44 protein-coding genes and 3 pseudogenes (2 of these 47 cut by a window edge) are annotated in these 57,671 nt (G+C 68.5%); 12 read left to right on the top strand and 35 right to left on the bottom strand.

Annotation, left to right across the window (positions count from 1 at the left end; all coding sequences use genetic code 11):
• Positions 1-189, top strand: partial view of a formyltetrahydrofolate deformylase gene (gene purU, locus OG780_RS36465; protein ID WP_328455431.1) — the 3' portion only. Its footprint begins 684 nt before the window's first position; the window shows 189 of its 873 coding nt (coding positions 685-873); its start codon lies off the left edge, out of view; it ends in the stop codon at positions 187-189.
• Positions 190-490: 301 nt separating this feature from the next.
• Here purU and OG780_RS36460 read toward each other — a convergent pair whose 3' ends face one another.
• Positions 491-1,327, bottom strand: a complete 837-nt coding sequence (locus OG780_RS36460; RefSeq protein ID WP_326789227.1) for a 5,10-methylenetetrahydrofolate reductase — start codon at positions 1,325-1,327, stop codon at positions 491-493.
• Positions 1,328-1,330: 3 nt separating this feature from the next.
• Positions 1,331-2,998, bottom strand: a complete 1,668-nt coding sequence (betA, locus tag OG780_RS36455; protein WP_328455428.1) for a choline dehydrogenase — start codon at positions 2,996-2,998, stop codon at positions 1,331-1,333.
• A 151-nt stretch (positions 2,999-3,149) separates the two neighbouring features.
• Here betA and OG780_RS36450 point away from each other — a divergent pair, with 151 nt between their 5' ends.
• Complete coding sequence (locus tag OG780_RS36450) at positions 3,150-3,947, top strand: IclR family transcriptional regulator (protein WP_328455426.1); 798 nt, start codon at positions 3,150-3,152, stop codon at positions 3,945-3,947.
• A gap of 63 nt (positions 3,948-4,010) precedes the next feature.
• Here OG780_RS36450 and OG780_RS36445 read toward each other — a convergent pair whose 3' ends face one another.
• From OG780_RS36445 to OG780_RS36435, 3 genes are all read right to left on the bottom strand, one after another.
• Positions 4,011-5,141 carry an aromatic ring-hydroxylating oxygenase subunit alpha gene (locus tag OG780_RS36445; protein WP_328455424.1) on the bottom strand — a complete coding sequence of 377 codons (1,131 nt, stop codon included), beginning with the start codon at positions 5,139-5,141 and terminating at the stop codon, positions 4,011-4,013.
• A gap of 130 nt (positions 5,142-5,271) precedes the next feature.
• Positions 5,272-6,435: an NAD(P)/FAD-dependent oxidoreductase gene (locus tag OG780_RS36440; RefSeq protein WP_328455422.1), complete on the bottom strand. Its 1,164-nt coding sequence runs from the start codon at positions 6,433-6,435 to the stop codon at positions 5,272-5,274.
• Positions 6,432-6,794, bottom strand: a complete 363-nt coding sequence (locus OG780_RS36435) for a bifunctional 3-phenylpropionate/cinnamic acid dioxygenase ferredoxin subunit (protein WP_261707616.1) — start codon at positions 6,792-6,794, stop codon at positions 6,432-6,434. Before OG780_RS36435 ends, OG780_RS36440 begins: the two co-directional genes overlap by 4 nt.
• A 235-nt stretch (positions 6,795-7,029) precedes the next feature.
• Between OG780_RS36435 and OG780_RS44750 the strand changes: the two are divergent.
• A pseudogene (locus OG780_RS44750) lies at positions 7,030-7,254 on the top strand (hypothetical protein); the annotation flags it as partial.
• Between the two features lie 70 nt (positions 7,255-7,324).
• Positions 7,325-7,713 (top strand): annotated as a pseudogene (locus OG780_RS44745) (L-serine ammonia-lyase, iron-sulfur-dependent, subunit alpha); the annotation flags it as partial.
• A gap of 66 nt (positions 7,714-7,779) precedes the next feature.
• On the opposite strand, the gene OG780_RS36425 reads toward OG780_RS44745, so the two are convergent.
• Entirely contained in the window at positions 7,780-8,421 is a 642-nt protein-coding gene (locus tag OG780_RS36425) for an MBL fold metallo-hydrolase (RefSeq protein WP_328458632.1), read from the bottom strand.
• Positions 8,422-8,429: 8 nt separating this feature from the next.
• Positions 8,430-9,515, bottom strand: a complete 1,086-nt coding sequence (locus tag OG780_RS36420) for an S-(hydroxymethyl)mycothiol dehydrogenase (protein WP_328455418.1) — start codon at positions 9,513-9,515, stop codon at positions 8,430-8,432.
• 1,341 nt (positions 9,516-10,856) lie between these two features.
• Between OG780_RS36420 and OG780_RS36415 the strand changes: the two genes are divergently transcribed.
• Entirely contained in the window at positions 10,857-12,242 is a 1,386-nt protein-coding gene (locus OG780_RS36415) for an MFS transporter (protein WP_328455416.1), read from the top strand.
• A 49-nt stretch (positions 12,243-12,291) separates the two neighbouring features.
• Here the strand turns inward: OG780_RS36415 and OG780_RS36410 are convergent, their stop codons facing one another.
• The 4 genes from OG780_RS36410 to lnt all read right to left on the bottom strand — a co-directional run bounded on the left by OG780_RS36410 (position 12,292) and on the right by lnt (position 17,354).
• Positions 12,292-14,220, bottom strand: a complete 1,929-nt coding sequence (locus tag OG780_RS36410; RefSeq protein ID WP_328455414.1) for a helix-turn-helix domain-containing protein — start codon at positions 14,218-14,220, stop codon at positions 12,292-12,294.
• A gap of 133 nt (positions 14,221-14,353) precedes the next feature.
• Entirely contained in the window at positions 14,354-15,154 is an 801-nt protein-coding gene (locus tag OG780_RS36405) for a 3-hydroxybutyrate dehydrogenase (RefSeq protein ID WP_328455412.1), read from the bottom strand.
• A gap of 60 nt (positions 15,155-15,214) precedes the next feature.
• A complete protein-coding gene (locus OG780_RS36400) occupies positions 15,215-15,688 on the bottom strand; it encodes an NUDIX hydrolase (RefSeq protein ID WP_328455410.1) in 474 nt (157 codons plus the stop codon).
• A gap of 10 nt (positions 15,689-15,698) precedes the next feature.
• A complete protein-coding gene (gene lnt / locus OG780_RS36395; RefSeq protein WP_328455408.1) occupies positions 15,699-17,354 on the bottom strand; it encodes an apolipoprotein N-acyltransferase in 1,656 nt (551 codons plus the stop codon).
• Positions 17,355-17,644: 290 nt separating this feature from the next.
• On the opposite strand from lnt, the gene OG780_RS36390 reads away from it, so the two are divergent.
• Entirely contained in the window at positions 17,645-18,640 is a 996-nt protein-coding gene (locus OG780_RS36390; protein ID WP_328458630.1) for an O-antigen ligase family protein, read from the top strand.
• A gap of 22 nt (positions 18,641-18,662) precedes the next feature.
• Here OG780_RS36390 and OG780_RS36385 read toward each other — a convergent pair whose 3' ends face one another.
• Positions 18,663-19,208 carry a hypothetical protein gene (locus tag OG780_RS36385; protein ID WP_328455406.1) on the bottom strand — a complete coding sequence of 182 codons (546 nt, stop codon included), beginning with the start codon at positions 19,206-19,208 and terminating at the stop codon, positions 18,663-18,665.
• A gap of 136 nt (positions 19,209-19,344) precedes the next feature.
• Complete coding sequence (locus OG780_RS36380; protein WP_328455404.1) at positions 19,345-20,130, bottom strand: glutamate racemase; 786 nt, start codon at positions 20,128-20,130, stop codon at positions 19,345-19,347.
• A gap of 58 nt (positions 20,131-20,188) precedes the next feature.
• On the opposite strand from OG780_RS36380, the gene OG780_RS36375 reads away from it, so the two are divergent.
• Positions 20,189-21,364 (top strand): glycosyltransferase, encoded by a 1,176-nt coding sequence (locus tag OG780_RS36375; RefSeq protein ID WP_328455402.1) that lies wholly within the window; start codon positions 20,189-20,191, stop codon positions 21,362-21,364.
• Between the two features lie 71 nt (positions 21,365-21,435).
• On the opposite strand, the gene OG780_RS36370 is transcribed toward OG780_RS36375, so the two are convergent.
• On the bottom strand, positions 21,436-22,755 hold the full coding sequence (locus OG780_RS36370; protein ID WP_328455400.1) for a TerD family protein: 1,320 nt from the start codon (positions 22,753-22,755) through the stop codon (positions 21,436-21,438).
• 297 nt (positions 22,756-23,052) lie between these two features.
• On the opposite strand from OG780_RS36370, the gene OG780_RS36365 reads away from it, so the two are divergent.
• Positions 23,053-23,478: a DUF6643 family protein gene (locus OG780_RS36365; protein WP_326789365.1), complete on the top strand. Its 426-nt coding sequence runs from the start codon at positions 23,053-23,055 to the stop codon at positions 23,476-23,478.
• Between the two features lie 37 nt (positions 23,479-23,515).
• On the opposite strand, the gene OG780_RS36360 is transcribed toward OG780_RS36365, so the two are convergent.
• The 12 genes from OG780_RS36360 to OG780_RS36305 all read right to left on the bottom strand — a co-directional run bounded on the left by OG780_RS36360 (position 23,516) and on the right by OG780_RS36305 (position 35,000).
• The gene (locus tag OG780_RS36360) at positions 23,516-24,751 is read right to left on the bottom strand and encodes a tyrosine-type recombinase/integrase (protein WP_328455396.1); all 1,236 of its coding nucleotides are present in this window, start codon (positions 24,749-24,751) and stop codon (positions 23,516-23,518) included.
• A gap of 83 nt (positions 24,752-24,834) precedes the next feature.
• Positions 24,835-25,080: a helix-turn-helix domain-containing protein gene (locus OG780_RS36355; RefSeq protein WP_328455394.1), complete on the bottom strand. Its 246-nt coding sequence runs from the start codon at positions 25,078-25,080 to the stop codon at positions 24,835-24,837.
• A gap of 446 nt (positions 25,081-25,526) precedes the next feature.
• Positions 25,527-27,002, bottom strand: a complete 1,476-nt coding sequence (locus OG780_RS36350; protein WP_328455393.1) for an ATP-binding protein — start codon at positions 27,000-27,002, stop codon at positions 25,527-25,529.
• A complete protein-coding gene (locus OG780_RS36345) occupies positions 26,995-27,837 on the bottom strand; it encodes a bifunctional DNA primase/polymerase (protein WP_328455391.1) in 843 nt (280 codons plus the stop codon). Before OG780_RS36345 ends, OG780_RS36350 begins: the two co-directional genes overlap by 8 nt.
• Positions 27,834-28,562 (bottom strand): DNA methylase, encoded by a 729-nt coding sequence (locus OG780_RS36340; RefSeq protein WP_328455389.1) that lies wholly within the window; start codon positions 28,560-28,562, stop codon positions 27,834-27,836. Before OG780_RS36340 ends, OG780_RS36345 begins: the two co-directional genes overlap by 4 nt.
• Before the next feature lie 90 nt (positions 28,563-28,652).
• Entirely contained in the window at positions 28,653-28,961 is a 309-nt protein-coding gene (locus tag OG780_RS36335; RefSeq protein WP_328455387.1) for a hypothetical protein, read from the bottom strand.
• 246 nt (positions 28,962-29,207) lie between these two features.
• A complete protein-coding gene (locus OG780_RS36330) occupies positions 29,208-31,307 on the bottom strand; it encodes a hypothetical protein (protein ID WP_328455385.1) in 2,100 nt (699 codons plus the stop codon).
• A gap of 1 nt (position 31,308) precedes the next feature.
• Entirely contained in the window at positions 31,309-32,910 is a 1,602-nt protein-coding gene (locus OG780_RS36325; protein WP_328455383.1) for a hypothetical protein, read from the bottom strand.
• 75 nt (positions 32,911-32,985) lie between these two features.
• Positions 32,986-33,324 carry an RRQRL motif-containing zinc-binding protein gene (locus OG780_RS36320; RefSeq protein ID WP_328455381.1) on the bottom strand — a complete coding sequence of 113 codons (339 nt, stop codon included), beginning with the start codon at positions 33,322-33,324 and terminating at the stop codon, positions 32,986-32,988.
• Positions 33,324-34,364 carry a DUF2637 domain-containing protein gene (locus OG780_RS36315; RefSeq protein WP_328455379.1) on the bottom strand — a complete coding sequence of 347 codons (1,041 nt, stop codon included), beginning with the start codon at positions 34,362-34,364 and terminating at the stop codon, positions 33,324-33,326. Before OG780_RS36315 ends, OG780_RS36320 begins: the two co-directional genes overlap by 1 nt.
• Positions 34,357-34,671 carry a hypothetical protein gene (locus OG780_RS36310; protein ID WP_328455377.1) on the bottom strand — a complete coding sequence of 105 codons (315 nt, stop codon included), beginning with the start codon at positions 34,669-34,671 and terminating at the stop codon, positions 34,357-34,359. Before OG780_RS36310 ends, OG780_RS36315 begins: the two co-directional genes overlap by 8 nt.
• 23 nt (positions 34,672-34,694) lie before the next feature.
• On the bottom strand, positions 34,695-35,000 hold the full coding sequence (locus tag OG780_RS36305; protein ID WP_328455375.1) for a hypothetical protein: 306 nt from the start codon (positions 34,998-35,000) through the stop codon (positions 34,695-34,697).
• Between the two features lie 839 nt (positions 35,001-35,839).
• Between OG780_RS36305 and OG780_RS36300 the strand changes: the two genes are divergently transcribed.
• Both OG780_RS36300 and OG780_RS36295 read left to right on the top strand, forming a co-directional pair.
• A complete protein-coding gene (locus OG780_RS36300; protein WP_328455373.1) occupies positions 35,840-36,565 on the top strand; it encodes an XRE family transcriptional regulator in 726 nt (241 codons plus the stop codon).
• Positions 36,566-36,567: 2 nt separating this feature from the next.
• Entirely contained in the window at positions 36,568-37,041 is a 474-nt protein-coding gene (locus tag OG780_RS36295; protein WP_328455371.1) for an NUDIX domain-containing protein, read from the top strand.
• On the opposite strand, the gene OG780_RS36290 is transcribed toward OG780_RS36295, so the two are convergent.
• The 6 genes from OG780_RS36290 to cas3g form a co-directional block, all read right to left on the bottom strand.
• A complete protein-coding gene (locus OG780_RS36290) occupies positions 37,029-37,595 on the bottom strand; it encodes an HD domain-containing protein (RefSeq protein ID WP_328455369.1) in 567 nt (188 codons plus the stop codon). The genes OG780_RS36295 and OG780_RS36290 overlap by 13 nt on opposite strands.
• Position 37,596: 1 nt before the next feature.
• Positions 37,597-38,058, bottom strand: a complete 462-nt coding sequence (locus tag OG780_RS36285) for a GntR family transcriptional regulator (RefSeq protein WP_328455367.1) — start codon at positions 38,056-38,058, stop codon at positions 37,597-37,599.
• Positions 38,059-42,225: 4,167 nt separating this feature from the next.
• Positions 42,226-43,722, bottom strand: a complete 1,497-nt coding sequence (csb2, locus tag OG780_RS36280) for a type I-G CRISPR-associated protein Csb2 (RefSeq protein ID WP_328455365.1) — start codon at positions 43,720-43,722, stop codon at positions 42,226-42,228.
• Positions 43,719-44,726, bottom strand: a complete 1,008-nt coding sequence (gene cas7g / locus OG780_RS36275; protein ID WP_328455363.1) for a type I-G CRISPR-associated RAMP protein Csb1/Cas7g — start codon at positions 44,724-44,726, stop codon at positions 43,719-43,721. Before cas7g ends, csb2 begins: the two co-directional genes overlap by 4 nt.
• A gap of 19 nt (positions 44,727-44,745) precedes the next feature.
• Complete coding sequence (cas8g1, locus tag OG780_RS36270) at positions 44,746-46,941, bottom strand: type I-G CRISPR-associated protein Cas8g1/Csx17 (protein WP_328455361.1); 2,196 nt, start codon at positions 46,939-46,941, stop codon at positions 44,746-44,748.
• Complete coding sequence (cas3g, locus tag OG780_RS36265; RefSeq protein WP_443062343.1) at positions 46,938-49,421, bottom strand: type I-G CRISPR-associated helicase/endonuclease Cas3g; 2,484 nt, start codon at positions 49,419-49,421, stop codon at positions 46,938-46,940. Before cas3g ends, cas8g1 begins: the two co-directional genes overlap by 4 nt.
• Positions 49,422-49,821: 400 nt before the next feature.
• Here cas3g and OG780_RS36260 point away from each other — a divergent pair, with 400 nt between their 5' ends.
• The gene (locus tag OG780_RS36260; protein WP_328455357.1) at positions 49,822-50,364 is read left to right on the top strand and encodes a hypothetical protein; all 543 of its coding nucleotides are present in this window, start codon (positions 49,822-49,824) and stop codon (positions 50,362-50,364) included.
• Between the two features lie 25 nt (positions 50,365-50,389).
• Here OG780_RS36260 and OG780_RS36255 read toward each other — a convergent pair whose 3' ends face one another.
• From OG780_RS36255 to OG780_RS36245, 3 genes are all read right to left on the bottom strand, one after another.
• Positions 50,390-52,336 carry an NACHT domain-containing protein gene (locus OG780_RS36255; RefSeq protein ID WP_328455355.1) on the bottom strand — a complete coding sequence of 649 codons (1,947 nt, stop codon included), beginning with the start codon at positions 52,334-52,336 and terminating at the stop codon, positions 50,390-50,392.
• Between the two features lie 9 nt (positions 52,337-52,345).
• Positions 52,346-53,161 (bottom strand): 5'-methylthioadenosine/S-adenosylhomocysteine nucleosidase family protein, encoded by an 816-nt coding sequence (locus tag OG780_RS36250; protein ID WP_328458628.1) that lies wholly within the window; start codon positions 53,159-53,161, stop codon positions 52,346-52,348.
• Positions 53,162-54,512: 1,351 nt separating this feature from the next.
• Positions 54,513-56,261, bottom strand: a complete 1,749-nt coding sequence (locus tag OG780_RS36245) for an HNH endonuclease (protein ID WP_328455353.1) — start codon at positions 56,259-56,261, stop codon at positions 54,513-54,515.
• 206 nt (positions 56,262-56,467) lie between these two features.
• On the opposite strand from OG780_RS36245, the pseudogene OG780_RS36240 reads away from it, so the two are divergent.
• Positions 56,468-57,671: pseudogene (locus OG780_RS36240) on the top strand (IS1380 family transposase); its annotated part runs 103 nt beyond the window's last position; the annotation flags it as partial.

Genomic DNA, 57,671 nt, shown 5'->3' with positions numbered 1-57,671 from the left:
GTGACACCGGACCTGGACGAGGGACAGATCATCGATCAGGACGTGGTCCGGGTGGACCACTCCCTCGATCCGGACGAACTGGTCACGGTCGGGCGGGATGTGGAGGCGCAGGTGCTCGCACACGCGGTGAAGTGGCACAGCGAAAGCCGCGTCATGATGGACGGCAACCGCACGGTTGTCTTCCGCTGAGCCGAGCACGAGCGATGGGCGGGCCGGAATCCGGCCCGCCCATCGCTGTATACGGCCTCGGACGCCGGCTCTTGGGGCGCAGGCCGACACAAACAGCCCGTCCGGCGTTCGAGGACGAGGCGTTGAGGCGACAGGGAGGTCTGGGGGCGCAGCCCCCGGCGAGGCCCGCTGCACCCCGGGCACCCGTGAGGCTCCCCTGGGACCTGTCCGGCGGATCATGCCGGAGACGCGGGGTCCGGCACGCCCATCTGCGCTTATGAGGCGCCGCAGCTCTCCTCCGACCTGATCCGCCGGACACGCCCTAGCCTCCCAACCGGTCAAGCACAGCGCAGCGCCACCGCTCGGTCTCGGCGATCTGGTTGAAAGTGAAGAGGTGCAGGCCGGCGACCCCCGCCGAGGGAGAAGAGAGCGCGCCCGCGGAACGGGCGAGCAGCCGCTCGGGCGAGTAACCGCCGGGTGTCGCGAAGCGCAGGAACCACGAGGCGTGCTTGGTCAGAAAGCGCGTCGACTCCCCCACCCCGATCTTCGCCGCCATGGACAGCAACTTCGCCCGCTGCACCGGCCCCGCGACGCCCACGTGGACGGGCAGGGTGATGTCGCGGCGGCGTATCCGGCCGACCCAGTCACCCAGCACGCGCGGGTCGAAGCAGAGGTTGCTCACGATGTACGTGGCGTACGCGCGCTTGTCCCACATCGCCTGGATGGTGAGGTCGTCGTGGATGAGCGGGTGGCTCTCGGGGTAACCGGTGATGCCGACATGAGCGAAGGGGCTGCCCAGCTCGCTCAGCCTGCGCAGCACCGGTAGCGCCCCGTCGTAGGCCCCGGCCGGCGGATCGGCGTCGCCGGCCGGGACGAAGACGTCGTCGACGCCCGCCTCCCGGAGCCGGTCGACGACATCCTTCAGGTGCGCGTCGTCCCGCAGCAGCCGCGCGGGCACGTGCGGGACGACGCGACAGCCGTGCGCCGTGAGCCGGGTGGCGAGGTCGAGCGTCGGTTCCAGGCCCTTGACCGGCGACGCCGTCACGGTGACGACGACGTCGCGCGGGACATGGGCGAGGACCTTGTCCTCGGTCGCCTTCGCGGGCAGCACCTCGTAGCGGACGCTGTGCAGCAGCGCCCGGAAGTGTTCGCCGTCCAAGGTCTAACCGGCCTGCTTCTGGGCGTCGCGGTACCGGTAGTACGCGGCCTCGGAAGGGGCCAACGGGTCCTTGTCCAGGATGAGGTCGGCCGCCTTCTCCGCGATCATCATCACCGGCGCGTAGATGTTGCCGTTGGTGACATAGGGCATCACCGACGCGTCGACGACGCGCAGTCCCTCCACACCGTGCACGCGCATGCTGGTGGGGTCGACGACGGACATCTCGTCGGTGCCCATCTTGCAGGTGCACGAGGGGTGCAGGGCGGTCTCACCCTCCTTGGCGACCCAGGCGAGGATCTCCTCGTCTCTCTCCACGGACGGGCCCGGTGAGATCTCCCCGTCGTTGTACGGGGCCAGCGCGGGCTGGTTGAGGAGCTTGCGGGCGACGCGGATCGACTCGACCCACTCGCGGCGGTCCTGTTCCGTGGACAGGTAGTTGAAGCGCAGCGCCGGGTGCTCGTTCGGGTCCTTGCTCTTGATCTTCACCGAGCCGATGGCGTCGGAGTACATGGGCCCGACGTGCACCTGGTACCCGTGCCCGCCGGCGGGCGAGGAGCCGTCGTAGCGGACCGCGATCGGCAGGAAGTGGAACATCAGGTTGGGGTAGTCCACGTCCTCGTTGCTGCGGGCGAAACCGCCGGCCTCGAAGTGGTTGGTCGAGGCGGGGCCCTTGCGGAAGAGCCACTGCAGGCCGATGAAGGGGGCGCGCCACTTCGCCATGTACGGCTGCATGGAGACGGGCTGCTTGCAGGCGTACTGGATGTACACCTCCAGGTGGTCCTGCATGTTCTCGCCGACGCCCGGGAGGTCGTGGACGACGTCGATGCCGAGCGCGCTCAGTTCCTGGGCGTTGCCGACGCCGGAGAGCTGCAGCAGCTGGGGGGAGTTGATCGCGCCGCCGCAGAGGATGACCTCGCGGGCTCGCACCTGCTGGACCTTGCCGCGCCGCCGGTACTCGACACCGACAGCACGCTTGCCCTCGAAGAGGACGCGGGTGACCAGGGCGCGGGTGGTGACGGTGAGGTTGGGCCGCTTCTTCGCGGGCTTGAGGTACGCCTTCGAGGCCGACAGACGGCGTCCCCTGTGGACGTTGCGGTCGAAGGGGGCGAAGCCCTCCTGCTGATAGCCGTTGACATCGTCGGTGCGGGGGTGACCCGCCTCCTGGACGGCCTTGAGGAAGGCGGTGAACAGCGGGTTGGAGGCGGGGCCGCGTTCGAGGACGAGGGGGCCGTCGTGGCCGCGGAACTCGTCGTCGGGGTCGGCCGCGAGACAGTTCTCCATCCGCTTGAAGTACGGCAGACAGTGCGCGTAGTCCCAGGACTCCATGCCGGCATCGGCGGCCCAGCGCTCGTAGTCCATGGGGTTGCCACGCTGGAAGATCATGCCGTTGATGCTGCTGGAACCGCCCAGCACCTTGCCGCGCGCGTGGTAGATGCGCCGGTCGCCCATGTGAGGCTCGGGTTCGGACTCGTACTTCCAGTCGTAGAACCGGCTTCCGATCGGATAGGTCAGCGCCGCGGGCATGTGGATGAAGACATCCCACGGGTAGTCGGACCGGCCGGCCTCCAGGACCAGCACCTGGTTGCCCGGGTCGGCGGAGAGCCGGTTCGCCAGTGCGCTGCCGGCGGATCCACCGCCGACGATGACGAAGTCGTATTGCAGGGGAGCCATGGTGCCTCGTCTCGCTCGCGCCGTAGATACGCCTGGCATGCTAGTACGAGTATCGCTATACGCACTAGGTTGCGAGCAACGCAACTTGCAAGGCCTATGTTTCGACGCCGTTACTTGCCATGCTGTTGTTTACTGCGCGTATAGTTTCGCTATGAGCAACTACAGCCCAGATACCGAAACGACAGGTTCGCAGCCCGGCGGGGTACAGTCCGTCGACCGCGCCATCAGCGTGCTGGAGATCCTGGCCCAGCGCGGCGAGGCCGGCGTCAGCGAGGTGGCCGCCGAGATCGATGTTCACAAGTCGACCGCGTTCCGGCTGCTCGGCGCCCTGGAGGCGCGCGGTCTGGTGGATCAGGCGGGCGAGCGCGGCAAATACCGCCTCGGCTTCGGCATCGTACGCCTGGCCGGCGGGGTCACGGGACGCATCGACATCACCCAGCAGGGCCGCCCGGTCTGCGAGCGCCTCGCCGAGGAGATCGGCGAGACCGTCAACATCGCCGTGATGCAGGAGCACTACGCGATCAACCTGTACCAGGTGCGCGGCCCTGGGGCCATCACCGCGCACAACTGGGTCGGCCAGCTGACCCCGTTGCACGCCACGTCCAGCGGCAAGATCCTGCTGGCCCACATGCCCGCCAAGGAGCGCGCCGCGCTACTGTCCGAGGCCGGCCTGAAGAAGGTGACCCCGCACACCCTGACCTCGAAGACGAAGCTCGAGAAGAATCTCGCCGAGGCGCGGGAGCGTGGCTACGCCTGGACCCTGGAGGAGCTGGAGATCGGGCTCCACGCCATGGCCGCGCCGGTCCGCGACCGGGACGGAGAGGTCATCGCGGCACTCAGCGCCTCCGGCCCCGCATACCGGTTCACCGAGGAGCGCATGCACGAACTCGCTCCGGTGCTGGTCAAGGGCGCGGAGGAGATCAGCCATCGGATGGGCTACCTGGGCTGAACGCCCAGGCGCCACCGCCGACGGCACCTTCAGCCGCCGCCGTCGACCTGCCGAGAACCGCCGTTACTGCGACTGCCCTGTCCCGAGACGCTCCTGGACCCAGTCGTGGAACTCTCCGATGTGATGCTCGCTGGGCACCAGTACGCCGCCCTTGGCGTACAGCCGGGAGCTCATCGCGGGCTGACAGCGCTCGCACGCTTCGAAGTCCTGCCGGTTGACGCGGTCGAAGAGCTCCACCGACCGGCTGACATCCTTGCCGCTTTCGACGACGTGCCTGAGGTAGAGCCAGTCGCACTCGACGATCGTGCGGTCCGCGGCGACCGGGTACATCCGGTGGAAGATCACATGGTCGGGGACGAGGTTGATGAACACCTGCGGCCTGACGGTGATCGCGTAGTAGCGGCGGTCCTGCTCCTGGGAGACCCCCGGAATGCGGTCCAGTCCCTCGGAGCCGTCAATGGTGAAGCCCTTGACCTCGGCGCCGAACTCCGCGCCGTGACCCACGTAGTACTGAGCGGCGTACCCGTCGGCGAACTCCGGTAGTACCTCGGTGAGTTCGGGGTGGATCGTGGCGCAGTGGTAGCACTCCATGAAGTTCTCGACGATCAGCTTCCAGTTCGCCTTGACGTCATAGACGATCCGCTTGCCGACCTTGAGGTTCTCCATGTCGTAGTGCTCGATCGACTCGGTGTCGCCGAGGCGTGCGACGACGTCCCGCACGACCTCCCCGAAGGGAGGCGGGTCCTCCGCGAGGCACACCCACACATAGCCGAGCCATTCATGGGTCGCCACGCCCGCCAGGCCGTACTCCGTGCGGCTGACGTCGGGCATCTTGGTGAGGTTGGGCGCGGCGACGAGTTTGCCCGTCAGGTCGTACGTCCAGGCGTGGTAGGGGCACTGGAAGGCGCGCTTGACCTCGCCGGCCTCCTCGGTGCGGAGCTTGGCTCCACGGTGGCGGCAGACGTTGAAGAAGGCGCGTATGGAGTTGTCCCGTGCGCGCGTGATCAGGATGCTCTCGCGGCCCACCTCGACGGTCCGGAAGGCGCCGGGCTCGGCCAGATCCGAGGAGCGTACGGCGCAGAACCACATCGCTTCGAAGATGCGCTCCTGCTCCTGGGCGAAGGTCCCCGGATCCGTGTAGGAGGAGCCGGGCAGGGTGGCGATCAGGCTGTCCGGCAGGCTGGTCGAGGTCACAGTGCACTCCTCGGAGAACGTCGTGGATCGGTCATTCACGCGCCGGGAAGAGCGACTCCGGACGGCGTTTTGCATGGAGCAACGCTACGTGCTATACGCAACAGGAGCATGAAATGCCGCATCGGTGATGTCAAGATGTCGCGGCGGTGAGCTGCTTGCGCCAACGCATGAAAAGCCGCGGCTGGTTCATCGCGAGCACGGCGACCGGATGCCCGGCACGCCGGTAGACGGCCAGAAAACTGCGGTCGCCCGGGACGCCTTCCTCGACCGTCACACTGTCGGCACCGGCCGAATGACCGGCGAACTGGATCTTCACGCCGTACTGGTCCGACCAGAAGTACGGCGGTCGGGGCACACCCGGCTCCGCCGCACCCCACGACAGCAGCGTGGCCACGGCCACGTCGGACCGCTCGCGCGCACCGGTCCAGTGCTCGACGCGGCGGTGGATCCCCGCACGGGGGTCGTACCAGGAGGCGCAGTCACCGACGGCGACCACACCCGCGAGGCTGGTGCGGCCGTCCGCGCCGCACTTGACGCCGTTGTCGAGCGCGACGCCGGATCCTGCCAGCCACTCGACGCACGGACGCGCGCCGACACCGACGACGACGGTGTCGGCGGGGATACTGCGGCCGTCCTCGAGCAGGACGGCGTCGACCCGGGTCTCCCCGCTCAGCCCCTTGACCCCCACGCCGCACAACAGCCGTACGCCGTGGTCCGCATGAAGGGCGGAGACGATGCCTCCCATGGTCTCGCCGAGCGGTCCGGCGAGCGGCGTCGGCGCCGCCTCGACCACCGTCACGTCGAGTCCGAGAGCGTATGCGGTGGAGGCGACCTCGGCGCCGATGAATCCGCCGCCGATCACGACCAGCCGCCCGCCCAGGGCCAGTTCGTCCCGCAGGGCGCGGGCGTCGTCCAGGGTGCGCAGTGTGTGTACCCCGGCCAGGCCGTCGGTGCCGGGCAGCGTCCGCGCGGCCGCGCCGGTCGCGATGACGAAGCCGTCGGCTCGGACCTCGCGGCCGTCGGCGAGCCGCACGGCGCGATCCGCGCTGTCGAGTCCGGCGGCGCGGGCACCGAGCAGCCACTCGGCCTGCAGGTCCTCGTCGTCCGACTCCAGCGCGAGATCGGCTTCGCCGATGTCACCGGCCAGGAACTCCTTGGACAGCGGCGGCCTGTCGTACGGGCGGTGCGGTTCGTCGCCGATGACGACCAGCCGCCCGTCGTACCCCCGTTTCCGCAACGAGCGCGCCGCCGACAGACCGGCCAGCGAGGCACCCACCACGGCCACTGTCCTCACGCGGGGCCTCCGGCGAGCCGGGACGCAACACAGGGCGGAAGGTCGGGTGCCTCCGTGGACGGCCGGACGTAGATCATGCCGTCCTCGATGAGGACCTCATGGGTGCGGACCGGACGCTTGGCCGGCGGAGCGTCGACGGCTCCGGTCCGGAGGTCGAACTTCGAAGCATGCAGCGGGCATTCCACCTCGCAGCCCTCCAGCCAGCCGTCGGCGAGCGACGCGTCCTGGTGGGTGCAGGTGTCATCGATGGCGAAGACCTCGCCGTCATCGGTGTGGAACACCGAAACCGGCGGATCGATGTCTAGCCGGTAGGCCTCGCCTCGCGGCAGATCCACGAGAAGGCACGCGGGAATCATCATGACACCTCGGTGCGTATAGCGAAACGGATTGCGGTAAGCGCAACGCCAGTTTGAGGGCGGCCCCAAACCCTTGTCAAGGCATCCAGAGGACAGCCGACCCCTTGTTCAATGTTGCTTTTTGCGCAACGCTTTGCGCGATAGGCAACACATCGCATGAAGGAGCCGGCGTGGCGATCAGCGTCTTCGACCTGCTCAAGGTGGCATCGGACCGTCGAGTTCCCACACCGTCGGGCCCATGAACGCCGCCCGCCTCTTCGTCACCGGACTGCAGGAAGACAGCCCGCTCCCCCGCACCGGCTCGGTCCGGGCAGAACTCTTCGGATCGCCCGGCGCCACCAATCACGGCCACGGTCACGGTCACGGCAGCGGCAGCGGCAGCGGCAGCGGCAGCGGCAGCGGCAGCGGCAGCGGCAAGGCGGTACTCCTCGGCCTCGAAGGCGAGGATCCGGAAACCGTCGACACCGACACCGCGGACAACAGGGTGCACCGGATCCACGAGGCCGGCCGGTTGCGGCCGCCGGGAGGTGGAGTTCAAGGAGAACGCGTCGATCTCCGGGGCCGAGGTGGGCTGCCAGGGCGAGGTCGGATCCGCCTGCTCCATGGCCGCCGCCGGTCTCGCCGAGGCGCTCGGCGGCACGCCGAGCAGGTCGAGAACGCCGCGGAGATCGGCATGGAGCACCGCCTCGGGCTGACCTGCGACCCGGTCGGAGGCCTGGTCCAGATCCCCTGCATCGAGCAGAACGCCCTCGCATCCGTCAAGGCGATCGATGCGGCACGAATGGCACTGCGCGGCGACGGCACCCATGTGGTCTCGCTCGACAAGGTCATCAAGACGATGCGCGAGACCGGTGCCGACATGAAGGTGAGGTACAAGGAGACCTCGCGCGGCGGCCTCGCGGTCAACGTCATCGAGTGCTGAGACGTCAACAAGTGCTGAGCGTCTTCGAATGTCGAGACGAGGCCGCCGCCGCGCGGTCGGCAGCGGTCAGAATCCGCGGTCGATCCATTCCTGAAGATGCGGGGCCTCGGCGGCGATGGTGGTCGTCTCCCCGTGACCGGTGTGCACGACCGTGTCGCCCGGCAGGGTCAGCAGCCGGTCCCGGATCGAGTCGACGATCGTGCCGAAATGGCTGTACGACCTTCCCGTAGCCCCCGGTCCGCCCGCGAAGAGCGTGTCACCGCTGAAGAGTGCCTTCAGGCCCGGCGCGTACAGGCACACCGCGCCGGGGGCGTGGCCGGGAGTGTGCAGCACGGTCAACTCGACACCCGCCACCGTGACGACCTGCCCGTCGGCCAGTTCGCCGTCGGGTGACCGCTCCGGGTGGGTCTGCTTCCACAGCGGCAGGTCGTCGCCGTGGAGCAGGATCGGAGCACCGGTACGGTCGGCGAGTTCGGGGGCTGCATCGATGTGGTCGTTGTGGGCGTGAGTACACACGATGGCCCGCAGCGTGCGTCCGCCGAGGGCTTCGGCAATCGCCGCGGCGTCGTGCGCAGCGTCGATGACGACGGCCTCGGTGTCGTCACCGATGATCCAGACATTGTTGTCGACGTCCCAGGTACCACCGTCCAGGGAGAACGTCCCCGAGGTGACGAGGTGTTCGATGCGCGCACCCGCCAGGCCAGCCATGCCGGCCATCAGAAGACCACCACCGAGCGCAGTACGTCGCCGCCGTGCATCCGCTCGAAGGCCTTCTCGACCTCGTCCAGTGCGATGGTCTCCGTGACGAAGGCGTCCAGATCCAGTCGGCCCTGCAGGTAGAGATCGATGAGCATCGGGAAGTCACGGGAGGGCAGGCAGTCGCCGTACCAGGAGGACTTCAGCGCGCCGCCCCGGCCGAAGACGTCCAGCAGCGGCAGTTCGAGCTTCATCTCCGGGGTCGGTACGCCGACGAGGACGACAGTGCCGGCCAGGTCGCGGGCGTAGAAGGCCTGCTTGTACGTCTCCGGGCGGCCGACCGCCTCGATGACGACGTCCGCGCCGAAGCCGCCGGTCAGCTCGCGGATGGCCTCCACCGGATCGCCCTGCTTGGAGTTGACGGTGTGGGTCGCGCCGATCTTCTTCGCAGTCTCGAGTTTCCGGTCATCGATGTCGACCGCGATGACGGTGGCCGCCCCGGCGAGCCGGGCGCCGGCGATCGCCGCGTCCCCCACACCACCGCAGCCGATGACCGCCACGCTGTCACCGCGTCCGACGTTGCCGGTGTTGATGGCCGCGCCGATGCCCGCCATCACTCCGCAGCCCAGCAGCCCGGCGGCGGCCGCCGATGCCGCCCGGTCGACCCTGGTGCACTGCCCTACCGCCACCAGCGTCTTCTCCGCGAACGCGCCGATACCCAGGGCCGGGGACAGCTCGGTGCCGTCGGTCAAGGTCATCTTCTGCTTCGCGTTGTGGGTGTTGAAGCAGTACTGCGGCCGTCCACGCAGACAGGCCCGGCACTGCCCGCACACGGCACGCCAGTTGAGGATGACGAAGTCACCCGGAGCGACGTCGGTGACGCCCTCCCCCACCGACTCCACGACACCCGCGGCCTCGTGGCCCAGCAGGAACGGGAAGTCGTCGTTGATGCCACCCTCGCGATAGTGCAGATCGGTGTGGCAGACCCCGCAGGCCTCGATCTTCACCAGCGCCTCGCCCGGGCCGGGGTCGGGCACGATGATCGTTTCCAGACTGACGGGGGCGCCCTTCCCCCGCGCGACGACAGCACGGACCTGGTGAGTCATGGCCACTCCTCAGCTGGTACGAGACCTGATTCAAATGTTGCTTATTACGGCACGAATCTCACGTGTCGCAACACAGCATTATGGAGGGCCGAGCAGGGGTCAAGGATCCGAACACACAGAACGCCGACTGGACAGGGGCGTCCCTGCCCCTCATCAGCACCCGTGCGCCCCGCATGATCGCGACCTGTTCGCGCGGCCGGAGCTCACGTCCAGGTGGCGGATCACGCCCACGCCGGGGTCGCCGGTCGGGACACGGCGGATCTCCTCGCCCTCCGACGGCGTGCTCCCGGCGACCGCCATACGGCCAAGTGCCGCAACGGAACCCTTCGAAGCAGCCACGGCGAAGGCCGATTCGGCCCCAGCGGTTCTACCCCCGCCGATGACGCTGATCAAGTCCGCCAGGGCCTGTCCGGCGGATCAGGTCGAAGGAAAGCTGCGGCGCCTCATAGACCCAGGTGAGCGAGTTCTGGTGCGTGCAGCCGCAAGGCGGAGGAGGGAGCCGAGTCGGCGAGTGACGACAACGCGACTGGGGCACCCCCTGCTCGAAGAGCTTGAGGGAGGGCGTGCCAGACCCCGCGCCTGCGACCCGATCCGCCACACAGGCCCTGGTAGCGCCTGGTCGGTTCGAGCCGTTTTCGCGGGCAGATCAGCGTCAGCGGGGAAGGGTCTGCCTGCGCGGCCTGCTGCTGGACGGGCCGTTGATGACGACCGAGGCACCGCACGCCGGACCATCTGCCTCATCTCCGGCTGGAGATCATCCTGCTGCCTCTCTCAATCCAAGATCCGGACCAGTCGCGGGCCAAAGCACCGCGCAGAACCTCTAACGTACGCCACCTGCGCAGGTCAGCAGGCATCACACCCGTGTACCACCAGCAGACGAAGAATCTGCTGGGACGAACGCGCGCCGCGCCCAGGCGCAGCACCTTGCCCATGCCCACGACGGCTGAGCGGCAAGGCCGGGCTCGGTCTCTCAGCCCAGTCACCCACCACGCAACGACTCTGAGCCGATCAACCCCAGATGCCCGAGTTCAACAGAACGTAGTCAGCACCAAGTCAGCACGGGAGGGGTGAAGACGCGTAATGACGTGGGCTTTTGGTCAGCACCGAACCAGCACGGGAGTCAGCACCGCACCGCCAAATCACCCCGAACTGCGCGTCCCGGACGGCGCTCGTTTCGACTATCTTCGAGCCCCTGAACCGCCTTTCCGTGAGCCGGCATGGCGGCCGCATGCATAGCCAACCCTCGAACTATGTTGCCCCACCACATGTGCCCCTGAACTGCATCTTCCTACCGTGTGCCGACACGTACCCGTCCCCACCGCACACGAGGAAGTGGCGCACATGGCCTCCGGAACCACCGCTCCCCCACCCCCCGCCAGCCTCAAGCGCATCGTCGCCGCCAGTCTCATCGGCACCACCATCGAGTGGTACGACTTCTTCCTCTACGGCTCGGCCGCCGCCCTGGTCTTCAACAAGCTGTTCTTCCCCGACTCCGACCCGCTGGTCGGCACGCTGCTCTCCTTCCTGACGTACGCGGTCGGATTCGCGGCCCGGCCGCTGGGCGCGCTCGTCTTCGGACACTACGGCGACCGGCTCGGCCGCAAGCGGCTGCTGGTACTGAGCCTGCTGCTGATGGGCGGGGCGACCTTCGCGATCGGCCTGCTGCCCACGCACGCGACCGTCGGTGCCGCGGCCCCCGTCCTGCTCACCGCACTGCGTCTGGTGCAGGGCTTCGCGCTGGGCGGCGAATGGGGCGGTGCGGTCCTGTTGGTGTCCGAGCACGGCGACGCGAAGCGGCGGGGTTTCTGGGCGTCGTGGCCGCAGACCGGAGCTCCCGCGGGCCAGCTCCTGGCGACGGGCGTCCTGTCACTGCTCACCGCCACGCAGTCGGACGCCACCTTCCTTTCCTGGGGCTGGCGCGTCCCGTTCCTCCTCTCCGGTGTCCTGGTCGTCGTCGGTTTGTGGATTCGTCTGTCTGTCGATGAATCGCCGGTGTTCAAGGAGGCGCTGGCGCGGTCCGAGGCTCGCAAGGCGGCCGGAGCGGACGAGCCGGAGAAGCTTCCGCTGGTCTCCGTCCTGCGCCACCACTGGCGTGACGTGCTCGTCGCGATGGGCGCCCGTATGGCCGAGAACATCAGCTACTACGTGATCACCGCCTTCATCCTCGTGTACGCCACCACCTCCGCCGGCGTCTCCCGGCAGACCGCGCTCAACGCCGTTCTCATCGCCTCGGCCGTGCACTTCGCCGTCATCCCGGCCTGGGGCGCCCTCTCCGACCGCATCGGCCGCCGCCCCGTCTATCTGCTCGGTGCCGCGGGTGTCGGCCTCTGGATGTTCCCGTTCTTCTCCCTCATCGACACCGGCGGCTTCGCGAACCTGATCCTCGCCGTCACCATCGGCCTGGTCCTCCACGGCGCCATGTACGCACCCCAGGCCGCGTTCTTCTCCGAGATGTTCGCGACCCGGATGCGCTACTCCGGTGCCTCCATCGGGGCCCAGTTCGCCTCCGTGGCGGCGGGCGCGCCCGCACCTCTCATCGCGACGGCCCTGCTCTCCTCGTACGGCAGTTCCACTCCCGTCTCCCTGTATGTGATCGGGGCGGTTCTGCTGACCCTGATCGCCGTGGGCTTCGCGAAGGAGACCCGCGACCGCGACCTGTCCGCCGTCGAGGACGTGACCGACGACCAGCCGGCCCCGGTCGCGCCGGCGGACGCCCGTACGATCTGACCGCTCGTCCGCACTCCCCGGTCCCCGTACGCGATGCCGTGTGCGGGGATCAGTGCGGTCCGTGCGACGACAACCCGTGCAGTCGCAGCGCGAGCTGGATCTCCAATATGCGGGCCGGGCTCTGCCAGTCCTCCCCGAGCAGGCGCCCCACCCGCTCCAGCCGCTGGGCCACGGTGTTCACATGCACATGCAGGACGTCCTTCGTACGTGCTGGGCTCATACCGCTGGCGAAGTACGCGTCGAGGGTGCGCAGCAGGTCGGTACCACGCCGTTCGTCGTAGGCGACGACTCCGCCGATCGTCCGGCCGACGAACCCGGAGATGTCCCGGTCCCCGGCGAGCAGCAGTCCGAGAAAGCCGAAGTCCTCGGCGGCCGCGCCGTCGCCGGCCCTGCCGAGCAGACGCAGCGCCTCCAGGCAGCGCTGCCCCTCGGTGTATGCGGCGGCCACCGCTTCGGGGTGCGTCGCGAGCCGGTCCAGGGGTGCGGAGGCGCCCACGGTCACCGCCTCCTGAACGGCGGTGCCCAGCTCCTTGGCGGTGCGGCGGGCCAGTGTCGTCGCCGTGTCGCCGGGCCCGAGCGGGAGCAGCAGGACGGTGCCGCCGTCGCGGGCGGCGGCCAGTCCATGGCGGGTGGCGGCGAGATGGGACGCGGCCGACCACAGGCGTCGGCGCGCACCCGCCTCCTGGCCGGCGTCGGCGGCCACGATGTCGAGCCGGGCCGCCAGCACGACATGGGGACCGTCCAGATCGGCGTGCAGCCGCGCCGCCCGATCCCGCAGCAGCCCCGGATCGCGGTCCCGGGTGTCCAGCAGGTCGTCCAGCAGCTCGCCGCGCACCCGCTGTTCGGCCTCGGAAGCCGAACGTCTGGCGAGGAGGAGCAATGACGTGACCATCGCGGCGCGCTCCAGGGTGCGCTGGTCGACGGGGTCGAGGCCGGGATGCCCGCGCAGCACGAGCGCGCCGAGCAGTTCGCCTCCCGCCGCCACCGCGGCGACCCAGTCGTCGCCGTGCCGTACGGCGTGGCCGTCGGCGCGGGCCGCTTCCACCGCCATGGGCGGTGTGCCGCCCGGCTCGGTGAACTCGACGGTGCCGCCGTCCAGGACTTCGGACACCGCGGCGGCGACGTCGTGGACTCCCCCACCGCGCAGCACGAGTTCGGCCAGTCGGTCGTGGACGTCCGAGGCGCGTTCGATCACCGCGCTGCGGTCCCGGATGATCTCGTTGGCCCGGCCGAGGCGGTCCAGGGCGGAGCGTGTCTCCGTGAGTGCGTTCGCCGAGTCGATGGCCGCCGCGGCCAGGGCCGCGAAGGAGCCGAGCAGGGCGATCTGTTCCCGGTCGAAGACCCGTGCCCTGCGGTCCGCCGCGAACAGCACGCCGATGACCTGGGGCCCGATCATCAGCGGCACTCCGAGGATCGCGACGAGCCCTTCGTCCTGTACGCCCGCGTCGATGGTCCGGGTGTGCTGGAAGCGCTCGTCCTTGAAGTAGTCGTCGGTGACGTACGGGCGGGCGGTCTGGGCGACGAGTCCGCCGAGCCCCTCTCCCATGCCGAGCCGCAGCTGCTGGAAGCGCGCGGCGACCGAGCCCTCGGTGACCCGCATGTAGGTGTCACCCCTGGCCGCGTCGTTCAGGCTGAGATACGCGATGTCCGTGCCCAGCAGCGACCGGGCCCGCTGCACGATCGCCCGCAGTACGGCGTCGAGGTCACGCAGGCCCGCGAGGTCGTGCGCGGTCTCGAAGAGCGCTGAGAGTTCGGCCTCGCGGCGGCGCCGTCCCTCTATCTCCGTGCGCACGCGCAGAGCGAGCAGCTTGGCCTGTTCCAGCGCGGCGACGCGCCCGTCGGGCAGACCCTCGGCGCGGGCGAGCAGCACCGGCTGCTCGTAGGCGTCGGCGGTTGCTCCCCGGGCCAGGAGTTCCAGGAACGGCGCTTCCGCGCTGTCGGCGGAGCGCTCGGCTGATGGCAGGTGATCGCGAGACATGGCAACAGGATCGCGCAGATGCGAGTCGGCGCCCCGGCCCTGTGGACAACTATCCGCAGGACACCGCCTCGGCCCTGTGGACAACTCGTCCCCAGCCCGGGTGCGGCACGGTTCGAACGGGACCGGCTCGGGCTCAGTGCGCGGTCCAGCCCCCGTCCAATGCCAGCGACGTTCCGGTCATGAAAGACGCCTGCGGACCGCAGAGATAGGCCACCGCCTCAGCGACCTCCTCCGGTTCGATGAGCCGCTTGACCGCGCTGTCCCGCAACAGGATCTCGGTCAGGACGCGCTCTCGCGGGATGCCGTGCGTGCGCGCCTGATCGGCCAACTGTTTCTCGACGAGTGCGGTGCGCACATAGGCGGGGTTCACACAGTTCGAGGTGACTCCGTGGGGGGCGCCTTCGAGGGCCGCGGTCTTCGAGAGCCCCTCGAGTCCGTGCTTCGCGGCGACGTACGCCGATTTGAACGCCGAGGCGCGCAGTCCGTGGACCGAGGAGACGTTGACGATGCGGCCCCAGCCCTGCCCGTACATATGAGGCAGTGCCCCGCGGATGAGCCGGAACGGCGCCTCCAGCATGACGGTCAGCACCGTGTGGAACACGTCGGGCGGGAATTCCTCGATGGGGCGGACCATTTGCAGACCGGCGTTGTTCACGAGGACATCGGTGCCGGCCGCGGCCTGCTCCGCCGCGTCGAGGTCGGTGAGGTCGAGGAGGTGCGGCTCGACCGTCCCGGCCAGACCGTGGGACTGCTCGGCCAGTGTTTCCAGGCCTTCGGCGTCCCGGTCGACCGCTCTCACCTTGGCCCCGGCGGCGGCGAGCCGCAGCGCACAGGCGCGGCCGATGCCGCTCGCCGCTCCGGTGACGAGGGCGGTGCGGCCACCGAGGTCGAGTGCGAAAGCGTGGGGGCCCGGGAGGGCGCTGGGCGCGGTCATGCCTCGACCCTAGGCAGAGCCCAGGCCCCCACCGATGTGGTTAGCACACACACTTCGCCCTCAGGTCATGGACTCGAACCATGTGGGTTCGTCAAGCAGCGCCTGCTTGATCCGGATGAGGGCGTCGTCCTGCAGCTTCGGCAGGGCGTCCACGGCGAACCAGCCCACCTGGAGCGACTCGTCGTCGTTGACGCGGGCTTCCCCGCCGATGGCGCGGCACAGGAAGGTGGTGTCCATGAACTGGCAGACGTCGCCGTTGGTGTAGGTCACCCGCTCCCCGGCCGCGACCATGACGACGCGCTCGACCTCGACGCGCACCGCCGTCTCCTCGTACACCTCGCGGACCGCGCAGACCGCGGGCTGCTCCCCCGGCTCCGGAATACCGGAGATGAGCGCCCACCTGTGGTTGTCGGAACGCTGGCCGAGCAGAACACGGCCTTCGTCGTCGAGGACCACGGTGGTGACCCCGGGAAGCCAGAGGAGCTGGTGACCCGCGAAGGCCCGGATCTCGCGGATGAAGTCGGGAGTAGGCATGTCCCCGACCCTATCCGCGCGATTCGCCCGCTTCCGCGCGGGCACGGAGACCGGCCTGAAGGGTGTTCCGCCGCGATCGGACCGCCGTCGTGGCGGCCCATCCGAGGCCGCCCGCCGCGACGAGCACGAGGATCAGTTCCGGGACGATGCCGAGCTTCGTGGCCGGGGTCTCGGAGGAACGCAGCGGAACCTTCTGGACCAGCGAGTCGGCGACGAACATGCCGGTCCTCTGGGTGATCTTCCCATCGGGCATGATCACGGCGCTGACACCGCTCGTCACGGGCACCGTGACGGTGCGGCTGTGCTCGACGGCGCGGATGCGGGACATGGCGAGCTGCTGGTAGGTCATCTCGCTGCGGTCGAAGGTCGCGTTGTTGCTGGGCACCGAGATGATCTGCGCGCCGTCGGTGACGGTGCTGCGCACGGCCCAGTCGAACGCCGCCTCGTAACAGGTGACGAGTCCGATACCGGTGCCGTTCATCTTGAACACACCCGGCTCGGTGCCGCGGCTGAAGTCCTGGCGGACCATGCTCGTCCAGTCCTTGTTGATGGCCCCGAGCAGCGGACGCAGGGGAAGGTACTCGCCGAACGGCTGGACCTGCCGCTTGTCGTACGTGTCCACCGGACCCTTGTCCGGGTCCCACAGGATCTGCTCGTTGTAGAGCTTGCCGCTCCGCTCGACGACCGCGCCGACGGAGACGGGGGCGCCGATCGCCTTGGCCGCCTGGTCGATCACGTAGCGGGCGTCTGCGTTGGCGAACGGGTCGATGTCGGAGGAGTTCTCCGGCCACAGCACCAGGTCGGGCTTGGGCTTCTTGCCCGCCTTGACCTCGGCGGCCAGGCGTTCGGTCTCCCGCACGTGGTGGTCGAGGACTGCGCGCCGCTGGGCGTTGAAGTCGAGTCCCGCGCGCGGGACGTTGCCCTGGATGACCGCGACCGTCGCCGCGCCGTCCTCGGCCTTGTCGCTGACGAGCATCCGCGCGGCGAGCGCTCCGACGACGGGGACGGCGACGCTCAGCAGCGCCACCACGGCCGCGCCGCGGCGCAGGACGCCGGTGTCGCGCCGTTCGACGGCGAGACGGACGATCTCGTACAGCCCGAAGCCGCACAGCACGACGGCGAAGCCGAGCACCGGAGTGCCACCGACCGCGGCGAGCGGCAGGAACACGCCGTCGGCCTGTCCGAACGCGATCTTCCCCCAGGGGAAGCCGCCGAAGGGCGCACGCGCGCGTGCCGCCTCCCCGGCGATCCACAGGGCCGCCGCCCACAGCGGCCATCCGGGCAGCCGGGAGACGAAGGTGATCCCCGCGCCGACCAGTGCGACGTAGACCGCCTCCACGGCGACGAGCGCGAGCCAGGGACCGGAGCCGACCTCGACGCCGGTCCAGACCAGCAGCGGCAACAGGAATCCGAGGCCGAACAGATAGCCGAGGCCGAGTCCGGCCTTCCAGGAGCGACCACGCAGGATCCAGCCGAAGACCGCGAAGGCCGGCAGGGCGAGCCACCACAGAGTCCGTGGCGGGAAGCTGACGTACAGCAGCACTCCGGAGAGCGCCGCGGCGGCGGCCGGGACCAGGCGACGCACCAGGGCTGACCCGCGCGGGGCGGGCACGGCCTGGGGTTCGAGCTGTTCCGGCTCGTCTACGGTGGTTGCGGTGGCGGTCACTCGGGGAGTGTACGGCGCCTGACCAGGGCGCGGACAGCTCGGCCCGCGCGGTCCCACCCCTCGCCGGGTCGCCTCGCACGGCCTGCCGCAACGTTCCTGCACAACCGGTCCCCAAACCGGCGCATCACCCGTTACGGTGTGGCCGAGCCTCTGACGTGCGGCCTGATGCGGTGACGGCGCCCGGGGCCGGGCAGAGTCGGGGGGCGACGGGGGTGGGTTCCGCGGGGACGACGTCCACGGCCGAAGCGGTGGCCACGGGCGAAAGACGCAACGCTTCGGACGTCGCCGGCATGATCGTGCTCGCGGCCTGCGCCACCTGGTCGCTGATCACGGCGGCGGCTCACGAGGGCCGACCCGAGGGCATGCTCCTCGCGGTGCTCGCCGTGGCGGCCGGCTATGCCGCGGGACGGATCTCCGGAGCGCTCCTGCCGGTGGCGGCCCCCTGTGCCGCGGCGGCGGCCGGACTCGGCCTCGCGATCGCCACGCCCGGCCCGCAGATCAGCCTCCAGCTCGGCCACACCGGTGCCACGGCCGCGCTGCTCACCCTCTCCTGCGGCGCCGCGTGCTGCGCGGCCTGGGCCGCGCGCCCGGCCGCCCTGCGGCTCGCGCTGCGTCTGTCGGCCGCCGGGACCGCGGTGACGGCGGCGCTCCTCGGGTCCACCACCGCGGTCGTCATGTGCACCGGGGTCCTGCTGTGTTCGCTGGCCACTGCCCGGGTACGCCGCCGGGCCCTCGGTCTGACGGGGTTCGCGGCCGCCGCGGCCCTGGCGACCGGGGCGACCTGGGCGATCGGCGAGGACGTGCTGCCGGGCGGACTGACCGCCTCCCTGGAGGGCCAGCTCACCGAGCACCGCGTCCTGCTGTGGCACGACGCCCTGCGCATGGTCCGCGCCGACCCCGAGCTGGGGGTCGGGCCCGGCCGCTACGGAGAGCTCAGCCCCACGGTGGCCCAGTCCCTGCTGCCCGACGGCAAACCCCACTCCGCACCCCTCCAGCAGGCCGCCGAACAGGGTCTGACCGGAGTGGTCCTGCTCGCGGTGGCGTTCTGCTGGGTCCTGTACGCGCTTCTGCGTTCGCCGCGCACCACGCCGATCGCGCTGACGGCGGGCGCGGCCCTGACGGCGGTGGCCGCCATCGCGTCGATCGGCAACGCGCTGAGCTTCATGACGGTGACCGCGGGTGCGGGACTGCTGGCCGGGTTCGCGACCGCACGGCCGCTCACCCCGGCGGAGCCGGACACCGTCCCTGTCCCGGCCCGGCACCCCGGCGGTCACCTCGGTACGTGAACGGCACCCGGGCCACCGGCCGTCAGCGCGCGACGCGGGTCGTGTCCGGGCTCAGACGGCCGCGGATGATCCGGACCGCCGCCTCGGCGTTGTCCACGGTGATCGTGAACGTATGGCCGTCGCCCAGGCGCAGCACCACGCCCTCGCCCCGCCGGACGACGACGGCGGTTCCCTGCTCGGGCCGCCAGCGATACCCCCAGCCGCCCCACTGGCGCGGGTTGACCTGGGGCGCGAAGTCGGCACCGACGACCGTGGAGAGCGGGATGCGGCGCCGCGGCACTCCTATGTGGCCGCAGCGCACCTCCAGACAGTCCTCGTAGACCTTCACGGCGACGTGTACGAACGCGAGCGTGCCGAAGAGGATGAGCAGTCCGGCGGCGATGCATCCGACGACGGACATGATCAGCGGTGCGGCTCCCGACGTCCAGCCGGACGTCACGGCCAGCTCGATCCCGAGAGCCAGGCAGGCCACGCCGCCCAGGGCGGGCAGCCACTGGACGCGGTTCCTCGCACGCCCGGTCCAGATCGCCGGGTGCGGGGAGGTTTCGCCGTGGGGGTGGTCCCTCATGCCCATGAGACTACTCAGATTCCGCTGCGCGGGCACCGGGTCGCGGAGCGTCACTCCGCCGGGTGGGCGAGACTCCCACCGGGGGTGTCCCCGTGGTCACCTGACGTGCCCGTGGAACGGATGCGAGCCCCGTCGCTCAGCGTGCGGAGCTGACCGCCGACAGAATGCGGCCTTCCTCGTAGGTGAGCGCCGTGGCGGGCAGCACGCCCTCGTGTCCGCCCAGAAGCACCGTGACCGTGGAGCCGGCGGGGGCTCCGGGGTCCGGAAGCTCGCCGATCCGGCGCAGCGCCTGGGCGGCGACCGCTTCGGCGGAACCGTGCAGGACGAGCGGCGGGCGGCCGGGACGCTGCACGGCGGCGCGGATGCGCTCGGCGACGAGCTCGTAGTGGGTGCACCCCAGGACGACGGTCGTGACGTCCTCGGGGGTGTGCGCGGCGGCGGCCTCGATCGCCGCGTCGATGGCCGCCTGATCGGCGTACTCGACGGCGTCCGCGAGCCCGGGACAGGCCACCTCGGTGACCGCCACTCCGTCGGCGAACTCCTTGATCAGGCCCCGCTGGTACGGGCTGCCCGTGGTGGCGGGCGTGGCCCAGATCGCGACGGGTCCGCCGCCCGCGGCGGCCGGCTTGATGGCCGGGACGGTGCCGATGACGGGCACCTCCGGCTCGAGACGGGCGCGCAGGGCCGGCAGGGAACGTACGGAAGCGGTGTTGCAGGCGACGATCAGGGCGTCGGGCCGGTGCAGCGCGGCGGCCTCGGCGACCGCGAGGGCAAGCGCGGTGACTCCTTCCGGCGTGCGGGGTCCCCAGGGCATGCTGCCGGGGTCGGAGGAGAGGACGAGATCGGCGTCGGGCCGCAGTCGACGCACCGCGGCGGCAGCAGCGAGCAGTCCGATTCCGGAGTCCATGAGCGCGATCTTCACCCGGTCACCATAGACGATCCGTCTTTACGGGCGACCCCGGTGGGGCAGACTGCGGCGAGTGAGCACCCTCGTGTGGATCGCCGTCGGATCACTGGCAGCGTGGCTGTGGCTGCTGCTCTGCCAGGGCTTCTTCTGGCGTACGGACGTACGACTGCCCGTCTGCCGTGAGCCGTCGGACTGGCCTGTCGTCTGCGTCGTGGTGCCGGCCCGGGACGAGGCCGCAGTCCTGCCGGAGAGCCTTCCGTCGCTCCTGGCCCAGGACTATCCGGGGCGGGCCGAGATCTTCCTCGTCGACGACGGCAGTTCGGACGGCACGGGTGACCTGGCCCGCGAACTGGCGCGCCGGCACGGCGGACTGCCGCTCACCGTCGGCTCGCCGGGAGAACCCCCGGCGGGCTGGACGGGCAAGCTCTGGGCCGTACGCCACGGCATCGGCCTCGCCCGCGCGCGGGAACCCGAATTCCTGCTGCTGACCGACGCGGACATCGCGCACGCCCCGGACAGCCTGCGGCTCCTGGTGGCGGCGGCCCGCACAGGTGGCTTCGATCTCGTCTCGCAGATGGCACGGCTGCGTGTGGAGAGCCTCTGGGAACGGCTCGTCGTGCCCGCCTTCGTCTACTTCTTCGCGCAGCTCTACCCGTTCCGCCGGATCGCCGTGAAGGGCTCACGGACGGCGGCCGCGGCGGGCGGATGCGTCCTGCTGCGCGCGGACACCGCCGAGCGGGCGCGGATCCCGGACGCGATCCGGGATGCCGTCATCGACGACGTGGCGCTCGCCCGCGCCGTCAAGCGGGGCGGCGGCCACATCTGGCTGGGCCTGGCCGAGCGGGTGGACAGCGTGCGTCCCTATCCGCGGCTGCGTGACCTGTGGCGCATGGTCTCGCGCAGCGCGTACGCGCAGCTGCGGCACAGTCCGCCGCTGCTCGCCGGGACGGTCGCCGGGCTCGCCGTGGTGTACCTGGCGCCGCCGGTCGCCCTCGTGGCGGGCCTGGCCGCGGGGAGCACGTGGGCAGCGTCCGCCGGGGGGCTGGCCTGGCTGGTGATGACGGCGACCTATGTACCGATGCTCCGCTACTACCGGCAGCCCTTGGCGCTCGCTCCCCTGCTGCCGGTCACCGCGTTCCTCTATCTCCTGATGACGGTCGACTCCGCGGTGCAGCACTACAGGGGACGCGGCGCGCCCTGGAAGGGCCGTACCTACGCGCGTCCCGGCGCCGCCCTCGACGAGAGCTGAGAGACGAGCGTGCGGATCGTCGTCTCCGTCTCCCACCGGGCGGGAGGGACACCTCCCGCCCGGTGGACGCGTCATTTCCTGCCGGGCGTCCAGTTCATGCCCCAGCCGTAGACCTGGTCGACGGTGCGCTGCGGACTCACTCCGCGCGCGGGGATCAGGTACCGGGCCTCGCGCTGGACGAGCAGGTCGGCGCCGTTGCCGGTGATGAGGGCGAGCGCGCAGACCGTGGAGGGCACCGTGCACTCGTCGAGCGAGAAGTCGATGGGTGCGCCGTTCTGCGGCTGCAGGGTGACCGTGGCATGCAGATCGGCGAAGGAACGCGCGCCTTCGTAGATGGTCACGAAGATGAGGATGCGCCGGAAACTCTGCTTGTGATCGAGGTTGATGGTGAGGTTCTCACCACTGGCCACGGCCCCGGTGCGGTCGTCCCCGTCGAGATGGATGAACGGCGGCTGGTGCAGTGCCCCGAAGGCGTTGCCGAGTGCCTGTACGACTCCCTTGCGGCCGTCGGACAGTTCGTACAGCGCGCACAGGTCGAGGTCGAGGTCCGCGTGCATGGCGACGGCCCGGCCGCGTTTGCTGCCCCACCCCGAGAACTGCTTGCGCACTTCCCAGTTGAGGTTCACGCGCATGGAACCGGTCGTACCCCCCTGTTTGGAGAGCGAGACGGAGGGCGCCTCCTTGGTCAGCGTCACCTTGGAGAGACGGACGGGCGCCGGAGGGGCCGCGGGCGGCTGCGGGGCTATGGGTGGCGGCACGGTGACCGGCGGGGCGACCGGCGGTGGCACGGTGACCGGCGGCGCCACGGGGGGCGGGGGCCCCTGCACAAGGGTGGCGGGCCCCTGCGGCACGGCGGCGGGCGGCGCCTGCTGCGGCTCGTCCACGGTGATCCCGTAGTCGGTGGCCAGTCCTTCGAGGCCGCTTCCGTAGCCCTGGCCGACGGCACGGAACTTCCAGGCGCCCTGGCGCCGGTAGAACTCGCCCAGGACGAAGGCGGTCTCCACGGTCGCGTCGGTGCTGTCGAAGCGGGCGATCTCGGTGCCCTGCCGTGCGTCGAGCACCCGGATGGACAGGCCGGGAACGCGCCCGAAGGAGCCGCCGTCCGCGGACGCGGCCAGGACCACGGTCTCGACGACGGGTTCCACACGCGTGAGGTCGACGAGCAGCGCGTCGGTCACCTGGCCGCCGTCGTTCCGCTTGCCCTCGTGGCGCACGGCGCCGGAGGAGTGCGCCGGCTGGTTGTAGAAGACGAAGTCGCCGTCCGAACGAACCTTTCCGGCCACCAGCAGAAGGGCGGACGCATCGACGTCGGGTACCCCCTGTCCTGAACGCCACCCCAATTCCACCCTGAGTGCGCTCATCGGGACAGGAACATTAGATCCCTTAGGCATTGACATGTACGCCCCCATCACGTGTCTCCGCGCCGGTGCGAGTCCCGAACGGACCGCCGGCTCCGTTCCCGCCAAACCTAATCCCCAGGTCCACCCACACCCATGGCTTGCGCAGGAAGATCCTGGTCAACCGCCGGTAACCCGTCCGAAGCTCGGCCTTTACACGATCTCAACCATCTTTGACGTCCTTTTTTGCCAAGTTCGCTCGCATTGGGGATCCCGCGTCACCCCGCACACGGAAAACAACCCTCTTATCGGTCTCCCCAACCAGCACATCGTGGGCTTAACTTATGTGCCATGACCTCCCCCCGCTCCACCTATGGCGGCGGTTACTACTCCGCCTTCCAGGACACCCCGATCTACGACTCCCTCGTCGCCGAGCGGGGTACCCCTCAGATCGCCCCGATCCGGGTCCCTTCCGCCTACGACCCGGGCATGAGCAACAACCTCCCGGCACTGCCGTCCGCGCTCCCCGCGCTGCCGGCCGGCCCGTCCTCCTACGGCTACCAGCCCGCCCAGCAGCCCTCTCCGCTGCAGCAGGCTCCCGCGCCGTACATCCCGCAGCAGGCCGGCGCACCTCGGGGCTACCCCAGCCCCCAGCCGCAGCAGCCCCGCCCGATGGCGGCCGGCACGGGCTTCGAGGCGATGCGCCCCGCGGCTCCCCGCCCCGCCCCCGCCCCGTACCAGGACCCGTACAACGGTCAGCAGTACCGCGGGTACTGACGTCACTCAGGGATTGAGCTGCGGGTTTCTCCTGCCATCAACCCCTCTGGGCCGTCGTGGGGCCGTCATCGGTGCCCGGGCCGCCTTCAAAAGCCCGGTTCACCGCTTCCCGCGTTCGCTTCTCGCTGCTCGGCATCATGTGGGTGTAGGTCCGCAGCGTGAAACCGGGATCGTGGTGTCCCAGGTACTCCGACAGAGCCTTGATGCTCTCCCCCGCGTCAAGCAGTACAGACGCGTAGAAGTGCCTCAGCGTGTGCATGCCGTTCACCCGGCCGCGGGGAACGCTCGCCTTGTCGAGAGCAGGCCGCCACGCCTTCTCGTTGAAGGCGTGGCGGTTTATCGCGCGGCCCTCCGCGTTGCGGAAGAGCACCGCTGCCGAGACCGGGGGGCCGTCGACTGTCCGCCAAGGCAGCGTCACGGCCGCGGGCGGGTATCGCTCGCTGTGCGCCTCCAGGGCGCGAGCGACGCTCTCCGGCAGCGGGACGGTGCGCGTCTTGCCGCCCTTGGGTAGCGCGAACACCTGACGTCCGGCGATGAGTTTGACCTGCCGGACGACGTGAACGACACCTTCGGCGAAGTCCACGTCATCAACGGCCAGGCCGAGCACTTCGCCCTGTCGCATGCCGCAACCGCCGGCCAAGTCCACCATGGCCCGGTACCGCTCCGGCATTCCCGAACGCACCGCCAAGACGCGCTCACGCCCCCACGGCACGATCCGGCGGGGTTCCGGCTTGGGCGCCTTCACTGACGACGAACGGCATGGGTTGTACGGGATCAGGCGATCGTCAACGGCAGCCGCCAGCATGGCGTTGAGGTTCGCGAAGATGACCCGCTGATAGGCGGAAGACAGCCTCCCGTCTTCGAGCTTCCGCAGCCACTCGCGGATGTGGATCGACCGCAGCGAGTCGAGCGAGCGGCTACCCAGATACGGCAGCACGTGCAAGCGGATGCGCATCTCGGTGCTCACGAACGTGCTGGGGTCCAGGGTGAGGGAAGCCAACCACCGCTCGGCGTGCTGCCGCACTGTGAGGCGGCCAGCTCGCGGGTCGATGTACTGCCCGCGCGTCATGTCCGTCTCGATCCCGGACAGCCACTTCTCGGCGAGGCGCTTCTGTCCGTCGGCGAAGCTCTTGGACTTCTCGGTGCCGTCGGGGCCGATGTATCGAGCGCGGTAGCGGAGACCGGACCCGTGGCGTGCGCTCTTCACACGAACGGTCCTGCCAGCGGCGTTGCTCTCGGTCTTGAACCAGCGGTCTTGGATGTGGCCTGCCATGCGGTGGCGTTCCCTTCTGGGCATGGAGAAGGGAGGGCCACGGTGTGGCCCTCCCTGGTGAAGCAACGTGGTGTCTGGCCGCGTCAGGCGGCGGCCTGTTCGGCGGTCTTGCGTTCGGCGACGTAGGCGCGGACGTCGACGGGGTCGTATCGGAGGTGCTTGCCGATGCGGAATCCGGGCGGTCCGGTGCGCTTCTTGCGCCACTGGTAGACGGTCTCTTTGGGCACCTCGAACATCTCGGCGATGTCGTCGGGGGTGAGATACCGGTCGGGTAAGCCGCCGCGGAGGGTGGCGCGGGGGTCGGGTTGAGCGGAACGAGTTCGGCTCATGGGGATCCTCGTAGGTTGAGGCACGTTGACTTCGGGAGTCCTCGGACTCTGTGTGTGTCCGAGGTTCGGATTTCTGCGTCACCCTCGCCATCAGCGTCATTTGATGCTCTGACCTGCTGTTTTGGGTGTCACGACGGATCGGCCTTGCGTCACCGCCACGTCACCCGCTGCGTCACCGGGTGACGCAGGTGACGCAGGATGACGCAGAGAAATTCGTCTGCGTCACCGCTGTCGTCGCAGGTCAGCAGCCGTTTTCCGAGCCGCGTGACGCGGGTGACGCAGCGTCTTCCTACTTAGGACAAAGAAGGGGCTGCCTGTAGTACCTGGGTGCGCCTTACAGAGCGAAGAAGGAGCCGCTGCGCGGCGCGCCCTGGGGCGGCGTTCGCCGAACAGCAAGAGGAGCACGTGCTCCTCTTGCTCTTCGCTTGAGCGTGCGGGATCGCGGGTCAGAACGCCCGCAACTGCTCGTGCGGCGCCGGGGGGAGTGTGCGGGTCATTTCGAGGTAGCGGCCCGCCTTGGTGCGGCCCGCGTCGATGACGACACGACGAGCTGCCAGGGTGGGCTGGAGGCGCTTGAGGCGGTCGGAGAGGACTTTGCCGGTGGTCGGCCATCCCTTGGGCAGGGGACGGCAGTCCGCCCCGCTGTAGAGGCTGCTGAGGCACGCCAGCCACTCGGTCGATGTCATCCGCTGCGCGCCGCCCGGCTCGATGGTCTCCGCGTGCAGGAGGACGGTCTGCGCGAGGAGATCACCCTCGATCACGTCGTCGTTCAAGTCGTCCAGACTCGCCCGATACGCAGGCAACGCCCCGAGGCCGGTTGCCGCGTCGAACTGCGCGCACAGGTGCGCGAAGTCCGCCATCCGCAGGTCCGTCGGGGTTTCCGCGTCCACGCCGCGGACCTTGACTGTCAGGTCCAGGAGCGAGCCGAGGACGACCGGCAGGACTTCCGCGTAGTCCGTCCACAGTTCGGCCTCGGTGCGCCGGACCTTGGGCCGCTCCAGCCGCAGCGGTAGAAGCCGGTCCGCGAGGTCGGGTCGGATGACGCCCACGTCGATGCCGGTGAGGAGCAGGGGCCGGCGGTAGCCGACGCGGAAAACGTCCCCGTCGGTGAACAGGGCCCGCTTGACGCTCTCGGCTCCGGTCACGATGCAGCACATCGCGTCGGACAGGTCCGGCGTGACGTGGGAGAGGTTGTCCAGCGCGGTGACCCATCCCGCCGCCACGGCAGCGATCAGGCTTTCCTCGTCCTTCGGCGCGCGGCGCAGGTCACCGCTCATCCCCTCGATGATCCGGGTGAGCATCCGGCCCCCGGTCGACTTGCCCGCGCCCTGCGGACCGGTGAGGAACGGCGCAGGCACGGGCACGGACGGTCCGAGGCAGCCGATCAGCCACACGATGGCCAGGCACTCGGTCTCCGCATTGGCGAAGTTGCACAACCGCATCAACAGGTCGATCCCCTTACCGCCGGTGTCCTTGGCCGGCAGAGGCAGTTCCCCGGTGAGCTGTGTCCGCCGCCAGCAGACTTCGAGCGGGTCGGGGGTGAGGATGTCCCACCCGGTGGGGTGGATGCGGACGGACTTCCCGTCATCGCGTCCAAGGTCCAGCCACGTCGCTCCACCGAATCCCGGGGCGACGCGGATGTGTACGGGCTGGACGTTCTCGGTGAGTGCGAGCGCTTCGATCAAGTCCAACGCCTCCTTGAGGGCACTGCCATTGAAGACGCCGATGCCGTCCTTGAACAGTCCGACCATGAGTTCCTGCCTGTGGCTGCCGGTGGTGCCCTGCGAACGGATCGGTCGGGCCACGGGGTGGCCCTTCTTCTGCGCGTAAACGGTCCCGTCGGCAGTACGGAAGTAGCGGAAGTGCTCTTGGGCGTAGTCCGCGATGACTTCGCGGCCGGGAGTCTTGTCGTCCTCAGCCATGAGTCAGTCCCAACGTGGTCAGGGCGTTGGTCCACGCATCGGTGCAGTGTCGGGCCGTTTCGCCCTTGGCCTGCGCTGCGGTGAACAGGCGCGCGGTGTGCGTCTCGGTGAGGCAGCCACACCGGCCGTGCGTGGACAGCACGGCGAGGAACGTCCGGTAGACGGTCGCGTGTACCGCTTCCCGGGCCTCGGTGATGCGCTGCTCCGCCATGGCGATCCCACGGTCCAGATAGGTCGGCGTGCGGTGCGGGCACTCACCACCACCGGCCGGCGCGGGCACCGTGACGGACACCGGGCGGGCCAGGGTGGGCTCCTTGACGATCAGCGCTCGCACGACGTCCGGCAGGGGTGCCATGGTGCCGGTTCCGGAGCCGAGCCAACGGGCGTACTGCATGGACGATTTGATGTCCACGCCGGGCCGTACGGCGTTGGCGGACTGCATGGGCCCCATGTAGAGCCAGTGCTCGCCGCGCGTCGTCGGCACGGTCCGCGTTTCGGGCAGGGTCTCGCGGGCCCACGCGATGGCTTCGGCGTGGTCCAGGTCTACGACCGTCAACCAGGCCCCGCCGGGGTGATAGGCGACCGCACTCGCCCGCACCCATGCGCGGCGCCAGATGCCGGACTCGATGACGTCCGGGTTGGTGCTCGCGGCGGCCCAGCCGTGGCAGGGCGCCGGGCAGGTGCAGAAGCCGGGCGTCTTCATGTTCGGCCGGCCACCACAAGCGTTCTTGGCGCAGGCCGGGCAGTTCCCGAACGGCACCTTCCCTTCGCGCAACGGCAACACGGGTACGCCCTGAGCCGCGAGGGTGAGCGCGGTACGCAGATGCTCGCTCATGCCGCCACCCCCAGCGCGGCCCGGGCGAGGAAGGCGCGGCCGATGAACTCGGTGTAGGCGGGCGGGATGGCCTCGATGAGTTCCTCGCGGACGTCCGTCCACGTGATCCCCATCGCGGCTTGCAGTTCGGCGATGGACGGCTTGCCTCCGCCGTTGCCGTAGGCGGCGACGTAGGGGCCGTCGTAGTACTGGCCGTGCCGCCATCCGCGGACTCGGCCCCGGTGTGGGAGGTGCGCCGGCTGCTCGAAGGTCCAGCCGCCCAGCTCGAAGTTGCGGTGCCGGATGACTCCCAGCCCGAACATCTCGCCGCACAACGAGAGGTCTTTGCGGATCTCCGCGCGCCCGTTGGGCTGCTCGATCACGTACGGCAGCCCGGTCCGTTCGAGCAGGGCCCGGGTCGGTGCGACCAGGTCGACGTGCGTGCCGCCCCAGCCTTGGGAGCGGTTGGTGCCCACGGTCAACGTGCACTTGTCCTGGCACGGCGGGGAGGCGTGAACGAACACGTAGCGGCGGATCTCACCGGTGGTGATCAGGTGGGCGAGGTACTCGAGCGCGTCGCCCCGGTGGTAGGGGAAGGGGTAGTTGGGGCGGTCGGCGATGTCGCAGCCGTCCACCTCGAACCCTGCTCGTTCGTACCCGGTCCCAGCGGCGCCGGCGCACGAGTACAGGTCCAACGCACGCCGCGGTAAGCCGCGCTCTCGCCGGATGCTGGTGGGTTGCGTCATGCTGGGTTGTCTCCAGTTCCTTCGTTGGATGCTGGTTGGCAAGGGCGGCCCCGCGACTTTGGCGAGACGGAGGGGCCGCCCTTGGCGTAGCTAGGTGTCCTTGCCGCGGGCGAGCTTCAAGGTGATGCCGCCGGCCCCGATCGGCCCGGCCGTGCCCGCGATGACGGTTGCGGTGTGTGCGGCCACGTCCAGGAGCCAGGCGATCGCGAGGACGACACCCCAGGTTCCGAGGGCGGCGGCCCCGGCGATGGCGAACGGGATCAGCAGCCGGCCCCAGGGGAAGGCGGGCGGGGCGCTCTGGACGACGACCACGACCGGCTGCCCGGTCGCCTGAGCGCGCTGGAAGACGTCCGCGGGGATGTGCGGGGCCATCTGGCCGGGCGGGGTGGGCTGACTCATTTCGAACTCCCTCGGGGTAGGCCGCGGGCCCGCACCGGGTAGGCGGTGCGGGCCCGCGGTGGGGTGGGGTTGCTTGTCGTCTGGCTTGTCGTCTCTCTTGTCGTGCGGCTTGTCGTCTCGCTTGCCTTGTCGCTTGTCTTGTCGCTTGTCTTGTCGCTTGTCGCCTCCCAGGTCACAACCCGTATCTGGGCCCCACGGGCCCGCCAGACGACAAGTCGTGGCACGGGGACGACAAGCGACAAGCGATCAGGCGTCCGGGGCTTGGCTGCGGTGGACGTAGCGGGCCTTGGTGCCCTCCCCGACACGGACGGCGATGCCGTTCTCTGCCCACGTTTTCAGCCACCCCACGACCGTCTGCCGCGTCGTGCCGAACGTGTCCTCCAGCGCACGGGCGATCGCGGACGCGCCGGTCCCCTCGGGTCCGGCGGCGAGCAGTGCGGCGAGCGCGGCCTGCTGCGCGGGGCTGTCCTGCTCTTCGCGGAGCGCGGACAGGTTCAGCCCAGCCGGTCGCTCTGCCTCGTCCCCTTGCCCGACGCCGTTGGGGTCAGCCGTGGTGGCGAACTGCGCGTCGATCTCCGCGCGGAAGCGGCGCAGGATCTCGTCCTCCTGCGACGCGGCGTTCGACTCGGCACGCAGGGCGGACAGGTTCAGCCCTGCCCCGGTCCGGGCGGACGGTTCGATGCCGGAGTCGGCATCGGGGGTGAGGTCGCGCATCCATGCGGTGCGCTCCGCGTCCCAGCGGCGCGCATACGCAGCCCCGGCGGCCTTGGCAGACACGTCGTCCAGCCGCGGGTGCCGATCCGAGGTCGCGGCGGTGATCTCCCGGATCTGGTTGGGGAGGATCCGCCACGCCTTGAACAACGCGGCAGGCGACTCCGGGGTACCCATGAACCCGGCTCCCTGGTAGGGAGCTTGGTCCACGCGCAGCCCGCGGCGGCCGGGGAACATCTTCCCCAGGTCCATGCCCTCGGTCTCCCCGCCGGTCAGGGCGACGCGCACCTTGCCTTCGCGGCGGATCATCAGGTTGCCCAGCACACTGCCGGTGGCTCCGAGGGCGGTGAGCACGGTGCGGATGCCCATGGCGCGCAGCATCCGGATGACTTCAAGGATCTTCTTCGCGAGTTCCTTGATCTGCCGGTCGGTGCTGACCAGGATCTCCGCTCCCTCGTCGATGACCAGCAGAATCTGCGGGATGCGCGGGCTGATGGGCAGGTTGTCGGTGTTCGCTTTGGACAGGAGGTCCTGGTAGGCCTTCTTGCGGTGCAGCCCGATCGCCAGCGCGGCATCGAGCATGGCGAGGGCTTCCTCATGTGTCCCGGCGAGCCAGTCGATTCCGGGCCGCACGGGCTTCCCGTCCTCGCGCGTGAGGTCTCCGTTCAGTGCCGGCAGGACCCACGGGAGTCCGGCCGATCCGGCGTTGAGGTCGATGACCCACGTGAGGACGTCCTCGGCGCGGGCGAACCCGGCGAGGATCGTGTGAATCATGTTGGTCTTGCCTGATCCGGTCGGGCCGACGACCAGCGCGCACTGTTCGCGCAGGTAGACCGGCACCGTTTCGCCGTTGGTCCGCACTCCCCAGGGCAGCCCGGTCAGGACGGAGAGAGGCCCGTAGTCGCTGGGGTAGGGGCATTCGTCTGCGAGGACGTTGAGGGTGGTGACGTCCAGGATGGTGCGGCCCTGGTGGATGCCGGGGCCCGCGGTGGCGGTGCAGCCGTGCGGCAGCTTGGCATCCGCGGACAGGGCCACGGAGTGTTGGGCGATCCGGTCGTAGGTGATGCCGCCCTGCGGTTCGAAGTCCAGGGAGTAGCCAGCGCCGGTCTCCCACTTCTCCACCCCGACCACGCGCACGGCGATGTGGCAGATCCGCTGGATCCGCTCGACCCACTCCGCAGCGATCGCCCGCCGCTCCGCCGACAACTCCGCAGCGATGGCCCGCTGCTCCGCGGCGATGGCTTCGTCCTCGCGGGCCTCTTCGTACAGGGCGACGGACCGGGCACCGGCCCCCATGCCCACCCCCAGGGCGGTCAGGGATCCGAGGGCCGCCCAGGACAGGGGGCCGGTGGTCATGGCCCAGGTGGTCCATCCCGCGCCGACCAGCCACGATGCGGCCTTGAAGGCGAGGGTGCGGCCCGCGTTGCGCACGCGGAGACCGGCGACGGTGTGACCGAGCGCGCCGGTGGCGCCGACGGTCAGGGCCCATCCGGGCGGCATGGACAGGGCGGCGCCGGTGGTGGCGATGGCGAAGGCTCCGGTGGTGGCGGACAGGGCGCCGGTCACGGGTCCGTGACCGGCCGCCCAGTCCAGCACCGGGCCACTGCTCTGATTCTTGGCGGTGGCAGTGCTCATCTCAGACGTTCCAACCCTTCTCAGCATCGGGACCGTTGCGGGGGTCCTCGTGCCGGGCGATGTCCTGCGCGTGGACCTGGCGGAACAGTTGGCCCATGTCCTCCGAGACGGCGACGGCGCTCATCAGGGCGCCGAAGATGTCGCTGAATCCGTCCGCGATCTCCTTCTCCAGCGGGAACTCCGAGTCGGAGCGCTCCGCGAGGATCTTCATGACGTTGGCGACCGCGGTGAGCGCGGCCGGGAGCCCTTCGACCATGGCCAGGATCTCCATGGCGTTCTCGGGCTCGTAGGAATTGGCGGCCTGCTCCATCTCGGACGCGGCCTCTTCGAACTGGAAACCGGACACGTACTCTCCTTCACTCAAGGGGCTGTTCGTGCTGGTGGGAACCGTGGCTGCGGGACGCTGCACGTCTTCCGCGATAGCGTCCGTGCCGTCCTTGGAGGCCTCCGCATCCGCGGCGGCCTCCTGCTCGCGCTGCTTCTCCCGGGCGGACTCATCCCGCACCGCGCGCTGCTCTCCTGCGGTCTGCACCATGCGCCGGTACAGGCGCCGGCCGGGGTTGACCAGCCACGGCAGCCGCAGCTTGCGACCGAGCGGGCTGGTCAGCACGCCCAGCAGCCCGACCGGCAGCGCGAGCAGCGCGGCCAGCAGGCGCCGGCCGTGGAAGCGGGCCGCGGACCGGCGCAGCGCCTGCCGGGCCGCCTTACGGGCCGGGGCCTTGCGGACCTGCGCGCGCTGAGCGGCGACGGTGCCGCCGGTCTTGGCGTCGCGCTTGTTGCGCTGCTTGGCGATCGCCGCATCCCGCAGTGCGCGAGCCTTTCGGGCGGTGCCGCCCATCAGGCGCCCGGCGGGGCCCGTGTGCTTGCCCAGCCGGCCGGTGCCTCCCGCGCCGGTCCTGGCGTTGCGGCGGGCGTCGGCGACCGCGCGGCGGGCATCCGTCGTCTGCTTCCGCTGCCCGCCACGCGAGCCGGCCGCATCCTTCTGCGCGGCCCGCAGAGCCTTGACCTGCCTCAACCGGCCCGCCACGCCCTCACCCGCGCCCGTACTGTGCTTGGGTGCTTGGTGCTTGGACAGACCGTGGCCGGTCTTGGTGAGTGCCGTTCCGCCGGTGCTGCCATGGCGGGCGGTGGGGCTGCCGTTGGTGCGGCGGTGCTGGCCGGGTACCTTGCCCGACCGGCCACCGGACCCCCGGGAGCGGAAGCCACCCGAGCGGCTCCCACCGCTGCCGTGACTGCCCGAACCGAAGCCGCGGTGCGCGGTCCTTCGGGCAGAGTCGCGGCCGGCGGTGCGGGCCGCAGTCCGGCGGGCGTCGCGGCGGTCGTTGGGCTTGTGGGAGCGGGCGGCGGCGACCGTGCCGAGGACGACCATGCCGGTAGCGGCCACTGCCGCGGCGATCGGCCCGCCCGCCAGGGAAGCGGCGGCGACCGCGCCGACGGTGCCGTTCGCACCCGACAGGACGAGCGGGACGATCGGCCAGCCGCCGGGCGTGTGGCCCACCTCCTTCACTTCCGTGGCTGCCGGTTTGGGCTGCTCGGGCGTCGGGGGTGGTGGGGTGGTGGGGGCAGCCGGAACGGCTACCGGTTCTGTGCTGAGGTCCGTCATGCTGTGAGCACTCCCTAGGAGTAGGGCCCGGCCGGGGTCTGTGAGAGGTCTTTCGGCCGGGCCTGCCAACGGTGTTCAGGCGGCGCGCTGTTCGTTGGGGTAGGCGCAGGTCACGCACATGCCGAGCATGGCGGGGATGACGTATCCGGCATCCCGCTTGCAGTCCGGGCAGGTGCGGCGCGCGGTGTTGGCCTTGGCAAGTGCCGCCCGTTTCGCGGGCGTCATCGGGCGAACGGGCTTGGCTTTGTCGATCTCGTAGAGGTAGGCGACCAGCGGGCCGCGCCGGTGGCGGGGCCGCTCGATCTGCGCGGCGACGTCCTGCCCGCCAGGCCGTAACCCGCGGGCCCGGAGCTGTCGGATCGTGGCCAGACCATCGGGCGCCAGTCGCCACGGGTAGACGGGTATGGAGGCCATCAGACGGCAGCCTCAGCCGGTCCGTCCCCGTCCTCGTCCGCGTTCTCGCGCAGCCGGTTGGCAACCCATCCGATCGACCAGCCGGTCTCTTCCGCGAGCTGCCGCACCGACTTCTCGCCCTCACGGAACGAGCGGAGGTAGGCGCGAGCGTTGTCCTCGGGCATCTTCGTGAACGGGGTCGGCCGACTGTTCACGGCGGTGTTCACGGCGCCGTTCACGGTGTTCACGCTCTCCCGCTCAACCGTGTCGCGGGAGGCCAGGGAGATGACCTCCCGGGCCTGCCGGTCGGCCCGTGAACGGTCCGCCTGTTCACGCTGTTCACGCCGCAACGCGTCCTCGCGCTGCTGCTCCTCGCGCCGGACACGTTCCTCGTATTCGCGCTGCTCACGCCGGGCCTCGGCCTCGCGGTCGAGGCGTTCACGCTCCATCCTGGCGTTGTGGTCGCGCTCCGCGGCCCGCTCGGAAGCCTCCCGGCCGGCACGCTCGCGTTCGAGCTGTTCGGCGTGATCGCGGGCTTCCTGTTCACGGTGTTCACGGGCCTGCTGCTCGCGTTCACGGTCGGCCCGCTCCTGCTGTTCACGCCGCTCGATCTCGGCAGCCCGTGAACGTTCGGTCCTCTCCACGGCCCGGTTGATCGCACGCCGGTAGGCGAGCCCCGCTTCCGCCGTGGCGATAAGCAGCAGCGGCGCCACGGAGTGGACCGCCACGCCGACCGCGTTGCCCTTGAGCGCGCTGTCCCCGACGTTCAGGAGCAGCGTCATCAGACCGGTCATCCACCGCAGCACCGCCGGCCACGCCCCGGAGCTCCCACCAAGGCGGGCCACGGTCGCATCGAGACGGACCACGATGACCACCGCCGTATCCACAACCAGTGGAAGGATCGGCGCGGTGCGGTCCCAGCCGTCCGGGGTGACCCGCTCGACCAGCGGCGTGACCGTGAGGACGGAGAACAGCACCGCACCCGCCGTGATGGCCCACGTCCCAGCGGAGAGCGTCTTCTCCGCAGACCGGATCTGCTCCGCGGACAGGGACTCAAGCATCGTGGTCCCCGTCCCCGGCGACCGCCCGCACGCTGTCGAGGGCGGACCCGTAGGCGATCAAGCGGACCTCGGCACCGGCGTAGGGGACGAACGCCTTGAGCACCCATGTGTCGCCGCACTGCTCGCGGAACTCCACCTGCTCCGGACGGATGTCCAGAGCCTTGCGCCAGACCTCGAACTCACCGAGCCCGTTGTGCAGAGACAGGTCCAGACGCTCGGGGTAGATCGGAGTGATGCCCACGGTCGGTGTGGGCAGGTCACCGTACTCAGCGGCCAGCGTGCGCAGTGCCCGCAGCGGAACGGACAAGTCGGCCAATGTCAGAAGTTCCCTCACGCCGCCACCACCGTTCCAGCAGCGCAGCGGCCACCCTGACGCTTCGTCGTGCGGCGCGAACGGCGGACAGTGGGGTGAGAGATGAGCGGACTCATACGCAGCAGGGACTCCGCGAACGCCGCGGCCTCCGGGTCGCTCTCGCGTAGCTCCGCGAGGACTTCCCGCGCCACGTCCAGCCGCGCCGCACGCTCCAGATCCGACTCCCGCACGGGGCCGGTGAACAACTCAAGATCGATACCGAACGCCAGCTCCGCGAACTCGGCCGGCGTAACAGCCACATGACCAGCAACGATGCACTTCATGGGTCGTGACTCCTTCATCAGCGGAACGGCCCAAACCAGCGGCCCCGGTGTTCGAGCACCGGGGCCGCACGCCGTGAAGTCGGACAACTCCGGCTCCCCGCGCCCCTGCCCGTACGTCCTCGCGCAGGGCGCGGAACGGACGGGCAGGAGAGGCAGCCGGCCGCAGCGTCAGTGCCGCGAAGCCTGGAAAGGGGCCCACATTTGTTCGGGCGCCGGCCGCGGGTCCGTACGGCGGCGCCTGTCGATGTCGTCGGTTCATGACCGACCTCCCCGTAGTCCGCAGGGATAGGGCTTCACCGGCCCGCCGTTGCATGGCGGACGGGTCCCGAGCCGGCGTATCGGGTGCGTCATCGTCACTGCTCTGACGCCAGCAGGGCGGTGCGTGACCAGGTGGCGTTCCGAAGGCTGACCCCCATGAAATGGAGGGTTGATCCCCCGGCCCGTTCTCCAGAGCTGGCACGCAAGGAAGTGACCGCCGGCGGCCTTCACCCATCCGCCACGGGGACGAGGACTCACACCCCGTCGAACTTGACGCCCTGTTGAGTTCTCAAGCAACGCATGCGCTTCCTTCGGGCCCCCTTCGGAGCCCTCCGGGCGTTTGTTGCAGTACCTGTTTTACAGGTACTGCATGGTGGTCCGTCAAGCCTGGCGCCGGAACCTCTTGGCTTTGCGCCGGGACTTCTTGGCGCACACTCAGAATTGCTCCAGGTCAGGGGAGTTGTTCACCCCGCGCGTAGACAGCTCTGGGAGTTCTGGCTACCGTCAAGAGCTCCCTAGACGTCCCAACGGGGGTACGCATGTCCAACGAACGCTTGCGCTCGGCCCTCTTAGCTCGGGGCATGACGATTCAGGGACTAGCTGAAGAACTTGAGGTCAACCCGAAGACCGTCGAACGTTGGATCACGCAGGGCAAGGTGCCTTACCGGCGTCACCAGTACGCGACGGCCGCAGCGCTGAAGGTCGACGTCACGACGCTGTGGGATGACACCCGCACGGTTGACAGTGCAACAGACCTCGCCAAGGCGGAGATTGGCACGGTCTACCCCCACCGGCACACGGTGCCTCCGGGGCTGTGGCGTGAGATCTACGGTCGGGCACAGAGCAGCTTTGACGTACTCGTCTACTCCGGCCTGTTCCTGTCGGAAGATCCGCTCTTCCACGACCTTCTAAAGGCGAAGGTGGCGGCGGGCGTGCGGGTGCGCATCCTGCTTGGGGATCCTGGCAGCGCGGCCGTCCGGCAGCGCGGTGTAGACGAAGGCCACCGGATCATGGCCGGCAAGATTCGCAACGCCATGGTGCTTTACCGTCCGCTCATGCGGAGTCACCCGGACATCGGGTTCCGGCTGCATGACTCGACTCTCTACAACTCGATCTACCGGGCTGACGACGAGATGCTCGTCAACCCCCACGTCTACGGCATCGGCGCCTACCTCGCCCCTGTGCTGCACCTGCGACGCCTGGCCGATGGCGGGTTGTTCGACACGTACGCGAATAGCATCGAACACACCTGGGAAAACGCGCGTCAGATCACCGACGCGGACTACGCGAGCAACACTGGAGCCTGACCATGGGACGGATCGACTACCTTCACGACCCCGAAGCACCGCCGGCCAACTCGGTTGTGCCGTCGGTCGTCGCGTTCGTACAGAACGACGTGGGGGAGGTACTGATGATCCGGCGGTCCGACAACGGCCGTTGGGCGCTGCCCGGCGGTGGCCACGACGTAGGGGAGTCGATCAGTGACACCGTCGTCCGGGAGGTCTGGGAAGAGACCGGGATCAAGGCGGAAGTCCTCAACATGTCCGGGATCTACACCGACCCGGGGCACGTCATGAAGTACGACGACGGGGAGGTCCGGCAGCAGTTCAGTATCTGTTTCCGCGCCCGGCCAGTTGGTGGTGAGGTGCGTACGAGCAATGAGACGACAGAGGTCCGCTGGGTTACCCCGGCGGACCTGTCTCAACTCGACATCCACCCCACAATGCGGCTCCGGATCGAGCACGCCATGGACCGGACGCGCGACGTCCCCTACATCGGCTGACGCTTGGCGGCGGCCACCCGTTCGAGCACTCGCGAAGTGCTGGCGAGGATCTCCGGCTCGGCACGCCGGATGAACGTCCCGATCAGACTGTCGGGCCCGTACCGTCCGGTGATCTCGTTCACTCGGTCGATCGGGTTCGTGGGCGTGCCGTCCGGTGTGGTGTTCATGTCGCAGAAGCACAGCGCGTCGTTGAGATGCGCGTGCTCGCGCGGAAACTCGCCCTCCAGCTCCTCGCGCAAGCCTCGCGCGTCCGCCTCCATCCATGAACACGAGTGGTGCGCGACGAGGTTGATGACTCGCTCGTCAGCCTTGGCGACGTCTCGGAGGTAGCGGGCGCCGTCAAGGGGGTGAAAGCCGGTCTTGGCAAGGTCGGGGGAGTACCCGATGTCATGCAGGGCGGCCGCGGCTTCGAGCAACGCGGCGTCTTCGCCGAGGATGGGCGCGATCGTGCGGGCCCGTTCGGCAACGCCCTGCGAGTGCCGCCATCGGCGCGGAAGCGGCTCAGCCAACAACGACTCAGCCAGGGGATAGGCCCACTCCGTCAACTCCGACAAGCTAGGAACACTCCTCTCGAATCGGCACGGCGCGGACTGTCCGCACCCTGCCCTGCCCCCCGCTCGCCAGCACGCCAGCGGACTCCATCTTGTCCAGAGCCTTGGTCACTGTGGGGCGTGAGACTCCGAACCGCGTTGCCAGTGCGGAGGCACTGGGGAACGCTTGCCCTACTTGCAGCTTCTCAGCCGTGATGATGTCCGTGATTCGCTGTTCCAGCGGGCGCCGGTCTACAGGGGCGCCGGTTCGTACGACGCGCCATCGCCCGCCCCTCGCTGGTGCGGCTACGCCTTCCAGCCGCAGCACACCGAACGCGCGGACTGCGACCCCCCGCGAGACCTTGTGATCGCGCATGATCTCTGCCAGAGACGGCAGCTCCGTCATGCTCGGGTCATCCTTGATCTGCCTTTTCACCGCGTCGGCAATCTTCAGGAAGGTTCCCCTAGGGTTGGCCTGCTGCGACACTCGCTCTCCCTCTCCGCTCAACCGTCGTCGCCCTCAAGACTCCCACGACTCCTGACCGATGCCGAGGGGCCAGGATGCGGGCCAGCGAGCGCTCGCGACCACCCAGAAGTCCGCAGCTGAACGCCGCAATCGACATCACTCTGTGGGGCATGCCGCTCGTGCCATGGGGCCGCGGCTGGGCAGGCCGCGGACAGTTGCTCGCCACACGGCGACAGCCACCCAGCCCTGCGGCCTGCGATGGGGCCGCAGCCTCGCAGGCCGCGGACGGTTCGGTACGGGTGTGCTGGCGCACTTCGGCCTGTGCCTGAGATGGGGGCCGCGGCCCGGCAGCCCACAGACAGGCGGGACGACTTCACCGTGGTCACGGACCGTATGGACCTGCGATGGGGCCGCGGACGGAATGGCCGCGAACAGTGTCGAGCGGCCGGTTCGGCGGCATCGACTGCGTGTGCCTTCGCCGGGGCCGCGCGGCCGGGAGGTCGCGGGCAGGTCACCGACGCCGTCACGACAGCGATGAATGCGTAGCTGCGATGGGGCCGTGGCCGGGCAGACTGCGGACAGTGGATGTAGGTCAACACCGCGGGCAACCTCAACATCCTGCGATGGGGCCGCGGCCGGCCGGGCCGCGAACAGTGTCCCCGTGGGGGACCGCAGTGGTCGTGCTGGACACCCTGCGATAGGGCCGCGGCCTCGCAGGCCACAGACAGTGCGTACCGCGACGGCGGGATGAACACGACCACGCACCTGCGATGGGGCCGCGGCCTGGCAAGTCGCGGACAGGCAACAAAGGCCAGGATGTACACCCGACTCTCTGCCCCTGCAATGGGGCCGCAGCCTTGCGGGCTGCGGACAGGCCGCGTCCTCGCACCATGGCGGCTGGCTATGACTACCTGCGATGGGGCCGCGGCCGGGCAAGCCGCGGACACGACGGTCTCACCACGCCTTGTCTTGCCGTGGTAGATCCTGCGATGGGGCCACGGCCTGGCAGGCCGCGGACAGCACAGCCAGAACCCGAGTTCTTCCTGCTCGGCGTTGTCCCTGCGATGGGGCCGCGGCCAGCTAGGCCGCGGACAAGTCGTAGTCGATGCCACCTGCCGTGGGGTACTGGTGCCCGCGATGGGGCCGCGGTCGGACAGGCCACGGACAGACGCGAGCGGCGACGTCATCGATATCTACTACGCGATCCTGCGATGGGGCCACAGCCAGCAAGCCACGGACAAGTGCGCCTGAGTAAGATTCTGCAGCATTGCGACCATCCTGCGATGCGGCCGTGCCCTGGCAGGCCGCGGACAGTTGGGGCGGAGTCGGCGGACAGACCACATGGGAACTCCTGTGATGGGGCCGCGGCCGAGCAGGCCGCGGACAGCTCGGCCTCGGCTACCGCACCCGCGCCTGTCTGTACCTGCGATGGGGCCGCAGCCGGACGGGCCACGGACGGACGTTCCTGATGATGCTTGCGACGAACCACAAGCCCCTGCGATGGGGCCGCGGCCAGACAGGCCGCGGAAAACCGCTCCCCCGTCATCGTTGGCATCGACCCCGCGCGACTGCGATGGGGCCGTGGCCGGGCAGGCCACGGACAATCCACAGGTCCGCCAGGTAGCCGTTCGTCTTCGGATACCTGCGATGGGGCCGCGGCCTAGCAGACCGCGGACAGCGGCAACACCAATATCACCCAGGGCTACCTGTGGCGCCTGCGATGGGGCCACGGCCAGCAAGCCACGAACAAGTGCGCCTGAGCAAGATTCTGCAGCATTGCGACCATCCTGCGATGCAGCCGTGCCCTGGCAGGCCACGGACAGTTGGGGCGGATTCGGCGGACAGACCACATGGGAACTCCTGCGATGGGGCCACGGCCGGGCAGACCGCGGACAGCAGAATGGACTGCCCTAGCAGTGGGCTGGTAACGGCCTGCGATGGGGCCACGGCCTGGCAGGCCGCGGACAGTTTTTCGAGCGTACGGCCGAGGGCACGCCGTGCGTCCTGCGATGGGGCCGCGGCTGGGCAAGCCACGGAAGTCCCTCCCAAACCGTAACGCGTGGGCCACGTTCAAACTCCTGGGATGGGGCCGCGGCTGGCGAGGCCGAGGACCGCCATGGACAACCCGGACACCGTGACGATCACGCTCCTGCGATGGGGCCGCGGCCGGGCAAGCTGCGGACAGCTTCAACGGTGTGTGCGGGCACATGCACGTCCCGGACCTGCGATGGGGCCGCGGCCGGGCAAGCCACGGACAGCTGCCGATCGAGGTGAAGCTGCCTCCGACGACAGACCTGCGATGGGGCTGCGGCCGAGCAAGCCGCGGACAGGCGGGGCATCCGGGTCGGGCGCGCACCCGCGATAGCGCCTGCGATGGGGCCGCGGCCAGCCAAGCCACGGACACTCGACGGCAAGCAGATTCTGGGCCCGCTGGACGGGTGCCTGCGATGGAGCCACGGTCGAGCCTGCCGCGGACAGTGTCGATCAGCCGCTTCGGCGGCATCGACTGAGGGCGCCTGCGATGGGGCCGCAGCCGGAACAGACCACGGACAACGAAGAGATGTGGCGCGGGAACGGCATGGAGCGGGTCCTGCGATGGGGCCGCGGCAAGACCGGGGCAAGACGAGCGGCTGATCATGTGGTGGGCGCACGAGTACCTGCGATGGGACCGCAGCCGGGCAGGCCGCGGACAGGAGCCAGGCGTCGGCCAGGTTGCGTGCGTGGAGGTACCTGCGATGGGGCCACGGCCGGGCAGGCCGCGGACAGCCGGCCGGTGCCGAACTGCTGCGCACGGAAGTGGTGCCTGCGATGGGGCCGTGACCGGGTAGGCCGCGGACAGACAAGGGCAAGGGCCTCGCGGGCGCCATGCTCCAACTCCTGCGATGGGACTGCGGCCTGGCAGGCCGCAGACACCACAGCCAGAACCCGAGTTCTTCCTGCTCGGCGTTGTCCCTGCGATGGGGCCACGGCCTGGCGAGCCGCGGACAGACGCCATGTCTGCGCTGCAGAGCGTTGTCGACACGGAGCTGCGATGGGACCGCGGCCGGGCAGGCCGCGGAAAGGCCGGGAGCGCCGTCGGCCCGGTTGAAGTCGTCGGTCCTGCGATGGGGCCGCGGCTTGGCAGGCCGCGGACAGTCTGGATGAAGACCACAGCACAGTTGCCGGTCACCCGCCAGCGATGGGGCCTCGGCTGGGTAGGCCGCGACAGGACAAGGCCCGTGGCGTCTCCGCGTATGGAGCCGTCACTGCGATGGGGCCGCGGCTTGGCAGGCCGCGGACAGTGGGCGGATCCGGCGCGCACACGCTCGCGATCACGAAGCTGCGATGGGGCCGCAGCCGGGCAGGCCACGGACGGCCCGGATAGAAGGCGAGGGGAGGGACCAGTTCGCCCTCCTGCGATGGGGCCGCGGCCGAGCAGGCCGCAGACAGTAGCGTTCGCGCCCGAGATGACGCCGTAGGTCTTGACTCTGCGATGGGGGCGTGGAGAGCTGGCAGTCCCTATTTGAGATCGAGATCGACAAGGTCCTGCGATGGGGGCGCGGTCGGGTAGACCGCGGACAGTCCACGGGTCCGCCAGGTAGCCGTTTGTCTTCGGATACCTACGATGGGGCCGCGGCCAGGTAGGCCGCGGACAGGACAGGCTGGTTGAACGAGTCGGACCGCAGGTAGTGCCGGCGATGAGGCCGCAGCCGAGCAGGCCGCAGACAGCACGTTCACCGTCGGCCTGGTCGCCCCAGACCCGCGCCTGCGATGGGGCCGCGACCTGGCAGGCCGCGGCCAGTACCACGTGGTACACGGCGGCCGCGGACAGGACCCCGTGCAGATCGTTCTCAACGAGGACGTGAAGGACCTGCGATGGGGCCGCGGCCGGCCAGGCCGCGAAAAGCGGTCGGCGGACAGACACCTTCCGGGAAGCGCGGAGCCCTGCGATGGGGCCGCGGCCGAGAAGGCCGCGGACAGGGCCGGGTAGCGCTTCATTTCGGTGCCGGTCCAGATCCTGCGATGGGGCCGCGGCCTGGCAGGCCGAGGACAGCCGCGCACGTGGCCCCCGGTGTGCAGCCGCTCGACCCCCTGCGATGGGGCCGCAGCCTGGCAGGCCGCGGACAGGCCGCGTGAGCTGCAGGGTTCTGTGTTTGGCCTGGCAGTCGTGTCGCTTTTCAGAACGGATAAGTGTGACGCTTTCGGACATTACGATTCGGTGGGTTCCGCGTGTCGCCGGTGTGCTTGCGGTTCCGAAGTGAGGGTCGGGAGAAGGAGGCCCAAGCCGAAGTGACTGTGGCGGCCGAGGGCGATCGGTCCGCTGAGGGGTTCGTCGAAGCTGAGATGGAGTCCTCGGCTAGGGCGGTTGTCGTTACGAGTCTCGCGTTTCGTCCAGCGGTGTTGGGTGTAGAGCGGCCAGTCGCCTTGAAGAATCTTGCTATGGGCGGGGGCGGGGTGTTGGCGGTGGCCGAGTTCGCGGACCGCTTCGGCGGTGAAGAACTCGGTGAGTGTCTGGCGTTTCTTGGGGTGCCGCGTTGGGACGAAAGGGGTGAGGCTGGTGTAGCGAGTGGCGGGTTGGGTCCATTCGGCGGGGAGGACGTCGGCCGCTGCTCCGTAGGCGGTGACACGAAGGTGGAGGCGGCGTGGGCCCGGGACGCCTTCCGGAACGCCGATGGTCCCGGTGGTGGCTTGATGGATGGCCTCGAGTTCCTCGGTGTCGAGTCCTCCCGGGGCCCAGATGATGATTTCGTCGATGCGGCGGTCGTGGTTGCTGTCCCAGGGCAGGAAGTGGGCGTGGTGGTGGCCAGTAAGAGGCGTGCCGTCGGCGGCCTTGCCGGCGAGGTTGCTATGGCGCGGGGCCTGCCTGCCGTTGCCGGGGGTCAGGGGCTTGATGCAGCGGGATCGGAGTGTGTCGGTGAGCGGCAGGGTCTGGGTGAGCGGGGGAAGTACGGGGCCGTTGATGGTGAGCCGGACCGCAATGATCTTCTCCGTCTTGCGTTTGGCCCTGGGCCGGTGCGCTGATAGCTGCGCGTGGGGGTGCGTGAGGGGTGTCGCGTAAGACAGGAGCCGGCTGCCGGGCGGGTAGAGCAGTGAGCGGGCTCGGACATCGGTGGGGCGCATGGTGAGCCCATCGAGGTCCAAGGGGATGGTGGGCGCGAGGAGTTCGAGGTTCGTCCACCCGTTGGGGGCGAGGTCATCGTCGTTGAGCTGGACGGCTGGGATGTGGGTGTCGGTGGGGATGTCGTCGACGCTGGTCAGCAGGCGGGCTTCGACGATGCTGTCCGCGCGGCCGAGGTAGGGCAGGGATTCGGCCAGTTGGGCCAGGGTTTTGGCCTGGTCGGTGGCGAGGTCGCCGGGCCATTGCACGTAGACGGTTGCGTCACCGCCAAGGACGGCGAAGGCGTCCAGGGCGAGGTCGGTGCCTGCGCTGCTGCCGGAGCGATGGGTGCTGTCGGGGAAGTAGTGGCGGCTATGGCTGAGGTGGTGTGGCGGGATGCGGTAGGTGGGCGGGGAGGACAGCCGGACGAGCACCTGGTGGACTTGTTCGGCGTCCAGGTCGGGGCAGCGTTCTTTCCAGGTGGAGTAGAGGGCGCGCAGGATGCGCCAGGGTGAGGGGGGCAGTTCGACGGCGCCTTCGTTGACGAAGTGTCCCCAGGGGGTGGCGTGGTACCGCTTCCAGGGGAAGTGCAGAGCGAGGGTGATCACTGGGCGCCGCCTGCGGTCTTCTTCTTGGGCTTTTCGCCGTTCCACAGCACGGTGAGGGCGCCGTGGGTGGGAAGGCCTGCGGTGATTTGCGGGAGGAGCTCGGCGATCCGGGCGGTGATTTCGTCGCGTTCGGGGAGGTCTCCGGCGTTGCCGGTGGGCTTGGCGACGGGTTCGAGGTCGCAGGCGGTGCGCAGCCGCAGGCCGCCGTCGAGGAAGCTGCGGATCTCCCACAGAGCCAGCATGGTGAGGAGTTCGGTGCGTAGCTCGCCGAGTCCGTAGGAGCGCAGCAGGGCGGTGTCGATGGCGAACATCGCGCGGATTTCGCGTGCGGTCCATTCCACGCGGTGGAAGGGGACGGATCCGTAGCCTTCGCTGGTGCCGCCGGCCCCTTCACTCTGGTCGCCGAGGGCGTGCCGGACGCTGTCGCTCTTGCGTCCGCCGCTGACGGCGCGGCGGACGTCGTGGGCTTCGATGACGGCGGAGACGGCGCGGGTGAAGCGCGGCTGGCCCCACCACGCTTTGTTGTTGAAGAAGGTGCCGTGCAGCAGCACGAAGGGGTCCAGGCCCATGAGCGCGTCGGCCATGGCCGGGAAGTTGAGCGGCTTGTCGTTTTCCAGCCCCAGTCGGCTGGCGATGACGTCGAGCATTTTGGTGCCGTCGAGGGTGGCTTCGCGGACGAAGGCGGAGGCGATCCGGTGGGCCTCGATGCGGCTGGAGGTCAGGAATTCTTCGGGGGCGCTGGCGCGGTGGACACGGATATAGGGCAGGTCGGCGATGAGGTCGACGGGCTGCTGGGCGCCATGATCCCAGGCGGTGGCCTCCAGGCGGTTGGCCATGGACTGCACGGACTCCACCAGGAGGGACGGGGTAGTGCTGCCGTCGTCGGCGAAGGTGTCGAAGGTGGAGGCGCCGATGTCGGGGAAGCCAGTGGGCTGGAAGGTCGATCCGAAGGCCGGGCGCAGGGGGACCTCGAAGCGGATGCGGTGGAGATCGGTGGTGATCACAGAGTGCCCTTTCAGGTCTTCAGGTGGTGACGGGGGATGCCTTGTCGGGGCGGGTCACGGTCGCTGCGCTCAGCGCCTTGGTGCGGTCGCGGGTACGGACGCGCATCAGGAGTGCGGCGGCCAGGCGTGTGCCGTCGGTGTGGTGCGCGGCCACGGCGCCGGCGCGGTCCGGTGGGCGGCCGACCATCGGTCGGCATCCGGCGAGTTGGAGCCGCAGCAGCGCGTCGTCGAGAACCCCGGCGGAACCGGCAGCAATCAGGCGGGCGATCCAGTCGGGGCGCGGGCGCAGCGTCGCGGTGAAGGTGACGGGGTCCGGTCCCCAGGTGGAGACCAGCCGGAACGGGTCGGTGGCGAAGAACGGCAGCAGCACGGACAGCACCGGGTTCAGTGCGTGTCCGTGGTGTGCCGGGGTGGGCTGGCTGGTGGTCCAGCCCAGGGCCATCAGGCCGCGCAGGTAGTTGGCGGTCCGCTCGTCATCGCACTCCCCGTCGACGAAGCTTTCGAGGGCCGGGAGTGCCGCGGTCTGCCCGGCGGGGAATTCCGCGGCGGGTGGTTCCGTGTCACCGGGCGAGGCTTTGAGGGTCTGCAGGCGCAGGCGGTGGGCCTGGGCGAGTGCCTGGGCAAGGGTGGAGCCGAGGAGTTCAGTGCCTGTGGCGGGGCTGTCGGCCCACACCAGGCGGTCCCTGCTGCGTGTCACCCGGGTCAGCAGCGGCCGCAGCGCGGGTATGGCGCGCTCGGTGCGGGTCTCGGCGAGGGAGGCCAGGGCGGAGGCCAACTGCAACTCCAGTTGCCTGGCAATACCGGGCGGGGGTTCCCAGATGCGGGCTTGGCGCGGCTGGTAGGGGGCGATGTCCTGGCGGAGGCGTCCGGAGCGGGCGACGGCCTCGTGCAGGTGGCCGAAGGCGATCACGAAGCGGGCCATGGCGGTGGTGTCGCTGCCGGTGACGGCGGAGAACAGGGCTTGGTCACACTGGCGGAGCAGGGCGGCCACTCCTGCGGGGATCTTGTCTTTGCGGCGGAGCCGAGTCAGCCAGATGTACGGTTCTGCGAGCAGGGTGTGCTCGTCGCGTAGGGCGACGGGGACGTCTGTGGCCCGGATGGCGATGGGGTTTTGGCCGAGGCGTTCGACGATGACGAATCGGCGGAATGCGGCCAGGTTACGGTCGACGCCGAGGGCGGAGATGGCCAGGGCGAACAGCAGGCCGTCTTTGGCCTGGGACCCGGCCCATCGTGCCCGGCCCTCACCGAAGAGCTGTTCGAGTTCGGCGAGGTTGGCGGGCCGCTCCCACAAAGGTGCCCAGATCTCGCCCTTGGCAGTCTCACCGATCGAGGCGGTGGGGTGCCCGATGGGGGTGGCGTGAACGCTGAACGGCCACGCCGCCCCCGGCTCGGCGGCGTTGCGGCGGACCGCGGCGCTGGCGAACAGCAGCAGTCCCTCGCAGGTCAAAATGGTGCGCCAGGGGTTGACGAAGCCTTGCTTGTCGGGTTCGCCCCAGATGGAGGCTAGGACTCCTCCGGCGCGGCCGGGGTCGAACTGGCCGACGGCTCCTCGCCTGTACGGGATGTCTTCGCCACCGGTCAGGGCGGCGCGTGCCCATGCGGCGGCACGGCTGTGGTCGGCTTCGGGACCGAGGACCAGGGAGAGATGCTGGAGGTAGGTGGCGGACAGCTCCTGGCGGCCGAAGTTGCCGCCCGTGCCGGCCACCGGGTTGAAGTGGACATCCGGACCGCTGAGGACAGCAGCCACGTCGATCCACGGCAGCGCCTCATCGGGGAAGATGTTGCGGCACAGGCTGATCACCGACTGCTTGTGCTGTTTGACCCACAGGCTCTCACCCGCCCAGCCGCGCGCACGCCCTTCGGTCACGACCGTGCGGCCTGCGGCGATGGCCTCTCGCAGGATCGCCAGGCGTGGGTCGTGGCTGCCTTCGATCTGGGCCAGGGCTCTTTCGGCTTCCACGCTCTTGCCGTTGCCGGCGAACCCCGCACCGGCATTCCACGGGGAGACGATGGGGCTTGGCTGGTACGAGCTGACGAGCCACGCCGTCAGCTCGTCGACACTAAATGCGCCGGTCAGGACGGGAAGGTCGTCTGCCCACCGCAGCCCTGTCGTGGGGTCGTGCTGGCTCGCCAAAATACGCAGCAGGCCGAGCGCGCTGAGGTAGCCACCCAGTGTCGTGGCGCGCAATCCGCGCAGCGGAATCTGGATATTCACCACAGCACCTCCTGCTCGAACGCACCCGCCGGTGCGGGAATCGGGAGCGGGGCGGCGGAGGGCTGCTCATCCGATGAGATGGCCTGGTCCTGCGCGGACGGCGGTGTGCGGTATGCCTGGCTGGCCCGCCAGTCCGCGACACGCACGAGCCCCTCCAGCAAGGCCAGTCGAAACGGCCCAAGCCTGGATAGCAGTTGGGAGGTCCGCTGCGTCCAGGAGGGAGCTCCCTCCTGCCCCCCGCCGAGAAAGAGCACCGACGGGTCGACGACGATGCGCGGAAGCACTTTCCCGCCCGGCAGCTCGACTGGACCGACCTCGTCCGCCGGTTCGACGCCCAGGACCCGGGGCGGCACGCGTTCGGCCTCGCCCGGCATGGAACGCACCGACATCCGCACCTTGCCGTGGTGAGCTGCCGCAAGGTAGGCGATCAAGTCCGAGTGCTCGCTGCCTTCCAGGAGGGTGCTGTCCGGATGCAACAGTGCCAGCGCACTGATCAGTTCATGCCGGAAGTACTTACGCTCGTGCCGGCCCATCGGGTGACGCGATTTTGCCCAGGGTCCTTCGTCCGGCGGCTGCTCGCCTTCTGGACAACTGCGGCGGACCGTGTTGGCGAACACGGAGTGCGCCTTCCCCAGGTCGTGATAACGACCGGCCAGCCGAGCAGCCTCCAGATGCCCGGCGGAAATCCCGTCCAACGGAGCCAAGCCCTCTGCCAGCAGCCCGACTTCCCGTTCGACGTCCTCAAGGTGCTCGATCAGGCCCACCCACCGGTCGGCGCAGGAGGCATCGTCCTTGCTCATGCCATCCGGAACCTTCCCAGTCCGGGCGCGGGAGGTCACCGGGCCTCGGTGCTTGAGGCCCCATCCGAGCTTCGAGTCGTACCAGCCCGAGGCGGTAGAGGTCAGCAGCACCGTGCCGGGGTGGATGTCGGCGAACTGGGCACGACGCCAGGCGCCCTCCGCCGCATCCAGAACCCACAACGGGCCCAATGAGTCCTTCAGGATCGTCTTGAGGTCCCGGACCGGTGCGGCGCACAACTCGTCGCGGGCAGGAAACGCCTCACGCTCGCCCGGCCTGCCATCCGTCAAGCTGCGCCACGCCACCAGGGCCGTAGTGTCCTGGCCGTCTCTGATCCACTGGGAGACGTCGATGTCCGCACCGCTCAGGTCGGGCATGGTGTCGAACAATTGCAGCAGGTCACGGCGCCGCAGGAGCGGATGGACAACAGGCTTGGGGACGACGGGCATCTCCTGGAGCCTCGTGGAGGTAACCCAGGCTCCCTCCAACGAGGTGAGTGCCTCCACCGTCGTCTCGCCATCCTCTTGCTCATACGGCGCGTACTGCCCCCGCCCGGAGGGAGGCGGGGCCCACAGCAGGTTGGCGCCTTCCGGGAACTCACCGGCGCGGTTGCACCGGCCAGCCCGCTGAACTACCGAGGAGAACAAGGCCGCCTCGGTGAACAGCACACGAGATGAGAGATCGACTCCCGCCTCCAGGACCTGGGTGCACACCACGATCTGGCCAGCAGCAGATAACGGAGTCTTCAGGTCGTTCATCAGGCTCTCCCGCTCGGGTGGCCGGAACCGGGAATGCAACAGCACCACCTCCGGCCCGCCCCGGCGAACGAGTTTGGTCAAGGCCGCCTGAACTGCCACGGCGCGCTCTACGGTGTTGAACACCGCGATCGTCCGTGTCCCCGGCACATGACGCGCCACCAGGACCTGCGCAATGCTGGCCGGGTAGGCCACCGCCGCCTCGGGCACCACCACCCGCTCAACCCGCCGCACCGAGTTCAACCGCACCGCCAGGCCACCGACCCGGTCTTCCTCCCCCAGTTCCACCACACCTCGCACCTCGCGGTGGTCGAGCGTGCAGACCTCTTGCGGCACAAGCGTCGCCGACATCCACATCGACCGCGACGGCGCGCCCGTGCCCAAAACCTCGCGTAAACCCTGCAGTTGCGCCGAGGTCGGCAGTCCCGGCCCCATCAACTGCGTCTCGTCAAAGACGAACTGCACGCCGCTGTGGAGAAGCCCGAACGACACAGGCCACTGGGCACGCGACTCCCCATACCCGCGCATCAACAGCCGGGACAGCAGCATGTCCTGAGTTCCAATGAACACGGCGGTCCGCGAGGGCTCCATACGCCATGCGTCATCGTCGCGGTCCTCGCCCCCCATGAAGACGTGGACCCCCACCACCCCGGCCAGTCCGGCCCCGGCAATCCACTCTCGTACGACCGCCGCTGTCTGCTCGACAAGCGACCGCAGCGGTAGAACGAACACCAGCCACCGGGCCTCGCCGGCACGGACCTCGGCGTGAGGATGCTCCAGACGGCGCCACAACCAAGGCAGCACCCCAGCCGCAGTCTTACCCGCTCCTGTAGGAACCCGAAGCAACTCCGGCAGACCCTCCGCCGCGAGCCGCTCCTGGTACGGATACGGCCTCGCATCCGCATCGTTCATCGCAGCACGAAACATCTCTACGAACGTCCGATCCACGCACACCCCTCCCCAAATGCGGTGCAGTTGGCAGCTACGCCGCATACTGGCACCCCCCACTGACAACCGCCGCCGAAACCACCATGAACGGGAGCGCACCAGGGGCGGTTCGCGCCCCCGTGCGATGGGTGCCTGACACAGCTCCGACACAGTCGGTGCCGCTGGCGTCCTCCGACTGCGTGTGCGCAGGCGCCAATCACGGGCTGGGCGAGGAGGTACTGAAGACACCGCTGCCCGACGTACTGGACTGGTCCTTTGCTCTGGCGCCGGTGTGGCGGCCAGGATCCGGCAGCGTGGAGATCGACCGCGCGCGTCCGCGCATCGCCGGCCGAAGCCCGTACAGCCGACACGGCATACGCGTTCACCCGCCGTCAGCCGCATGGACAACTTCGAAACGAAGCGGAGACTGGAAGAGACGGAAGGGGAGTCGGTGGCGGAGACGGAAGCGGTGGCCCGTGTCGTGGCGCAGTTCGCTGATCATGTGCAGTGGGTGCGGGCGTGGCCGGACAAGCCGACCTGGCGTGACCGATTCCGCCGATGGGCGTCCCCCGAGTCCTACCGCTTCGACCCGACCGCCACCCCACCGAAACCCTGGGTCGACCGGCCCGCTGGCCACTATGAGCGCACAGGTTGGCGCATCCGAGCGGCCTACCACAGATCCGACCTGGCTTTCGAGGTCGAGTACGTGGCATGCGATCAATGCAAGATCGGCTGGGTGGAATCGCCTTACACCTCTGAGGGCTACAAGCGCTGCGGCCTGGCTTCAGCCGCTCTCCGGTCTCTGCGCCGCGTCTATCCCGGGCTCCAGTGGCACACGGGAGGCGGGCACTTCCGGGAGTCCGAGCCCTTCTGGGAATCCGTCAGCGCGGACGTTCCCGGGGGCTACACCCGGCGGGAAAGGTGTCATCACTTGGAACCGTGACGAGCGCGGTGAAAGCAACGACTGACTAGCCTTCAGTGACAGGGTTCGAGTCGGGAAGTGAGACACTCCTCATCACTGCCGCCCATCGTTCTTGTTCGCCTAGATTCTTTGCGAAACCGATCAATTGTTGAACAAGCGGCGTCACCGCCTCCGCCCAATCTTCAGGCTGTGGCTGTATGTTTAGACTCTTGGCTAGCACATTGCGCATTTGGTCGTCGATTTTTCCCTCTTGAACGCGCATGATGACTTCTTTGATTAGTGACGCGCGAATGGGAACTGAAATAGCGGCTTGTTCGACTATAGATCGAATGGCCCCACATCGGACCCAGACGTCCTCATCGTCGAGGCGGTCTAGCAAAGCCGAAGAGCTACCAGGACTCGGATGCATTCCAAGCGCGTGAACCGCTCGCCATCGTACAACTGTAGTACCGTGACGAGAATTGTCGGCGAGTTCTTCTATCGCCGACTGGTTCAAAGAGCAACGCCGAAGCGAATTAGCTAGCGCCCATCCCTCTAGCGACTCGGAAGAGCTTATTCGGCGTACGACTTGAAGATCCACGGGCAACTTGTCTTCTAGACTGAAGAGTTCCCGCCATGCCGAGAATTCAGGATCCGCTGACTGATTTCGCGCGGAGATTTTGATTAGCTCTTCTCGGTCCTGCGCACGCAACATTATTCTAGCAAGGTTCGACCCATTTATACGCAGAGCATCTGAGACCTCTTCAACGGTGGAACGTACACAATCCCACCTCTTTTCCGCCAGCATTGCGAGGATAGAGCAGATCATGTCACTAGATACGCGATCTTCCACGAGTGAATAGCCTGCGGCAGAGTAATTCCAGTCGTAGACCAATGCAATGAATCGATCGGCGCAGCGGGTATCCCCTATTTGCTCGACTGTCAGCCGCAGAGCGTCAAATGAGGCGGCGCCCAAGGTAACTTGCTCGAATGAGCGGATGCACCATTCTGAAAGGTTGTGAGCAAGGTGGCGCGCGGCGAGGTAGTCATGAAAAAGATGGTGCGTAAACCATGCTTCGTCTCCTTCCGTACGCAGAACACCCGCCTCAACCAGCTGGCCCACTGTTTTCTCATCGGTGAACGTGTAAAACTCTCGCAGATCCATCACTCGGCTGGATTTTGCCCGATAGGCGCGAAATGCAGCGAAGGAAAGCGAGTCCAGAGCTTCGTCCCGTATGTTCAATTGCTCTTTGTAGAAGTGTTCGATGGTGGTGGCCCCGCTAATCCCAACCTGCACTGCGTCAAGGGCCTTGTCCAAGAAAAATGGACGTGAAACGATTTCTAGGTCCGTAGGCAGCTCGTTTTCCCTTTTGCTTGCCAGCCACACCCTCTCTATCTCGTCCTCAGGTAGCGGCAAAACGGTGGAGAGCTGCCAGCGATCGAGAGCGATAGGCCGGCGTGCAAGTCTGTCAGTGACGACAACGCACAGGAATGGGTACCGTCGCGCGAGTTCGTCCAGAGCCGCCAAGGCTGGCTGTATGTACTCGCGTGAAGCTTCGTTCAAGCCGTCAGCCAGAACTATCGTGCGCGGTACCCAATTACGGGACTTGAGTACATCCTTTAGCGAGGGATGAGAAAGTTCCACGATAGCGCGCAGCACAGACTCCATGTCTCCAGCTGGTACGCCCGTTCCAGGCAGCTCCCGAAGAGAGATCCATACAGGGATATCTTCAGTCTCAGAGACTTTTTGAGCCAGTCGGGCGAGTATCCACGTTTTTCCGCTGCCCGCTTCAGCCGAAATTAACACACGCCCAGCATCGGACGCCTGACCTATGAGCTCTCCCTCCTCGGTGACACGTGAAGAAGAACCATTGAACAGGTCCTCATACGTCGGGAACCATGACAGCTGAGGCCGGAATGACAGCTTGCCGTTAAGGATTTTGGATGCGTGCCACCGACTCTGTGAGCGCATTTCCGTCCACAGCTTTGCTTCGACTTGCTCTCGATCTTCCACGCTTTCACCTCAGCGGACGAGTGCTGGTTCCTCTTTGAGGAATTCGCGAACCAGTCTATGTGTAAAATCGCTGGCCATTGCGGAGGCAGGCTCTTTCCATTTTCGCCTGTCAGTATTATTCCCGGCGGAGTCAATCAAGTCGGATATGCAGCGGACTATCAAAAGCCTTGGGTTGTATGAAGGGTTATTTCTTGCCGAAGCCACGGCCCTGCATACACCGGTCGACTCCATGTCTATGGCTATAGCGTCGTCATAGTTATCTACAATCCATTTCTGCTCCTCGGAGTTGGGATCTCCATAGACCTTATCTCCTGCAACGAGACTAGTGTCGCTATGTACCTTGCACTCTCGGAATATATTCCGGTCCAGGTTGCTCCGCAGTTTATCCCAATCGTATCCGATATGTGCAGCATAATGAGCATGCGCCTTTATTGAAGGATGGTCATAGGGCACAAAGCGCTCTTGTCTTCCGTTTGAGCTCAGTTTGGCGAAGGAGCAGTAGTGGACGTATTGCGGGACGACAATGTCGCCAATAGAAATATCGTCCCTGTCGTTAATTCCTCCAGCGATTCCGGCGAAGACTAGAAGCTCAGGCTGCCACCTCTCAATGACATCTCTCGTTGTGTCAAAGGCGACAATTGTCCCGCGACCCACCTGGCAGTGAATAATTTCTGGAGAGGTAGGGTCGTCTGCGGAATTCGAGTAGCATCCGCCACTAACGGGCTGATCAAGATGGCAGACGGTTCGCACAGCCGTCGTTTCTTCCTTTATGGCGGTGAGAATCGCGACGCGAGCCTGTCCACGGCGACCTTTTGTCATTGGCATCGTCACCACATCGCTCTTGCCTCGGGGTGGGACTAAAATGATCGTACAACTGCCCGTGTGCGAGTGCATCTCGAACGGCCACCGCCAGAGAACTCGAAAACGCGTCAGCCCCGTCCGGGCATTCTTGCTATGGATGGAGCGTTTCGACGGGAGCTTGGCGATCGATGATGTAAGCGGCCGGGACTCGGTGCATACCAAGGCGACCGGCCTAACCATGCTCTCAAGCATCCGTTGGCCGCTGCTCCATCCACAGGTGGCGCCCCTCAGTTCCCTGAGTCTCATCGCCGTTTGCACACGCTTCGGACGGCATCAATAGCCAGGCAATCGAGTACTTGCACTCGCGCTTTCGAGCCTCCGCCTGTTCTGGATCTGGCCCACTCCCGCGTCTGAGAGACCCGGGGTGCTCCATGGCGTGGCGAGTTAGGGGAAGGCATCCCCAGGTGTCCCCCAGAAGAGCTTTGAGTGATTGAATCACCTGCTCAGCGGCAACAGCGCCAGCCCACTGTAAATCTGCCGGCTTAGCCTCACCAGGTTCGAATCCTGGCATCACCACTTGCACGAAGAGACCTCCTCTGGTCTGCGGAAACGCGGACCAGAGGGAGCGAGGACGATCTCTTCTCAACGGTCATGCCGTCCCGGTGTCGTCCACCCGCTCGCCCTCCGCCTGGGATGGCTCAGTCCTGGGGACGTCTGGGTGCATGGCCGCGCGTTCGGCAGGATCGTCACGCTCACCCTCAGCCTGAGAGGGCGTGTGAGAGTACAGCCACGGTTCGTAGGCCGAGTCTCCGGTTTTCATGACAGGCCTCCTTGATCGCTTGCCTTCCATGCTCCCCTGCTCCTGCACGAACCGCAGCAGAGATAGGGCCCCTGTCCCGCGCGAAGAGCTCGGTGCACCGGGCCGCCTGTGGGCTGTCTGACGGCGGCCAGCGACGCCCCCAAACGACCAATGACGACCACAACCCCGCAGCTCCCTGGTGGGGTGCGCGCCAACGATGCGCCCCACCAGGAGGGCTGTTCAATACCAGCGCTGCTGAGCCCAAGTCGGGCACGCGCCTCGGGCCTGGTGGGCAGATCTGCCGGTGGTCTGCTGCGCGAGGGCGAACGGTCAACCGGCTTCTCTGGTCGCAGTGCGTTCAGAGCGGGCCCGGAGGGCACAACGAGGGCACAACAGTGTCACGCGGGTTCAACGCCAGCCAACACAAGCAAACGTCGTTTTGCCTGCTCAGCGGCGTAGCTTGACAGTCATCGCAGACCATGCACGAAAGCGCGACACCCCCGCACAGAGTGCCACCCCTGCTTGTTCTACTGCCGCGAAGTGCACCGTTCGAGGGAGGATTGCAGCGACAGGTGGTCAGCGGTGGTCTCTGCCGCAGAGCGCGCGGTGGTAGCGAAGGTGTGCTTCGTCGATGGGCTGGGCCGGGTGCCGACGGAGCTCTCCTACGGGGCTGTTGTCGGTGGTCATGCGGACTGTGTCATTGGTGTCGATGTAGATGGCGAGTGCGTCGAACTGGACGTGGTGGTTGGGGCACAGGACGAGCAGGTTCGACAGTTTGTCCGGGCCGTGGTGTGGGCGGCCGAGGCCGCGGATGTGGGCGGCCTCGCTGTAGGTGCCGAACCGAGTGGTTAGTTGCAGGCCGCAGACCTGGCAGCGGTCATCGTGCAACTGTTTGACTCGGGCCGCCAACTCGGTGTCGCGAACGATGCGAGAGAGCATGCCAGTGCGTCGTGCGGCCGGCCCCGTTTCCTCTTCTTGGTCCTCGATGTCGTCCGGGACGCCGCTGGCGCTCTCGTAGCCGGCCAGGCCCAGCCGTTCCAGTAGAGCGGGTTGGTCGACGTCGGCGAGGTAGGTCTCGCGGAGGACAGCAATCGCCTGGGTCCTGACGAACGAGTCGCTCAGCAGGTTCGCTGCCTGCTCGGTGAGGCCCGCTCGGGGGTTGAGTCTGTCGAAGGTGGCGGCGTGGGGCTTGGCGGAGGGCTCGGGCGGGAGGCCGTTGAGGTCCCACAGTCCGCTCGTGCGCAGGTGCCAGAAGGGGTACTCGGGCGTTGTCGAGGATTCGGGGAGGCCGAACTCGGCCAGCAACCCGCCCACCTCGTCGCGGAACTGGCGCCACGGTGCGAGGCCGGGCTGCCCGTTGGCGATCCTGGATATGGCCCACAGTATGGCCAGGGGCTTGTGTCTGCTGGCACTGCCGTTGTTCTGGTGAACCCGTAGGCTTCCGAGCCGGTCCATGAGCACGCTGGCCGCCATCTGCTGGGAAGGCTCGACCGGCCCTGGGAGCGCTGATGTCGTGTCGCGCGAGTTGCGCGGCTTGGGAAACAAGCCCGGCAGTTCGCGGTCGCCACCGCTCGCATGCCGAGGGGTGGTCCGGGTCGGGGTGGCGTGGGTCGCCTGTCGTCGCACCCGAGGGAGTGCGGCATGACCGTGCTCGACCCATTCGCGCCACGCACGCGGAGCGTGGGCGAGTGTGTCGTCAGTCCGGAGCCCGGGGTTTCCGCGGGCTTCGATCCACGCCCAGTCGAGTTGATCGTTCTCCGAGCTCAGGTCTAGGACGGCCAAGTCGTAGCGGTAGTTGGGATAGGGCCTGCCGTTGGCGTTCTGCTCGATCTGCTCCAGGCTTTCGATGACCGCGACGCCGCAGAACTCGACGTATCCCTTGGGCGTCTTGTTGCGGGAGACCGCGGCAAAGACCAGCAGTGGCACGGCCCGTGCACGCTGGTCCGCGGTCGGTGCCGCATGCTCGGTGAAGGCTTCGAGCAGGCGCGCGTTGCCCTGGGTACTTCCCACCGGGACTGTGTGCTCGACTCGGTGGTCTCCGAAGTAGCTGATGTGGCCGTTGTCCAGGTCGAACACGTCGTGCCAGGGCGTTTCCGGGCTCCCGGCCTTCCACGGGCTGGACCGGATCAAGATCGCTGGACGTCGTTGCCCTCTGGGCGTTCTGACCTGGGCGATGGGATTGATTCCCTTGCTCAGCTGGATCTGGGCGAGATGGTCGGAGGCGGTGACGTGATGAATGTTCGGGTAGCCGTCGATGACGGCGATCTCGGGGTTCTTGTTCTGCGCCGACCGCAGGACCTCACCGACACGTAGCTGACTTCTCACCGAATCCCCCCGACGTTGCCTGCCCCGATCCTGCCAGGTGCTGATCGCTGTCGGACCCGTCGCCTGCTCGCCCCGCGGCTCTAGCCTCGGGCTTTCACGAGGTGGCCTGTCCGAGGCTTGATCATAAACGCGAGAAGTGCTCCTGACCTGGAACGATAGGACTTGTCGAGGGTCCAGATCGTGCCGTGGAAAGAAGCACTTCTCAGGTGAAGAAGCGTATCGGGTCGTACCCGCGTGTCCGCGTTGAGGGCAGCGGTCGTGGAGTGGTCTCGCAGGCCGGGGCCGTGCTGCTGGTGGAGACGGTCCGCAAGACGGGCCTGGATACTGCGATATCTGCGGCGCTGACACCCTGGCGCAAGCCGCGGACGGTGCACGATCCCGGCAAGATCCTGCTGGATGTGGCGCTCGCGGTCGCCCTCGGCGGCGACTGCCTGGCCGACGTCGGCATGCTGCGGGCCGAGCCGGCCGTATTCGGGCCGGTGGCCTCGGACCCGACAGTCTCCCGGCTGATCGGCACGCTCGCAGTCGGCGGGCAACGCGCCTTGAACGCGATCCGCGGCGCCCGGTCCCAAGTGCGGCAAAGCGTATGGAAGTTGGCCGGGCAGACGGCGCCGGATGCGACCGGCTCTGTCACCGTGGACCTGGACGGCGTCCTGGTGATCGCGCACTCCGACAAGGAAGACACGGCTGCGACCTGGAAGAAGACCTTCGGCCACCACCCATTGATGGGCTTCGTCGACCACGGGACGGGCGGGTCCGGCGAGCCGGTGGCCGGTCTGCTCAGGCCCGGGAACGCGGGCAGCAACACCGCCACCGATCACATCACCACCACCCAACTGGCCCTGGCCCAGCTGCCCAAACCCTACCGGCGGGGGCGCCGGACGCTGATCCGCACAGACTCCGCGGGCGGCACCCACGAGTTCGTGGCCTGGCTCGCGAAACGCGGACGGTGGCTGTCGTATTCGGTCGGCATGACCATCACCGACGCAATCCACCAGGCCGTACTCAAGGTGCCGCTCGCAGCATGGGCGCCGGCCGTCGAGCCCGACGGAGAGATCCGCGACGGGGCCTGGGTCGCCGAACTCACCGGCGGCATGCTCGACGGCACGGACGCCGACGGCATGCGGATCACGTGCTTCGCCACCAACACCACCGGCCGACCCATCCGCCGAACTCGAACTCCGCCACCGCCTGCGGGCACGGGCCGAGGACCGCATCCGGGCTGCCCGCGCGACCGGCCTGCGGAACCTGCCCCTGCACGACACCGCGCAGGAACAGGGTCTGGCTGGAGATCGTCCAGATCGCACTCGACCTGCTGGCCTGGATGCCGATGCTTGCGCTGAACGGGAAGGCCCGGCTCTGGGAGCCCCGCCGCCTGCGGCTCCGCCTGTTCAGCCCGGCCGGCCAGCT

The sequence above is a fragment of the Streptomyces sp. NBC_00386 genome, from assembly GCF_036063235.1.
Classification (GTDB): Bacteria; Actinomycetota; Actinomycetes; order Streptomycetales; family Streptomycetaceae; genus Streptomyces.
The sequence above is the reverse complement of the archived record's forward strand: the minus strand, read 5'-3'. Positions and strand labels throughout refer to the sequence as shown.

Excerpts from the sequence above, each read along its gene's own strand:
- betA (WP_328455428.1), bottom strand. The coding sequence starts at position 2,998 with ATGGCTCCCCTGCAATACGACTTCGTCATCGTCGGCGGTGGATCCGCC.
- OG780_RS36450 (WP_328455426.1), top strand. The coding sequence starts at position 3,150 with ATGAGCAACTACAGCCCAGATACCGAAACGACAGGTTCGCAGCCCGGC.
- OG780_RS36435 (WP_261707616.1), bottom strand. The coding sequence starts at position 6,794 with ATGATGATTCCCGCGTGCCTTCTCGTGGATCTGCCGCGAGGCGAGGCC.
- OG780_RS36425 (WP_328458632.1), bottom strand. The coding sequence starts at position 8,421 with ATGGCTGGCCTGGCGGGTGCGCGCATCGAACACCTCGTCACCTCGGGG.
- OG780_RS36420 (WP_328455418.1), bottom strand. The coding sequence starts at position 9,515 with ATGACTCACCAGGTCCGTGCTGTCGTCGCGCGGGGGAAGGGCGCCCCC.
- OG780_RS36415 (WP_328455416.1), top strand. The coding sequence starts at position 10,857 with ATGGCCTCCGGAACCACCGCTCCCCCACCCCCCGCCAGCCTCAAGCGC.
- OG780_RS36410 (WP_328455414.1), bottom strand. The coding sequence starts at position 14,220 with ATGTCTCGCGATCACCTGCCATCAGCCGAGCGCTCCGCCGACAGCGCG.
- OG780_RS36405 (WP_328455412.1), bottom strand. The coding sequence starts at position 15,154 with ATGACCGCGCCCAGCGCCCTCCCGGGCCCCCACGCTTTCGCACTCGAC.
- OG780_RS36400 (WP_328455410.1), bottom strand. The coding sequence starts at position 15,688 with ATGCCTACTCCCGACTTCATCCGCGAGATCCGGGCCTTCGCGGGTCAC.
- OG780_RS36390 (WP_328458630.1), top strand. The coding sequence starts at position 17,645 with ATGATCGTGCTCGCGGCCTGCGCCACCTGGTCGCTGATCACGGCGGCG.
- OG780_RS36385 (WP_328455406.1), bottom strand. The coding sequence starts at position 19,208 with ATGAGGGACCACCCCCACGGCGAAACCTCCCCGCACCCGGCGATCTGG.
- OG780_RS36370 (WP_328455400.1), bottom strand. The coding sequence starts at position 22,755 with ATGCCTAAGGGATCTAATGTTCCTGTCCCGATGAGCGCACTCAGGGTG.
- OG780_RS36365 (WP_326789365.1), top strand. The coding sequence starts at position 23,053 with ATGACCTCCCCCCGCTCCACCTATGGCGGCGGTTACTACTCCGCCTTC.
- OG780_RS36360 (WP_328455396.1), bottom strand. The coding sequence starts at position 24,751 with ATGGCAGGCCACATCCAAGACCGCTGGTTCAAGACCGAGAGCAACGCC.
- OG780_RS36355 (WP_328455394.1), bottom strand. The coding sequence starts at position 25,080 with ATGAGCCGAACTCGTTCCGCTCAACCCGACCCCCGCGCCACCCTCCGC.
- OG780_RS36350 (WP_328455393.1), bottom strand. The coding sequence starts at position 27,002 with ATGGCTGAGGACGACAAGACTCCCGGCCGCGAAGTCATCGCGGACTAC.
- OG780_RS36345 (WP_328455391.1), bottom strand. The coding sequence starts at position 27,837 with ATGAGCGAGCATCTGCGTACCGCGCTCACCCTCGCGGCTCAGGGCGTA.
- OG780_RS36340 (WP_328455389.1), bottom strand. The coding sequence starts at position 28,562 with ATGACGCAACCCACCAGCATCCGGCGAGAGCGCGGCTTACCGCGGCGT.
- OG780_RS36335 (WP_328455387.1), bottom strand. The coding sequence starts at position 28,961 with ATGAGTCAGCCCACCCCGCCCGGCCAGATGGCCCCGCACATCCCCGCG.
- OG780_RS36330 (WP_328455385.1), bottom strand. The coding sequence starts at position 31,307 with ATGAGCACTGCCACCGCCAAGAATCAGAGCAGTGGCCCGGTGCTGGAC.
- OG780_RS36325 (WP_328455383.1), bottom strand. The coding sequence starts at position 32,910 with ATGACGGACCTCAGCACAGAACCGGTAGCCGTTCCGGCTGCCCCCACC.
- OG780_RS36320 (WP_328455381.1), bottom strand. The coding sequence starts at position 33,324 with ATGGCCTCCATACCCGTCTACCCGTGGCGACTGGCGCCCGATGGTCTG.
- OG780_RS36315 (WP_328455379.1), bottom strand. The coding sequence starts at position 34,364 with ATGCTTGAGTCCCTGTCCGCGGAGCAGATCCGGTCTGCGGAGAAGACG.
- OG780_RS36305 (WP_328455375.1), bottom strand. The coding sequence starts at position 35,000 with ATGAAGTGCATCGTTGCTGGTCATGTGGCTGTTACGCCGGCCGAGTTC.
- OG780_RS36300 (WP_328455373.1), top strand. The coding sequence starts at position 35,840 with ATGACGATTCAGGGACTAGCTGAAGAACTTGAGGTCAACCCGAAGACC.
- OG780_RS36295 (WP_328455371.1), top strand. The coding sequence starts at position 36,568 with ATGGGACGGATCGACTACCTTCACGACCCCGAAGCACCGCCGGCCAAC.
- cas3g (WP_443062343.1), bottom strand. The coding sequence starts at position 49,421 with ATGTTTCGTGCTGCGATGAACGATGCGGATGCGAGGCCGTATCCGTAC.
- OG780_RS36260 (WP_328455357.1), top strand. The coding sequence starts at position 49,822 with ATGGACAACTTCGAAACGAAGCGGAGACTGGAAGAGACGGAAGGGGAG.
- OG780_RS36250 (WP_328458628.1), bottom strand. The coding sequence starts at position 53,161 with ATGCCAATGACAAAAGGTCGCCGTGGACAGGCTCGCGTCGCGATTCTC.